We start from the raw sequence: 56,423 nt of genomic DNA on the forward strand, positions 1-56,423 counted from the left end.
GCAGCGTGGCAAACGCCATCAAGGCTATCAGCGAAATATCATTCGACATCGTCGACGCTCCCCAGCCATTGCTCCAGCTCCACGCCCATGCGGCCATCCAGTTGCACCAGCTCGCCCCGCCCCAATAGCGCGCCGTTGGCCCTCACCTCCACCCGGCGCTGCGCGTCCGCCTCCAGCGGCAACACGCTGCCTTGGCATAAAGCTTGCAGTTCCTCCAGCGTCAACTGGCTGCGCTGCAAGACAAACTCCACCCGCACCGGCAGGCGCTGAAAATCGGATACCGCTTGCTCCTCGTCTTGCGCCATATTTTCTTGTTGCCAAGTCATCGTGATCCCCTCATCCAATTGTTGAAAACGCCCCACCACCTGGCCTTGGCACGCGACCACGGCGCTCGCATTCTGGATCAGCAGGCAATCCCCCGCCGCCACGCTGCGCAGCAGGCCGAGCGACATTCGGCTATGGCCCAATACAAAGCACAAGGGGAAGGACAAGCGCCGCAGGCAGGCGCCCCAAGCAGCGGAGGCCTGCAGGGGCGCTTCGACGCGGTCCAGCCACAACTCGCCCAGCGGAGTTTCCACTCTCAGCATGTCGCCGGCCGGCAAGGCGTCTCCCGCCACGATCGCACCCACCCGCAGCCGGCGGCAGGCCAGCTCCGGCATAGGCCATTCCTGCGGCTGCGCGCTGGCGGCGATCAGCTCGGCCAACAATCCTTCCGACGCCGCGCCGCTGGCCAGGCCAGCCAGTTGCGGCGACAAGCGCCGCAGGCAATCGCGATGCTCCAGCCAGCCATGCCAACGACGCTGCTCATCGCCCAACGGCAGCCATCTTCCGGCGCGTGACGGCCGCGCGATCTCCGCCTCCAGTCCTATTCCGCGCCAGCGCTCAGCCATCGCCGCCAGGTGGATAGCCTGGCTATTCACTCGCCGCAAACGCAACATCATTCATCCTCTTCGGTTTCGCCCTGCCGCGGCGGCGCATCGCGCCGGCCTTCTCCCTCTCCCTGCAGCAGCCGCCATTGCTGAGGATCGCCGGATGCCCATTGCTCGCTCAAACGTTGCGACACCAGGCTGTCGGAGGGTTGAAGCTGCAGTTGCCAACCAGAGGGACTGTTTTCCGCCGTGATTTTCACCGCATGCTCCTCCCCCCAGCTTTGAAAACGAAAATTCATGCCCGATGGAGATTTGTCCGGTTCCGCAGCCTGACGGCTCTGCGGCGGCAGTTTTTTCGCTGCGGGAGACTGGGGCGCTTCGGATTTACTCCCGCGCGACAGCGCTGGCCGCGGCCCCCAAACGCCTGCCTCAAAGCCGCCTGGCTCCAGCTCATGCGCACGCTCGCTTTTACGGGATGGCGCATCCGCGCCGCGCGTTTCCGGGATGAGGCCGGCCTCTCGCGTAAGCCCCCTAGGGCTCTGCTCTGCCGACTCGGCGAATAGCTTCAAGACGCTGCCTTGGAAAGCGCCAGCCTCCCCAGGCAAAACGGGGGGCAAAGGCGCGGGCAAATTCAAAGCGGACGAAACATCGCCCGCCGCGGGCTCCCGCATCACCGCGGCAACAGCCGATGCGCCGCGAGTCGGCGCCACCTCCGGCTGCCTCGTGTCGGCATTCGTCTCAGCCTGGACTGACAACGCAACGGCAGGCGCAAGTTCCGCCTCTGCGTAATGGATTGCCGACCTGGCGGGCGCAGGCGCATGCGGCGCGATGGACTCCGCCTCCCGCTTGCTTTGATGCAGGCCCGCCCTCGCTACGTGCTTTAACTCCGGCTGGCGCGCCATGCCGCCAGGAACGTCCGCCAGGCTCTCCGCCCTCCCTATCGTTTCGTGCCCTCTTTGCAAGTCAGCGAAATGGGCCGCGATGGATTTTGCGGATGGCGGATTCGACGCATGCTGGTCTAATGCCGCGCCCTGCGCGCGATGATCAGCGGGGACGACTGACCCCGCCCTGACCGGCTGAGCGTGCCCCGATTGCGGCTGCGGCTGCGCTGTACGACGCGGCAACCCGCCGGTTCCGACTGCATGAGCGTGGAGCGGGCTAGACCGGATCGCATTTTTGGCGCCAAGCGGATGCGCAGGCGGATCCAGCAAAGGACTAGGCGACAAAGAGACGCCGAGTCTCTCAAGCGGCGCGACATGGCTGGCGGACTTGACGCTGGCGATGCCTCGCCGCTCTTGCGCCTGGGCTCCCGCTTGCGCAGGTTTGAGCTGGCGCGGCGCCGTTACCGCAGCTGGAATGGCCGCGTGCAGCGCTGCCCGCGTCGTCACGCCGGGCAAGCGAGGCGACGGCCCGCCCACATTGCCCAAACCCAGCGCGGCAGACGCAGCCGCCGCGTTCAACTGGGCCGTCGGCGCCTGACTCTCGACATTGGATCTGTCCACACTTGTTTCCGCCTCCGGAAATGCATCGGCTGCGCGCGTAGACGCAGCGCCTGATGGCGGCTCCGCCGGCATGGCAAACGACTCCGCCACCCGCGGCGCTTCGGCCAAATATCTTATCGGCGGCGCATACGCCAGCCACGCGCACGCCTCTTCAGCCGCGGAATCCAAGCGCTTCTTGCCACGCTCCGCTTTCGATTTGGCGATGCGCTCGAGTGCTACCACGCCGTCGGCGTCTTCTCCCAACGATGCGGCCCGCCCATGGCCCGCGCCCGGCATCACGATGCCCATTTTGTCCTCTCCTCCAATTCGCTCTCTTCTCGACTCAGCATTTCCAGCCGCCGCAGTCTGCGCTGCGTCCTGGCCCAACGCTGGTACTTATCTTCTTTGCGCAGCCAACTTTTTCGCAGCGTGGTTTGCGCCTCCTGCTCCTGCCTCACTTCGCCGCGCGCCTCACGCAAGCGGTCCATCTGGAAATCCAGGTCTTGCATGCGATGGCGCAAGACGGCTTGCGTCCGCTGCCAGGCGAACAACTCATCCCGCGCCATCACTTCGCCGTCCGGCCGCTGCGCCAGCAACAGTTGGCGCATGCCGTCCTGCTGCGATTTCATCGCTGCGATTTCCCGCTCAAGATCGGCATCGCGCCGCGCCAATTGCGCCAAGGCCTGTTCGCAGCGCGATTGCGCCAGTTCGCAGCGCCGCAGCAGCGCGCCTATCTTAGGCAACAAGCTCATGCATGCCTCGCAGCGTGGCCTGGAATGGCGAGTGCTGATCCATGGGCTGGCGCAGCCATTGCCGCAGCGCGTCCCGCGCCTTCATCGCCTTGTCGTTGTCGGCGTTTTCTCCGGCCCGGTACTCGCCCAGGTCGATAAAGACTTGCAGCTCCTCCAGCCGCGCCATCAATCCCCGCACCGCCGAAGCCGCTTGCTGATGCGCCCGCTCCGTCACTTGTCCGGCCACCCGGCTGGTGCTCTTGAGCGCGTCTATGGCCGGGTAATGGCCTTGCCCAGCCAGCTTGCGGCTCAAATAAATGTGGCCATCCAGAATCGAGCGGATTTCATCGGCCAGCGGATCCGGCTCGTCGTCGCTTTCCAGCAGCACGGTATAAAAAGCGGTGATGCTGCCCTGGCCCATGGCGCCGGGCCGCTCCAGCAGCCGCGGCAGGCTGTCGAATACCGAGGCGGGATAGCCGCGCCGCGCCGGCGGCTCCCCTGCCGCCAGCGCCACATCGCGCAGGGCGCGGGCGTAGCGCGTCATCGAGTCGACGAACAGCACCACTTGCTTGCCTTGCTCGCGGAAATGCTCGGCCACCGTGGCGGCCAGCAAGGCGGCGTTGCAACGATCCACCGAGGAATAATCGGACGTGGCGTACACCAGCACGCAGCGCTCGCTTTTGTGCGACTGCCGCAGGGCCTCGACAAACTCGGTCACTTCGCGGCCGCGCTCGCCCACCAGGCCGATCACGAACACATCCGCCTCGGTCTGCTCGATCAACATATGCATCAACATGGTCTTGCCGCAGCCGGCCGAGGCGAAAATGCCCACCCGCTGGCCGATGCCGCAAGTCAGCAAACCGTCTATCACCCGCACGCCGGTCAACAGCGGCTGGCGTATGCCCACCCGTTGCGAATACGGCGGCGGATCGACGTCGATGCCGCGCCGGCCGCCGGCCAAACCGGCGGATTCGCAAAAGCGCTCGACGATCTGGCCGGTGGGGTCGATCACCGCGCCCAGCGCGTCATCGCCTATCCAGGCCGACAAGGCGCCACCGGTGGGTTGCAGCACCGCCTCGCGCGACAAGCCGCGGGCATTGCCGATCAGGCTTAGCACCGCGCGCGGGCCATGAAAACCCACCACTTGGGCGCGCGCCACCACCTCGCTGTCTTGCCAGCTGCGGCGGATTTCGCACAGCTCGCCTATCGCCACATCCGGCAGCAGCGCTTCGATGATGGGGCCGGACAAGCGCAGCGGATACGCCAACCTGCGCAGCAGACGCGGCGGCTTCATCGCTTGCCCCCATGAAGCCAGCGTTCAGCGGCGGCTCGGTTTGGTTTCCAGCTGCTTTCCATCATTCCCCACTCCCGCTTAAATGGTCTTGATCACGCTGACCGACACGCTGTCGGCGATTTCGCCGAACGACACCACTTCCAGGTCGTGGAAGCGGGTTTCGACTAATTTCTTGATAAAGCGGCGCACATCCACCGAGGCCAGCAGCACCATGTCCTTATTGGACACGCCCAAGCTGCCCAGCCCCGCGCCGAATAAATCCATCAACTCCTCAGAGGTGGAAGGATCAAGATTGAGAAAGGCGCCCGCGGAAGTCTGCCGCACGCCCTTGCGCACCACGTCTTCCACCTCGGCCGACACCATCACCGCCCGCAGCTCATTGCCCTGGGCGAATTTGTGGCAGATGTAGCGGGCCATCGCGCCGCGCACATGCTCGACCAGATTGATCACGTCCTTCTCGCGCGGCGCCCACAGCGCCAGCGCCTCCATGATCAGCTTCATATTGCGCACCGAAATCCGCTCGGTCAGCAGCCTTTGCAACACCTCGGCGATGCGCTGCACCGTAGCGTGGCGCAGCACTTCCTTAAGCAGATCCGGATAGCGGCTTTCCAGCTGATCCAGCATGTGCTTGGTTTCCTGCACGCCGAAGTATTCGTTGACATGGCGCGACAACATGGCCGCCAGGCATTGGTAAAACTCGTCCAGCGCCGGCCGCAGCTGATAGCCCAGCTTGGCCAGCTTGTCCCGCTCGGACGGTTTCACCCAGGCGCTTTGGCCTTCTTGCTGACGCTCGAACACCGGCTTGACCCCCAAGGCTTCCAGTTCGTCCGAATAATTGATGATCTTGAGCAGGTCGAAATGCACGGCGAACTCTTCGGCGCGCACCTCGTTGATCAGCAGCGCCACGCGGTTGTCCGCGACATTAGGAGAGTCGCGCAACAGCATCTCAGGCAAGCGCACGCCGTAATCGATGAAGAACTGGCTGCGCAGACGCTCGGCCAGCTTCAAGCTTTCCAGCTCCGCGCGCCGCGACGGCGCGACCAGCAGAATCAGCGGGATGGTTTCGGTCGCCACTTGGTCCAGGTTTTCTATCAAGCGCAAGGAGCCGGCCTTATCCTCCGCGCCGGCGCCCCCGGCAGGAGCGGATGGCGCGGCGGACTTGCCCGCTTTGGCTGGCTTGGCCGGCTTGGGCGCCCCATCCTGTCGTCCCGCCGCGCCGGCTTGAGGAGCCGCGGCGGACTTTTCACCTCGCCGCCGGTAGTAAAACAAGCCGCCCAGCGCGGCGGCCAGGATCAAGAACACCAACATGGGGAAGCCCGGCAGCATGCCCACCGCCAGCGCGATCACCGCCGTCACCACCAGCACAAAGCGGTTGCCCAACAACTGGACGATGATGTTGCGGCCCATATTGTCGCTGTCGCCATTGACGCGGGTGACGATGAAGCCGGCGCTGATGGCGATCAACAGCGCGGGAATCTGCGCCACCAGGCCGTCGCCTATGGTCAGCATGGTATAGGTGGACAAGGCGTTGGACAGGGTCATGCCGTGCTGGGACACGCCCACCGCGATGCCGCCGACAAAGTTGACGAAAATCACGATGATGCCGGCGATGGCGTCGCCCTTGATGAACTTCATCGCGCCGTCGAAGGAGCCATACAACTGGCTTTCGCGCTCCAGCACGCTGCGCCGCTCGCGCGCCGCGTCGGCGTCGATGATGCCGGCGCGCAGGTCGGCGTCGATGCTCATCTGCTTGCCGGGCATGCCGTCCAGCGAAAAACGCGCCGCCACTTCCGCCACCCGCTCCGAACCCTTGGTGATGACGATGAACTGCACCACCGTGACAATGGAAAACACCACGAAACCCACTGCCAGGTTGTCGCCAATGACGAACTGGCCGAAAGTGGCGATGATCTCCCCGGCGTCCGCCTCGATCAGAATCAGGCGGCTGGTGCTGATGGACAAGGCCAGGCGGAACAGCGTGGTGATCAGCAGCACGGAAGGAAAGGTGGAAAAACTCAGGATGCGGTCGATGTAGAACGAGCCCATGAACACCAGCACCGCCAGCACGATATTGAGGCCGATCAGGAAGTCCACCAAATAGGTGGGCAATGGGATGATCAGCATCGCGATGATCATCACCATCAGCACCAGAATCAGCAGCTCCGGCCGCGCCCGCGCGCCGCTCAATATAGAATTCAACACCGTTCATCCATCCAGAAAATGCAGACGCGCGCGTCTGACAAAACATGCGAACCCAAGGGCAGCGGCATCATTGCTCTCTGCGCCGCTCGATCTGCTCCTGCCGATAGGCGATATTGGCCAGATAGCGGAACTCCTCCAGCAAAGCTTCCTGCCACTCCTCATCCGGAAACAGCCTGGGCGGCAGCGCTTTGCACGCTTGATACAAGGCTTGCAGCAAGCCGGAGCGGTCGGCGTGGCGGCTTAGCAAGGCGGTGTCGCCCACCGTTTCCGCCAGCAAGCCATCCAGTTGCTGCGGCGTTTGCAACAGCGACAGCATCAACAGCAGCCAGTCCGCCTCGCTGGGGTTGAAGCGGCAAACCAGAGGATTGGCCAGCAGGCGTCCGACAAACAGCAAATCCGCCGAACGCAGCAGCTTGAGCTGAGTCAGCCGGCCCAGCAGACTGCCGAACTCCAGCCGCGAGCAGCTGGGGTCCAGCGAATCGATATCCGCCAGCAGCGCGCCCTCTACAAAGTCCAGCACGGCGCGGCGATGCTCGAAGCCATAGCTCGCCACCCAGTCTTGATAGATCTCCGACTCCGCGCCCTCGCTTTGCAAGAACTGCCGATAGCTCGCCCGCAGCAGGCTGGGGCTCATGGCCAAGGCCGCGCCGAACAGCCGCGCTTTCAGCGCGCTGTTGATGCCCGCCTTCAGCGTCTGCGGGTCCGCCTCGGCTTCGGCCTGCTTCAAGGCCTCGCGCAGGCGCTTGCGGGAGGCCTCATCCAACTGTTTGCGCCGCGCCAGCTGACGCAGCACCAATACCAAATCGCTATCGTCGGGAAACTGCCGGCGCGCCTGGTTCAGCAGCTCCTCCGCCGAAGCGTCGGGCGACTGCGCCATATTGAGAATGCCCTCGGCCTTGGATTCGACGTCCTCCTCCAGCACCCGCTCGAAGCTGTCCGCCAAGCTGCTGCGCTTCTTGTCGTAATCGCGGCGGTTGCGAAACTGGGCCAGCATCGCCGCCATGCCATTGGCCGACTTCGCCGCGCGTTGCTGCAAAGCGGCCGGACTGGCCGCCTCCGCCTGCTCGGCCTCGTTTAATTCAGCCTGGGCTTGTTGAGACTCGTCTTGATGCACGGGCGCCTGGCGCGCTTCACGCTTAGCATCCAGCTGCGCCTGTTGCCTGGCGGTGCGCAAGGCCGAATGGGCAAGCGTCCTGCCGCTAATGTCCACCGGTCCAGCTCCCGCGCCGTTCCAGGTAGTCGCGCACTTTCTGCTGCAAGGGATCGACGTCCAACCCGCTTTGGCTGGCCAGGCCGGCGGTCATCTCCGCCGCGTCCGGCTTGAGCGGCTCGGTGATTTCGCGCGGCTGGATCAGGAATACCCGGACGGTATTGGTCAGGTTCTGATGCCGGTAGCGGAACAGCTTGCCCAAGATCGGCGCATCGCCCAGCAACGGAATCCGGGCCTGGTCGTCGCTGCTGGAGTCGCGAGTAAAGCCGCCTATCAACAAGCTCTTTCCCTGCGGCATCCGCGCCACCGTGCTGATGCGGGTGCGCCCCACCTCCGGCGTGGCAGCGTCCTTATTGCCCTGGCTGTAATCGGGCGGCCGCGCCTCGCGGCCATCTTCGATATTCAGCGCCATCTCGATCTGGCCGTCGGCGGAAAAACGCGGCAAGACGCTCACCAGCGTGCCATAGGTGACATGCTGCAAATCGACGCTGCGCTCTCCTTCCAGCTTGGTGTAGAAGGTGCGGTTATTGTCGAAGATGGCCGGCACGTTCTCTTGGGTCAGCAACACCGGGCGCGATACCACATTCGCCTTGTTCTTCTGCGACAGCGCCATCACCGAAGCGAGGAAGCGGGTGCCGTCCAAAGTGCTGAACGAGCCCGCGCTGTTGAAAGTCATGCCCAGGCGGCCGCCCAGGGAAACCTGTCCGCGCCAGTCCACGCCCAGCTGGTCCAGATCATCCTTTTCCATATCGATAATCCACAAAGACAGCTCGACGTGGCGTTTGGCCACATCCAGCGCGGCCACCAGCCGCTCGATGAAGCGCACCTGCTCGGCCGTGCCTTTCACCAGCAGGCTGTTCGTATCGGGATAAGCGATCACCTTGATATCGCTGGCCGCGGCGACATGGGCGAACGGGTCCGTCGCCTCTGCGGCAGGGTTGGCCTTGGGCTTGGCGTCGCCCGGCAAGGGCAAAGGGGGCAAACCGGCCGGCATGGGCAGATTGGCCAAGGCGTCCGCTGCCGGCTTGGCAGGCGCGGCTTCCGCAGCCGCCACCGGTTTGCTCTCTCCCTGCAACAGTTTTTCTATCACCGTGGCCATGCCGGGAATGACGATTTTCTGATCGCGCATCTCATAGCTACGATCGCCGACAAAGGTATTGTTGAGACGGATCACGCCGATTTTCTGCCGTCCCAGATCCATGCCTTCGCTTTGCTGATCCATGAAACTGGCGGCATTGCTGACCAGGTCCACGTAGACCGGCGGCCCGGAAAGATAAAAGGTGCCGCTGCGGTTATCGCCGCGCAGCGGATAGCGCTTGTCGTACAAGCCCGATTTGCGCAGGAAGTCGTTCAGCGTAGCCAAGGGCACATTGCGCAGCAACACTACCGAGTTGCGCATCTCTCCGGCATCGTAGACATAAATGGATTGGCTATCGCCATACCAGATCAAGCCCAATTGCAGCGTCAACTTTTCCAGCAAGGCCTGGGGGTTGCCCAGATCGAACTCGCCGCTGACCTGTTTGCGCGCCGCGCGCGCGCTGAGGATGACCGGCTTTTTCAATTTTGAGGCGATGGCGTCGAACACAGAACGCAAGCCATCCTGACGCGCCACATAGCCCGCGCCCCGGCCAGGACTGTCCTCAGCCGCTTGCGCCAATGGCAAGCCCATGCCTGCACACAACAAGGCCATGACCGCAAACCTGTTCATTTAACCGCCAGCTGAATCAGATTGGACAAACCGCGCGGGGAAACACCCAACAGGCCTTTCACTTCATTGGAAAAATGGGCCGGCGAGGCATAGCCGTGCTTCAACGCCAGCCGAGTCAGATTTTCCTCGCCGCCCACCACGTCCAGCATGCAGCGCGCCGCTCGCCAATCGCGCAACGACGCCTTGGCGGCATTGCCCAGCGCATGGCGGCACAAACGGCGGAAATGCGAAGTCGACACCCCGTAGCGATCGCCCAAAGCTTGCAACTTGTCGCCGCGCGCCGAATGCGACAACAAAAACCGCACCAGCCAATAGCTTTCGTTGCGGCGCAATTGCGCCAACAGGGGCGCGACGGTTTGTTCCCGCGACAAAAGCTGCCCTAAAAACCAATACTCCAAACGCCGCCGATCGGACCAGATGGATAAATCTTCCAGGAACAGGCGCTCGCAGCGCGCGTCTGGATTCACCGTCGGCAAGGCCCGCGCCTCATCGATGAAGGCCAGCAGCTTGGCCAAGGTTTCCAGTTGAACCGCGTGGAAGCTCAAACAACCCGACACCACCGTCACGCGGACATGTTCCAACAACAGCAGCCCCTGCCAGCCAGGAGGCAACTGCCATTGCGCCTTGCCCCAAGCGCCGGACAACCTCAACTCCGCACCCGGCTGGGCTAGCGGCAGCAATAGCCAAGCCGCCTGGCCGGACACCTCGCGGCGGCAGGCCGTTTCTATCGTTTGCATCGGGTGAAGCATATGGTTGTCTGTCATCGCGCCTGTCCTGGCTGCGGCAAATGCCGGGATGACAGCAGTTTAGGGCGGGAGAGAAAGGGGAATCCTGATGGGAATGTGATGAAGCGCGTACTCCCGCCAAGAAAACTTCGCTGCAGCCAAGTTCACCTGGATAGCATCGCACCAAAGTGATGGAAACAGAACGCCAAACGCGTAGCAGGCGCTTCGCGGGGATGAATGGCACTCGGGCATGAGTATAGGGGCTGTCAGAAATCTGGTTGATTGAACCGAACATGAGATCAATCAACCGGCGAGTTTTCCACATTGATGATTGACGCGAAACGCCATTCCGGCTGAACGAAGCCTAGGAAGCGCATCTATCGTCGCGGCAACCTCCCATCTGCCCATCACCTGCGGCAATCCCATTGAGGCAAGTCGCTTCGAAAAAACTCTCAACCATCCATAAGGCAATTAAGAAGGATTTTTCTTTCCATTTGCGGTATTGAAATTGCTTGTATATTTTTTCCAAGCTTCCATCTCATAGCTTTTAAAGCTAGGTAACTTACCCGTATTAAAGTACGCAGTTTTGATTGCATCAAAGTTATCTGGATCGGATTGCTTCATAAAATCAACAAACTCCCCATTCCATATCGTACACGTAACATCTTCTTTATGACGCCCCCCGCTTTCATCATTATGATACTTTATGCCAACCACCTTTATAAAATAACCAGTCTTATAGGTACTTTCTGGATATAATTTTTGAAATATTTGACAAGCAAAGTAATCAGTAACATTTTCATCGAAATTATTTCTCCCTGTATCACCATCTTTACATGCTTGAAATCCTGCTGCGTCGTGAGATGCGGCATGAAGGCTTTCATGCACAATGGTACTGCGAATTCTATCAATATCAGGAGCTCCATCCTCACCTTCATGAAAGTATGCTGGATGATCATTAGCCAAATAAATTCCATTTTCATTTGTTTTGCCTAACGGATTTGCACCGAGGGGTTCCACCACTTCTGTATTTAATATTTCCGCAACCTCTTTCAGACTGGCATCATTGACTTTCAGCTTCACATCAACACCTAGCGTATCTTTAATCATCCGCTCAAGATCATTGACATTCACATAATCTGAGAAACTCCATGAATTGGTTTTTTTCACATTATCGTGCCCATGCGGAATAACTACATTTTGTGCTTTATAACTGGAAACCAAGTCTTCTTTTAACTTATTTAGCTGCTTTGTCTGTTCCCATGAAAGCCCTTGAGATTCAACAGGTTCTGGTGCTGGCGCTGCACTATGGATTCCCGATCTTCTCATGATCAAGATGGCTTCATCCATTTTTTTATTTCCAATCTGGGATATTGCTGTTTTATTTCCATTTAACTCGACCATGCCACTAGTCGGTGTTGCAGAATGATCAGAAGGTGCTGCGCTTCTTGCTCTTTCCGCAAATAGTTTTGAAATATTAGCCGTCATAATATTTACTCTCTATTGATTTTACATGCTCATATCTTAGTCAATTTTTATAGATCTGAAATTAATTCCTAACAAGTATTCCTCTCCCACCCCTCCATCCATGAAACGAGTCTCGATAACCCCTCCTCCAAGTAGATCTGTTCATTTTTGGCCTGATCCAAATTAACATAGGCCACCAATCCAATACTATCGATCCAGCCTAACGTAGGCTCTTCATTGAATACAGGATTAAGAGTCGTTGAAAAAAATTTTTCAACCCAAGACTGAGTGATCACACTTGGAACTTGAGCTTGAACTTGTAAAATCAGAGTAATCTGTTGACGCCAAGCGGTTTTACATATCGTAATTGGGATGCGATCCCCCAGCAATAGATGGCACAGCCCATTTTCATTAAACTGCATGGCCGGCAATTTATTTCGCTGGCAAAATTCAGCCAGCGCCAGTTCCAAGTAATCATTAATCATTTTTCACCATAGCAAGCAAGGTTAAAATCACACTCCAAACCTAACACCACTCCTGAAAAATAACTTGCAAATTTCGCTCACAAATCAACCAGCGCACATTCTAGTGCCACAAAAAAATCCCACGCAAGCGACATAGGCATTACTATACCGTATTGAAACCGATTACAAGGGACATCTACACTCACGATCATAAAAACCAGCCATCCACACTCAACCCAAAAAATATATTTATATTATCAGTCGGCCACTTACTAACTAAAGCCAAGCTGAGTTATTTACTGAAATCTTGACAAGTTCGCTTTAAACTTATTTAATATATCTGCAGTCTCCCCCAGTGATCGACTATGCATTCTGCAAAAATCATTATGGCGATAGATAGCATCATCTAAAACAACACCAATCTCTGCCAAGGTATTTTTTTCCAAAATCATGTCCTTGGCAGATTTTAATATCTCCGCCTTTCCCCTTGTTACCCTACTAAGACTTTGCATCTTCTTATCAATAACAGGACTCAACTCCTTCGCCAAATGGATCTTAAAATCCAATGCCATTCTAGAATAGGCTGCTTGCGTCCCTAACATTGAAACTCTATCAAGCATCATTTTTTCCAATCCTTCTGGAAAATGCGGCACACCTTCTCGCACCAATATAAACTGATCCTGGCTTGCAGGAATATCTTCTATTTTAAAACCCTCAATTCCGCCCAAGATGTCACGCAATTTGTTTATCGCTTCAACATTGTCACTCTTATTCAATTCAATAAATTTTAAATTTACCGCACTCACCAACTCATCCACCCCTGCGCCTCTCATTTCTTTTGATACGTTAAATCTAACTACGCCACTTCTTTCGTCCCAACGCATATCAATCACCCCTTCAAATGCTTCTTTTTTCTTGTCAAGCTCTTCCAAAAAATTTGGCACATTTTCAAACTTCTCCCTGACCATTACATAAGCATCATCCACTGCCGACATCAGCGTATTATTCGCCTGTCTTGAATAATCAGGCGAACGTATCAATTGCAATCCTCCTCCGCCAACCACACTCGCCGCCACTCCCAAATAACCTCTCAAACACCAACCTATCCCCATAGCTACGGCTGATGAAGCCATGGGGTGCTCTTCGGCCATGTCAATATAATGCTGCGCATCCAAAGGCAGGGCTTCATATATATCACTTGCTTTTTCTAAAACTTTATCTCGAGCCCCCGAAATAAAACCATCTATCTTCCCCTTCCCGCTTGAGGCCAGATTCGCAACACTGTCCCAGCGATTAGTAGGAGTATATTTCTTTGCAGCCTCTCCAAAATCGAGCATGAGTCCTCTTGCTTTCGCCTTGCTCAATCGCAAGGAAATTTGACTCGCACCCAAATTATCAGCCAAGCAAACTCCTGTTCTCTCCTCATGGTGATACAATCTAAAAAACGGTGATTTAACAACAGCCATCTTAATGGCCGATTCTAAACTCTTAGCATCACCTTCATGACACTCCTTTAATGCGCCATCCATAAACTTTGCCAAATCTGCCACGCCAATATTGCGCACATTATCATTCAACACAGACAACGAGGGAATTCCATCTTGATCGGTGCCGACTGTATAAAAGCTGGCCAATTTGCTGCTCACTGCATTGCACAACGCACCGGCATCTTCTTTACTTGGATATCCCGCGTAAGACCAGCCCTTTTCAACAACTCGGTCAATAATTCCAGGAGGTTGACTCATACCCATAAGCCTACCTAATCCCTCTACCTCATTCTTAACTCCTGATAGAAATATCAGCTTGGATTCATCTATCTCATTCAATACTTTCAGCTCTCCCAGCATCTCTTTGAAACATCCCACTGCCGAGAAAAGTATGTCTTTTACATCACCCTCGCCAACTTTCTCATACTCGCTCGCCACACTTTCACCAAATTTTTTTATTGCAGCCTGCGCTAATAAATTAGCACTATCAAATTCAGTCACCGCATGAAAAACATCTTCCGGACAAAAAAGCACCAGACTTTGCAAGCTAACCATCAACATAGTCTTCTGAGCTAACATTAATCTATCGGTGAACTCGCCGGCCCCCCCCTTTCCAGATTTATGAATCACTAAATTTTCAAGACATGAATCACCGGTTGTGATATTTTTTTTTATGATCGAAATACACTCCGTCGCCCCCGGATCAACACTGAAACGCGCTCGAAAACGAGTCCAGGCTTCCATAACCTTTTCATCATCCAAGTGTGCAAAAATACATTCTTTACTTGGACGCCTGACCAATAGATCTCTTAGCTCTTGAGCAGAACCATTTCCTAATGCATTTCTCTCCTCTCCCGCCGAGGCGGCTACTCGAGCAGATCCATGATTTACACTCACATCCGTGGCAGTGTGTCCAATATTACTTACTAGTGTTGAACCTGATCCTACTCTCATCGAAGCACCCTTGTATTTTTAACCCAAGCTTGTTGATTAACAATCCCACCCAACTCTTCGCGCTTTCTTGTATTGGAAAAAAATACTTGACGCTCCAACTCAGATAAGGCAATAAAAACCGCATCAAGCCCGTCATCCAGACATTGATGCAACTCTTCCTGTGCCAAGCCCGTCAAATTTATTGATTTACAAAAATACAGCTTATCATCATCCTCATTCACAGCAAGGCCACCTTGAAATTGCAGTTGCCTCCAGTTAACAACCAGGGCAGCCTCAAACAAGCTCTCCCTATTTTCTATTTCAACATCCAGAATAGCCGTCAATAACAGACGTCCAAGAGAGAGGTGAATGAAAAACTGCTGTGTGCCAGAAAAAAAACTTGCAACACCAGCCTGATTAAACTGTATGCCAGGGACGTAGTTAGATAACCACCCCTCAACATCATCATTCAAATAAGAAATATCCCGCACCGCTATCCCCTTTATATGAATTGATTCACACATTTCCGCGTCTGCAGAAACACTGGATTCCATGCATTCGGCCGTCCTGAATGCATGGGCTGTTGACATTTTCGATTGCTGACATAAACAACCACCTTCGCATTCATGTCCAAACTCTAGCCAAAAGCATGTGCAGGCGCCTTAAACGCGTTGCGCCAAAAGAACTTGCACAAAACGCTCACAGCCTTCTTCGCACACTCATCCGTCCGCAAGCTACCCATTGCCAACCTTACCCACAAAGGATAACATGTTTGCTATGATATACATCATAACGAACTTTTTATAAAAACACATCAGCGCATCCTGCGCCGCCTTTAGCAGGAGATCAAAATGGTTAACAAGGACGGTTTCATCCACCGGCAATTCGTCTTCGGCGACTTCATCCTGCACTTCGACGGCAGGCTGACGCACTGCGGCCAGCCTGTCGGCGTGCCGCCCAAGGAATTGGCGGTGTTGACAGCGCTGCTGGAAGCGGCGGGCGAGCTGGTCAGCAAGGACGCCTTGCTGGAGCGAGCTTGGCCAGGCGGCGAGGTGAGCGAAGAATCGCTGACCCGCTGCATTTGCGCGCTGCGCCGCATCCTGCTGGAGAACAAGGAGCAGCGCTATATCGATACCGTATACGGCAAGGGATACCGCTTTTGCCGGCCGGTGGCGGTGGTGGCGCGCCAGGAGGAAACGATAAGCTCCGCATCGGTGGCGGTGCTGCCGTTCCGGGCAGAGGGCCAACTGGATACGCAGGCGCTGCATGGCGCGCTGGTGCAAAATCTGGTCCGCTACCTGCCATTCGGCTTGCGGGTCTTGCCTGCCACGCTGACGCGCGACTGCCAAAGCCTGAGCGACCTGCAGCTGCTGATGGAGCAGCTCTCGCCTGACTACTATCTGGCCGGCCAGGCGCAAGGCGAAGGCGAAGCCGCCATGCTGCGCGTGGAATTGATCCGCTCGCCAGGACATCAGCTGGTGCATCACGAAAGCATCGCCCTGGCCGGTTTGCACCCTGCCGCGCTGCAGGCGCGGCTGAGCGACTTGCTGGCTCGGCAAATCGCCGGCCAACGCGGAGATCAAACCCGCGAACTGGACTCGCTGGGCTCCGCCATTCCCTATCTCAACGCCATGCGCGAGCTGCAACAGCACACGCCGTCCAGCCTGCGCCGCGCGCTGTCGCAGCTGCACCAGTGCGTGGAGCGCGCGCCAGGCCACGCGCCGTCCTGGCGCGCCTTGGCCGAATGCTATCTGGCGCTGGCGCAACTGAGCTTGTTCGATCAAGAGCAGGCGATGCGGCAGGCCAAGGCGGCAGTGGACAAAGCGGTGGAGCTGGACGCCGCCCACCCGCAAACCCTGGGTTTGCTGGCCTTGCTGGGCAGCCTGCGCGGCGAATACGCGCTGGCCGATGCTTTGCTGGAACAAGCCAGGCTATTGGCTCCGCAATCGGTGGAGCTGCATTACTACCGCGCCTGGCATTTATTCCTGGCCGGCCGGCTAGAACTGGCGCAAGGCGCGCTGGACGCCAGCCTGGCCCGCGACCCTTCGCGCATCGCGCCAGGCATTCTGAAGCTGTGGCTAACCTTCTACCAAAGCCGCATCGACGAAGCGGTGACGCTGGGGTACAGCCAACTGCGCCGCTACGGCCAGCAGCATCCGGTGCTGCAAAACCTGTTGGCGCTGATGCTGTCGCAGCAACAACGCCATGACGAGGCGCAGGAACTGGTTCGCCAAGTGCAAGAAGCCGGCGAAGAAGACGGACTGCTGGAAATCAACCGCCGCTGCGTGGAATACGCTCGCACTGGCGACAACGCCCGGCAGTCGGCGCTGCAAATCGACAGCCGACAAGTGCGCGCCAGCCTGCTCCCGCTAGTGCTGGCGCGTGAAGGCCGCGAATCCGCCATCGTCTTGCTGCGGCAGTTGCAAGACGGCGGCTACCCATGGCTGGCCGCCTGGCGGCACGATCCGCGCCTGGCCGAGCTGTTCCGCGAACCCGACATGGCGAATGATTATGATCGCGCCAGCGGCTTTTGATCGGGTTTCCATCAGGAAGCGCGGCGGCGGCTCGCTTAGAGTAGCCGCCATGAACCAATCGAGACGACAGGCCTGAGCCGCTCCATGTCCGCCGAGACCCCATACACCATCGACACTGCCGAATTGACGCTGCGGCTGCTCAATGGCCCATTGCGCGGCTGCGAGTTTCAACTGCCTCCCGGCAAAACGCTATTTGTGGCCGGCGCCGGCGAAACGCTGTCCGACCCGCGCCAAATGCCCGAGCTGCCCGCCGATGCGATCTATCTGCCCTGGCAAGAAGGCGGCGTTAATTTCGAGATCCTGGTCGGCGAAACCGTCACGCTGCGCGAACTGGGCCACGACGATGTGGCTGAACGCGAAGCACCGCTCAACCAGCGCATCCGGATAGGCGGCTTGGAACTGGCCTTGCGCTCCGCGCATATGGACTGGGGGCCGGAGGTTTTGCGCCAGCCTCAAAGCGGGCCGGAAAGCTCGCCCTCGCGTCCTCTCCGAACCGGACCGAACCGCTGGGCCTGGCTGGCGCTGCTGCCGGCGATCGGCGGCCTGGCGTGGTTGGCGCTGGATTTGCTGGTAGCGCAAAACGCGCCGCAGCGCCAGACTGAGCAACTGTCAGAATTGCTAGGCGGCGACAGCGCGCGCTTTGAAGTCATGCAGGGGCATGACGGCCTGCTTTATGTCGCCGCGCAGAACGAAAGAGACCGCGCCTGGGCCAGGCAAGCAGCCTTGCGCGCCGATTTTCCCAATCCGCCGCAAGTGATATTGGCCGGCCTGGAAAACGAAAGGCTCAGCCGCTGGCTGGCCGCCAGCCATCCCGGTTTGGCGTATTTCAGGCTGCAGTTGCGCGACCCGCGCCACCCCAGCCTGTGGATCAGCCGGCAACGCGCCGCGCTGCCGGCGCCGGAGATGCTGCGGCTTCGCGCCCAGTTGGCGGAACAACTGCCTTATGCGGAACGGGTGGACATCACGGAGATGGATGACAGCGAGGCCGCCAAGCAGGCCGAGGCCGGCCTGACCAGCCTGGCGTTGCCCTTCCGCCGCCAGAATCAGCCGGACAGCGTCACTTTCGTCATTTCCGGCGAACTGGAAGACGGCGCGCTGCAACGCGTCCGCCAGTTCATTGACGGCTACACCCGCCAATGGGGCAGCCGCTATGCGCAGTTCGATATCGAATTGAAGGACGACAAGCTCAAGGGCAAGTCCTTCCTGTACGGAGACCAAGGCTATGTCAAACAAGACGCCGGCCATTGGTTTTTTCCAAAAACGCTCTAAAACAGAAGGCAAACGAACATGGACCCAACTGCAAATACTACATACTATATCGACACCATACGCAGTAGTTTCGATCAAACCACAGGTCTTCAAGGCAAGGTCGACAGCGCGTTGACAGCACTCAAAAACGCGCCATCCGATCCGCAGAAGCTCGCCGAATACCAGAGCGCGCTGTCGGAATACAACCTGTACCGCAACGCGCAATCCAACGTGGTAAAGGCCTTCAAAGACATCGACGCCGCCATCATCCAGAACTTCCGCTAACCGTCCGAGCCGGCAATGCCGCCGGCCCTCATAAGGAGACGCATCATGTTTCCCGTTTCAGGCGCCGCCGCCACGCAAACGCGCGACATCAGCGCCAGCCTGCACCAGCCGGTTTCCTTGGAAGACCGGCTGGTGCGCGCCTTCGCAGAATCCGCATCCGCCTCTGATGTGGAAAAAGAGCAGATCATGCAAAAGGTCGAACAGGCCAAATCGCTGGCCGATCCCGCCGCGCTGTATCAATTGCAACTGCGCACATCCAATTACAACCTGGAAGTGTCCATGCTCAGCACCCTGGCGCGCAAAGGCGTGGCGGTGGTGGAAAGCCTGTTGCGCGCATGAGGCTGCCGCTCGTCAAGGCCGCCGCGCTGGCGCTGCTGCTCTGCGCCTGCCAGCAAAAGGAATTGCTCAAGAGCCTGGATCAGCAGCAGGCCAACGAGGTGATCGCCGTGCTGCAAAGGCACAATATCGAGGCGGACAAGCAGGACAAGGGCAAGGGCGGCTACAGCATCGTGGTGGCGCCGCCCGACTTCGCCGCCGCGGTGGACTGGCTGAAAACCTATAACCTGCCCTCGCGGCCGCGGATGGAGGTGTCGCAGATGTTCCCCGCCGACGCGCTGGTTTCCTCGCCGCGCGCGGAAAAGGCGCGGCTGTACTCGGCCATCGAGCAAAGGCTGGAGCAGTCGCTGCAAACCTTGGGCGGTGTGCTGTCCGCCCGCGTCCACATCAGCTATGACCTGGAAGCCGGCGAGGATGGCCGCCCCGCGCCGCCCGTGCATATCTCGGTCCTGGCCATATACGACCGAGACGCCGACCCGGCGCCCATGATCAACGACATCAAGCGCTTTCTGAAGAACAGCTTCGCCGAAGTGGAATACGACAATATCTCCGTCGTGCTTTCGCGCCGCGACGAGGCCCAGCAGCAAGCCGCCATCCAGCCGCAGGCCTATCGCCCATCGGCTTTGCCGTTTTTGGCGGGCGGATTGTGCCTGGCGGGCTTGATTGCCGCGGCGGCGTGGTTCTGGCTGCAGCGGCAGCGATCCGGGCAAGGTCCGGCGCATGGCTAAACGCGGGCAAGCCGCCGATGCGGATGCGGCCCAAATGAAGCCGGAGTGGCGGGCCATCGTGTTCGACCCGCTCTCTTATATCTCTCCGCAGCGCCTGGCCTTGCCGCCCGGCCTGGCCAACCCGCAGTCGCGCGCCATCGTCAACGATATGTTGATTGATGCCTACAGCCTGGACACGCGCCTATCGGGGAGCGAGATCAGCAACCCCGCCCAAAAGTTCTTGCGCCACTGGCCGCGACTGCCGCAAGCCGCCTATCTGATGGGCTGCCAAACCTTGCGCGCCGAGCTGTTGCGGCAAGGCGCCATCTTGCGGCTGCCGGTCTGGGCGCAAGCGTTTGCCCGGCTGCCACTCGGCACCGCGCCTGGCCGCGCGTCCGGATCGCGCGTCAGCCACCGGGACCTGACCTGCGCCGGCTACCTTCACTTGCTGCGCTGGCGCGACTGGCTGCCGCCCGCTTTGGCGCAGCGCCTGCCGCTGTTGTTTCCGCCCATGGTCGATCGCCTCGCGGCGACGGGACAAGCAGACGCACAGTTATTGACTTTGGCCTTGCAACAGGCCGGGAGACACCCTTTTGCCCCGCCAAGCAACCCCGATTGAAAACGCGCTGATCCGCCAGTCTCATCTCAAGACACTGCGCCGCGGCGACGCTATCGAAAAAGCGGCGCGGCGGCGCGCGCGGCAGATTGTGGACGCGGCGCAGGCCGAGGCCGAGACATTGCAAAGCCATGGCTGGCAGGCCGGTTACCAGGCGGGCATGTTGCGCGCGCTGGACCAGGTGGCGGCCCAGCTGGGCGACTATCAAAGCCAAGCGGCGCGCTGGCAGGCGCGGCTCTCGGCCGAGGCCCGCGACATGCTGACCGCGGCGGTGAACCATCCCGACACCTTGCTGTTGCTGCTGGATGAATGGCTGCAAAGCCGGAACGGCTCAGCGCAAGAACAGGTTTTGCATTTGCTGTTGCCCAGGCGGGCCAAGGGACGGCAAGCCGAGCTGATGGCGCTGTTGTCCGATAACTGGCATGGCGCGATTCAGATCGATTATCACGACGATGAGCGCTTCATCATGCGTTGCGCCGATCAGGCGGCCGAATTCTCGCCCGAGCAATTCGTCGGGCCGGCCAGCCTGCATCTGCGGCAACGCCTCCATACCCTGTCCCGAGACTGCGCCGGCCTTTCCGCCGCGGCGCTCAGGCAGTTCCATCTACAACTCGAAGCCAGGCTGCAGACCTTGTCGCAGGCTGCCGGCGTCGATCAACAGGAGTCGGAATCATGCTGACCACCCAAGCCGCCGGCGGTTGGCCGGCCGCCTATTCGCCTTCGTCCATGGAGCCTGTCACGCCTCTTGAGCTCAGACTCTCCGGCGACGGTCCGGCGGTCGACGACGCCAGCGCCCAAGACAAGACCGAAGCCTTGCTTTCGCCTTTCCTGGCCGCCTTGCGCCAGTCGCCGGAATTGGCGAATCCGCGCGGACAGTCGCTGCAAATGCGGGCCAACGCGGTTTCCAATGCGCTGCGCCAATGCCGGGCCGCGCCGGATCAGCCCCCCGCCTGCGCGACCGTGGAGCAACAGCAGGCATTATTGCGGCGGGCGCTGAAGCAGACCGCCCAAGACGATCCGCTGCGAGCGCCCTTGAATACCGCTTTGATGAATGCGGTCAACCTGCAGTCGCAAATGAAGCAATGGATGCAGGATGTCATGCTGTCAGACGGCACGCCGCCGGAAATGCAGGACTGGTGACCGCGACAGCGGCCATGAAAAAGGGAAGGCCTGGGCCTTCCCTTTTTCATCGGCAACGCCGTTTTAGGTCGGCGACGCCCGCGCGATGACGGCCTCGATATGGTCATGGAAGCTTTCCCGGCGAAAAAGCTGCCGACGGCCGCACTCAAGACGCAACAGCCAATCGCCTTCTGGCAAGCGCGCCTCTATCCACCCCTCTCCAGACGCCAGGCGCAGCCGGTCTCCCACGGCGGGCGCATAGGCCGCCAATGGCGCATAGTAGGCCGCATAGCCGCCAACGATATCGCAATCCGCCTCTATGGCTGCGCGCATTTCCAGCTCCCATCCCGCCGATGCGGCGGCCTGAAGAAATCGCTGGGCATCTTCGCCGATCAGATACACCCGCTCCGGCCCCATGCGGCAGCGCCCATCCTCGATGCGCTCGCTCAAGCCTGATGCAATCAAATCAGCGCGCACCACCCCCAGCCATTCGCCATTCGCATCGCGCAGCGGCTGCACGCCGACTCGCCGCTTCTCGCCGTCCAGGGCCGGCATATGCGCGCGCGGCATATCGATGGCGCTCTCCGCCCAGCATTGCCTCCGCTTGGCCTCGTCCCGCGCCAGCCAGTCTTCCACGCGCAAGGCTTCGCGCTGCAAGAACAGCAGGAAGACGCCTTCCGCGTCGGCTGCCTGGCCATCCAGCGCGCCAGCCTCAATCGCCTGGCCAGCCCACGCGGCAAAGTCTCGATGGATCGCCTCGTTGGTTTGCGGCAAAACGTCCTGGCAACCATATGCCGCAACCAGCGCATTTTCCAGCTCAGCCGGACTGAACAAGGACACCTCCAGCTTCAGGGCGGCTCGGGCGGCTATCTGAGCCTGGCTGGCCAAGTCGCCCGCCGCGCCCTCCCGCAGCAAACCGCTCTCCATCCGCGCGTCTTCCATCTTCTGCCGGCGCGACCAAGTCGCGGAGGCCGTCCGCACCGCGGACAGGATATCTTCCGCCATTCGCGCGGCGCGCAAAGCCAGCCGCGGCTCCTCGGCCAATTTTGTCCGCCACTCCGCCAACGCCGCGCGCCAGGGCAAATCCACGCCGCCCTCGACTTCCAGCATATCCAAAAGCAGAAACGCGGCGATGGCGATGCTTGCGGCCATCAGCGCTGGACTGGCGGCCAGCCCTATGCCGCAGGCCGCCAAACCCGCCAGCCGGTAGGCTTGAGCGCCGACATCATCCGCCCCTGGGCCGCCTTCACCCTCAAGAGCCAGTTCCGACGTCATGAAATGCGCTTCGCACTCCCGCTTGACGACATCCAGCAGTAGCGATGGATTTTCCTGTCTCTTCGCCGCGCGTTCCTGCCTAGGCAAGCCCTGCGCATCCGCGGCCTGGAAGACGGAACAGCCCTTTATCGCATAGGCGGCTGGCTCCGCGCAGCCTGAAACCCGCTTGGCGAACAACGCCAGTCCGGCTTTCGCCCCCGGCGCCAGGCTCATGCCGCGCGCTTCTATCTGGCTTAGCGTCAGCCAACGCGAATCGCAGCTGCCAGGCGATGCGGCGAGCGACAGCATCAGGTGGTTGAGCCCGCGGTAAATGGCGCCGGAAACCGGGTTGAAATGCCGCGCCGCGCCGCGGCCCGGCCGGCGCAGTCTCGCCATTCCTTCCACGGATGACTCGATGTGCGCCGCTATCTTGTCCGCCGCTTCCCGCGCATAGCCGCGCATCCTCCACGCCCTCCCCGCCATCACAAACGCTCCGGCTGATACAGCGCAAAGATAGCGCGATGCCAATTCTCGGCGCGGCGTCCGCTCATCGACGCCAGCGTTTCCAGACCGGCGAGATACTCGGCGGCTATCTGCGCGAATACGGCATCCTCGCCGGAGTCGGCCGATCCGGCCGCCGCGGCCAAGTCCTCCATACCGCAGGGGTCGAACTCGACCTGATAGTCCTCCGCCAGCAGCAACAGCATGCCCATCCTCTCCACGGCCCGCGACAAGAAAGGTACATGCGACCAGCGCGCATCCTCCTCGTCGCTCTCCGGCGCTTCGGCCTCCGCAGCCAGGCCCAGTTGCGCCCGCTCCGCCTCCGAGAAGGCGTCGACAGGCGTTCTTAGCGGAAATCCCTCATCCAGCATCATGCCATCCATGTCAAACCATATTGAACATCGCCAGCCCTTTCGCCCCTGGCCATCGACAACCAGGCGAACAGGAGATCACGCGCTGGCGGCGACAGGACGCAGCGGCGGCGACGCTTCGCGCCCTACATCCAGGCCCCGGTACAGACTTTCGATATCCAGACCCGACGAGGTCGGCGCCATGGCCGCTATCCTGGCCAGCGGCGACACCGCCGAGGCTGCGGCCAGTTCCTCCCGCTCCAGCGACAGCACCGGTATGGCATCCGTCACGCCCAGCGCGTCCATGCTCAACTTATCCGCGGGATGGGGCGGCATATCCAGCATGGCGATCTGCTCCACTCGCCGCACCATGCCGGACAAGGTCGAGCCTATGTCTTGCCTCAGGGTATGGCGATAGTTGACCGTGCCGCTCACCTGCGCGGTCGGCATCAGCAGCACATGATCGGCGTAGATATCCCCATCCAGATTGCCCGCCACCACCACCACCCGCGCATGCAAATTGCCATCCACATCGCCGCCCTGGCTGACGATCACGATAGGGTCGCCGCCCGCCACCGCGCCATTCGGCATCAGATTGCCGATGACTCGCCCGGAAATCTTGACGCCTCGACCGATATAGATGTCGCCATGGATTTCCATATCGATTTCGATCAGGGAGCGGATCTGCTCGCGGGTGATGGTGGGCGAGCTTCCTTTCAGCGTTTCGCTGATGGCGTCCTCGGCCAGGCTGCGCGCCGGCGCGGCGGCAAGCGGGGGCGCGGCCTCTGCCGGCTGCGGAGTTTTGAGTTTGCTGGCGGCATCGTCGCCCAACAGCATTTTCGCGAAAAATTTACGCATGATATGTCCTTGTTTATGCCAGTCGCCTGGCGCACGCCTCGCTATCCGAGAGCTAGAGCCCCGCCTTGTAGCTGCCCCTGTCCGTTTCAATCAGCTGCGCCTGCTGGTCGATTCTCTGTATGACCTCGCTTCCCCGGAAGCGGTCGCCCACGCGCAGCTCAATCATCTCGCCGCCGGCTTTTCTCACCCAGACCGAGGTCGAGGACATGCCCACCACCTTGCCCGCGTCATGCGCGGCTTGCGGTTTGGACGGGCGCGCCCGCCCATGCCCGCGTCCGGACAATGCGTGGAGTTCCTGTTCGAGCTTGGCTACCCTATCCTCCAGCCGCTCCAGATCCGCTCCCGGCTTCCGCGCGGCTTGAGAAACGACGGCAGGCTGCCGCGCCGCCAGACTTTGCGGGGCAGAAGCCATGACTGGCTTCGCGCTCGCGCCGGCATTGGCCGGATGCGCCTGCAGAGCGGGCGCCGCGGCCGGCATGGATGCCTGCGGCGCAGGCGCGCGCTTGTCCAGCACGATGGATACAGGCGGCTTTGCCGCCGCCTCTAGCGGAAGCGGCGGATATCCGGAAAACTTTTGCCATAGAAACAGCCCGGCGGCCGCCAGCGACAGCCAGGCAATCAAGACCAGCAAAATGATCTTGCGGTAATCGCGCTTAGGCCGATGCGGCTCGGCCTGTTTTCGCGCAGCCTCTTCGACACGCCCGCCCATCTCCGCCATGGGCGGCTCCAACGCATCGCCATCCAGCGCCAAGCTTTCCGCCTCGCCAAAGTCCTGACCTTTACGCATCGCAAGCATCCATTCATCATTCCGGTTAAATTATGTTATATTAAGATACATACTTAATCAAACATTTTGTCAAAGTGATGGATTGGCAATCCACAATCCTCCCTCCGCGCAAAACACAGCCCTCCCGAGTGGGAAAGCCATGAAGCATTCTTTGAAAAATCTCGCCTGCCTATCCTCGCTCATCGCCGCGCTGCTGGCTGCCTTCTCCTGGCTGGGCCTAAACGCTTCACCTGCCGGCAAGAGCGCCGCCGCATTGCTGCTGCTAGGCATGGCGCTGGGAAGTTTTTTAAATGTGCTGGTCCATCGGCTGCCCCTGATGCTGGCGCAGCGCTGGCGCCAGGAGTGCGCGGACTATATGGGCCTGCCCATCCCCGACGCCGCCGGGCTCAGCTTGCGCCATCCGCGTTCGCATTGCCCTTCCTGCCTCGCCCCTCTGCGCGCCTGGCAGCTGATTCCTTTGTTGAGCTATGTGCTGCTGCGCGGCGAATGCGCCGCCTGCGGCGCCAGAATCAGCTTGCGCTACCCCCTTGTGGAAACCGCCTTCGGCTTGGCGTCCGCCTGGATAGGCTGGCGCCATGGGCTAGATGGGCGCGCGCTGGCGGAAATGACTTTTCTATTTCTGCTGGCCGCCCTGGCCCTCATCGACCACGATGCCCAGCTGCTGCCCGATGTTCTGACTCAAGCGCTGCTCTGGCTAGGCCTGGCGTGCAATATTCCAGCGTTATTCGCGCCGCTGCGGGACGCGGTCCTCGGCGCCATGGCCGGCTACTTGGCCATGTGGGCGATAGCGGCCGCCTTTCAGGCTTGCGCGGGAAAAAGCGGCCTGGGCAGAGGGGATTGGAAGTTGATGGCGGGAATGGGCGCCTGGCTGGGATGGCAGACTATCCCGTTGATCATCGCGCTCGGCGCCCTCAGCAGCGCCATCTACGGCGGCGCGAGAATCCAGCTCAAACGCATCGATGGCAGCCATCCGCAGGCATTTGGCCCGCACCTGATCGCCGCGTGCCTGATCGCTCACTGGAAGGGAAAGGAAATCCTGGCTTGGTATCTGGGCCTGGCCATGTCTTTCTGAACCCACCCGCCTCTTGCGCCAAATAAAAAAACCCGCTTACGCGGGCGGGAGCGATCGACTGCGGGCATCCTTCATCACATCGGACGGCGCCTCTCCGCAGAGCAAGCGCCTGAGCAAGCCTTGCTCGAACTCGCCCAGCACCGCCATTCTCCTCGCCACTCTATCCGCCAGCCCCTTGGCGCAGTGCGCCTCCTCCAGCGTGATATTGATCATCAAGTCCTTGCGATACTTGGCATTGCCGCGCATGCGGAAGAAATCGAGCAAATTGCGATCAATCGCCGCGGCGCTTGCGGCGTCGACGCCGGCCCCAGACACAGCGGACGATGCCTTGTGACGACCTCGCCCATCCACAGGCACAACTTCCAGCGGCGCGATGGCGCTATCCACAACCATCCTCGTCAGCGACGTGTGGCCAGCCACCGCGGCCCGGCGCACCGCCGCCGCGTCCAGCGCGGTAATGGAAGCATTGCTCATTGGAAACAAGGCAGCCAGCGAGACATCGCCAAGCGCATCGCCATCCGCCAACGCCACCGTGCGCAAAAAGAATTTCGCGACATTGCTTTCCGTCATCGACGGCGGCGGCGCGCCATCGACAAAGGCCTGGGCTTTCCATTCCTCAAACTGCCGCTGCAATGCTGACGGCACCTCACCCCGAAAATAGTACGCTCGCAATTCTTCCGGCAGAACAACCGCAAACTGACGTTCATACACCGGTATGTTCACCGTAGACATTTGTCACACCTTATTGCGCTAGATACGCTCATCACCGAATGACACCCTGCTCTTTGAGGGCAGGAACCTCCCCCTTCGCGACACGCTCCATGCGGGATTGCAACGCGATGAGCTGAGGCAAGCTGGTCGCGGCGGAAACCGACAGGCTGGGCATGGCCGCCCGCTGCAGCATCGCGGCCTCCACATCGCTATTGGCCACCACAAATGCAACGATGGGATCGCGGTCCGGGGAGTGCGTTTTGGAAAAACCCACCACGACAAAAACCTGCGAAGCCGGCACCGCGCCCCCCGCCCGCGGAGCGCCCCCTTCCTGCATCAGACACGCCTCCTCGCCGGATGCGATTCGGTTCATATAGGCGACATAACGTCGCACTTCAGTCAGGCTCATTGTGCCAGCAGGCTGAAACTGAGGCATGCAACGCTTCGCCAAGCTGGAAGCGACCGCCGCCGTCTCGGCTATCACATAAATCGAGGCTGACGCGAATGCCTTCTTCAACTTTGTCCAATAACCAGCCACCAAAAATACGCGCCCGTCATCATACATTTCATTCCCTCACTCAGTTTACTTGAGTAACCTAAGCTCCCAGGCACCGCCAGGCGGTTACAGTTTCTTTTAGTTTCATTACTACTAGAGTGTACCACAAGGCTTAAAAAATTCATTTTCACGCAGAGCAGACTTGCCCCGGCATGGACAAGCCACGCCTGGGCAAAATGACCAGCCCGCTTCACGGATCAATGCACAGTCACACACTCCCGACCTCCTCGATAGTCAAGTCCGGAACCCGGCGAACTTGAGTCTACGCAAATTAGTGCAAATAAATACAGTTCATTTTCATACTAAATTGATGTAGTCTGGGCTTTCCGCCCCAAACCGCAGACCTCCCCGGCCTCCCTTGAGCCCAAAACACTGAAGCAGCCGAGCAAGAAAGCCAGACTATAACGCTCGATAAATATTGAATTGCAGCCATTCAGACATTCGCTCCACCCAACGAATGAACTCAAAGGCGCTGCCCACCAGTCCTTGCAGCTCCTCCTCCATCGCAGAATCCTGCCCATCCTGCGCCGACCAGCAAATCGCCGTTTCCAGGCTTTGAATCAAATATTCCTTGATACAGATCCTGCGTCCAAGCTCACCGGCATCCTCGCGGGTCAACACGCCAACCGCCATCGCCTCATCAATCAAACAAGTCAGCAGCAGGGTTTTTTGCGCAATGTCCTTCAGCACCGCTTGTATTTTCCTCATACCAAACCTTTTCACCCTTCCGACCCTATCCAGGGGTAGCTTCAGCAACAACTCTAGGATCGACATCCCGGCTGCACCCCGCTTGGCGCGCTCCAAACGCCAACCGTCATCCTCGCCATCAAAATCGCCCATGATTGGAACTTGCCGCCCGTCATCACGGAAAAATGACTATCAAACAGCATGATATTTCCCACCCCAATCCTGAAGCCAATGCCGTCGTCAACTCATTGCTCATTTAATAATTTATTAAGATACATACTTTAACACAACTTTTTATTAAAAAACGCTCAATAATCCACAGGCAAAACCCAATACTTCTTCAGGAAGTGACATGATTAGCAAACCGGCATTTATTACTAGGCTTATAGGTAAAACCAGCAGGATCCAGCCGTATCATCGTAGCAATGCGAACACACCACCCTTCTTTCAAAACATTCCAACCCGACTTTTATTAATTAAATTATTTAAAATAAAATATTTTATTATTTAAAATAAACCAAACAGCCGCCAAAAACCCGTGATGCGCATAATCCACGCCATCGACAATAAAATTATTTGGAATAAGCAAATAATTATTAGCGATATAAAAAACACGCAAACCATTCGGCCTGCAAGTCATTGTCATTAAAAAAAACTCATGGCTGATGAGCTGTTCGCGCTCATCATCAGGGTGGAGTCGAGGGGGAAGGGGAAGAAAACGGCGCCGCAAACGGCCTTGCTTGGCCAAGCGCCCAACTAGAGGGAGGTTTCGTTCAAACAGTCATACACGCTGAGGCGGGGAGGCTAACGAAACCCCCGCATGACCCGCGCAGCCGAAGCCACCTGCTCCCGGCTGCGCGATATATTCAGCGCTTCCTGCCCTGGCTTGGATCATTGCGGCGCCAGGATCATCGCACGCATGTCGCTACGGCTTTCCAACAGCCGTTTTCCGCCGCCCCTGTCCAGATATACCAGCCTTCCTTGACAGACAAGTCGATGGGATGCTCTTCCTGGCGCGATTTGTTTTGATCAGAACTGGGCCGCGGGACATCATAGAAGCTCAAGGGCGCGCTCTCTTCTGGCGCGAAGGTGAAGTCCTTGTAATTCCGCTCAGGCTGGCCTGGAACCAGGAAGTTAGGCCAACGCGTCACGTAGTAACCGCCGGACAAAAGCCTGAAGCCCGGTTTGCAATAAGCGACTGAAACTTGCGAATCGGTCCGCTTATCCACATTAAAGCCGCATGCCTCCACCGCGCCGGACTCCGTCGAGGTTTCGCTGAAGCCAGGCTGCCCCCACCTTCCTCCCACGCAGGACAGCACCGTGCCTTCGCCCGCCCTCATGGCGATCAAGCCATTGGATTGGCAAGGATCACCCTCGCGCACGCCGCTCAACTGGACATACTCCCCTGCGGATATGCGGTCTCCAACCTTGAGCCCCCCCTGAACATCCGCGCTTCCCGCGATGCTTGCGGAGCGGTCGACGGTCAAATCCCTCCCCGCATGGACATCATTGCCGGCGTTGACCCCATTGGTCGAGAAAACATCCCCCATCCGCAATGCGCCGCTGCCTTTGATGTCGAAACGGTCCATGTTCAAATTTCCCGTCATCGGACGAGAACCGTCGCGCCGGAGAAACATATCAAGATCCGAGCGCAAATAGCCGCCCCGCACCGCGACGATTCCGCCCTGGTTCGCCACAGGATTGTCCAGTTTCATGCTCATGCTGGCGGGCGGGCCGTCCGGAAATTGCAATTTGCTCTTATCAGGCAGCAAAGCCACGCCGCCATTCTGGCCTATGATTTGCGCGGCCGCGGCCGCGGCGACATAGTCCACATTGTCGGCGACCGATGGGTAGGGCAGCAGCAATGGCTTATCGACATAGGTCAAGGCATTGACATTGCAGGTGTCCATCACCAGGCATGACCCGCCCGCAGGCGACAAGGCAATCCGATAGCTGCCGCCAGGCACCGGCGGCTTGTCGCCGAAACCGCTCAAGCCGGCGATCCTGGCGATTTCCGCCGCGGTGGGATGGGTGACGTCCGCCGCCAAACTCGCCCCATCCACGATCAAAGGCTGCGCGGCTCCCGGATGATTGATCCAGGCGTCGGCGATTTGAGGATGAAAGCGGACGACATAGCTGTTCACCCCCTTGCCCAGTTCCGCCAGCGCGCCGCCCAGTATCTGGCCGCGCGCCACCCGCCACTCATTGACCTGCCGCACGCCAAGATAGGCCAGACACATGCCGATCAGCGCCACCGCGATCGCCAAGGTCACCAGCAATTCACCTTTCTGCTTCCGGCGCATCACATGCTCCTGATCTGGATATTCCTGCGCCGCTGCAGATCCACCTCACCCTCCAGCCTGGCGTATTCGCCTTTGCACAGAAATTGATACAAATCCTTGCGCTCGCGCGTGTCCAAGGAAGTCATCTGCGGCACGCCGGCATCCAAACGCTGATGGAACACCATGCGCAGCGAGTCCGCGACAAACTGATCGGCCTGGGTTTCTCCGCCGGCCCGCGCCAGAGACGCCAGCCGCCTGAGGGCCGAGGGGATATCGCGGGAGTGGATGGTCGATAGCACCAGATGGCCATCGACAGCGATGCGCAGCAGCTCGGCGGCGCTGTGCGCGTCGCGCACCTCGCCTATCATCAGCATGGAGCGGTCGCGGGCGGGAAAGGAGCGCAAAGAAGTGGTGATCGCCTCCGCGAAGCGCCGGTCGAACTGGACTTCGCCACCCATGGCGCTATCCATCACATCGATCTGCGTGCAATAGCCCTCGCCATGCCAGCCTTCGATGACGATTTCCACCGGATCCTCCACCGTCTGGGCGAAACCGCCGAACTTCTCCAGCCGGGACACCAGCATGGCATTCAAAGTGGTGGTCTTGCCGGAGCCGGTCAAACCGGAGAACAGCACCAGCCCCCCGCTCTTTTTCAGCTCATCGGACAGCATCATGCTGACGTGGCAATCCAGCAAGCGCAGCTCAGGCAGCTTGGGCGCGCGGTTCATCACCAGCCGGCAGGCATAGCGATAAGCTTGCATGCGCTGCACCCGCCAGCGCATGCCCGCCGCCGTAACGGTGAAGCCGGAGCGCTGGCCTACCTCTTGCTGGCCCGCCAGCACGGCCTCCGTCAACTTGAACAGAAAACCCTTGTGCGCCTCGCCAGGCTGGACCTGGCCGGGAAACAGCACGCTGGATTGCCAGTCGCGGACATGCAGCTGCACATCGCTAATAATCTCTTGACTCTTCATTATGATTTCTTCCGAAGCGGCCCCGCCTTACAGGCGAGGCATCGCGTCTCACTTGGAAAAGTCCAGCGTCAGATCGACTTTCTCGGTCTTATTGCATTGCGTGCCCAGCGCGGCGACATCCAGCGGCTTGCCGCTAGACATGTCCTTCACTACCTCGGCGCCGACCGAGATTTTGGCGAACAGCGACTGCACATTGGGCACCAGCTTGGCGCAGGCCTCTTTCGAATAGCCCTTGGAGACGATTTCTATCCCGTCTTTAGAGCCATACACATCGGCAGCCCCCCATGACACATCGCCGCCGAAGCGATTCAAAATCTTGTCGCTGCCCACCACCCGGTCCGCCGGCGATAGCTTGAGATTGACCGCCACCTCGTTCTTAAGAGAGCTGACATCCGCCCCGCTGCCGTACACCCTCAAGGCATTGGAAACCGATTGCTGGATATCCGAAGTCTCGGAATTGACCTTGATATTGGTCATCACGGTCGGCACCACCAGAAAGCCCACCGCCAGAATGAAAGCGATGATGCCGACGGCGACCGACAACTGAATCAAGTCGACGCCGGCTTGATCCTTGAGGGAACCGCGCGGCGCAGCCTGCGGCTGAATAGGGAAAGTACGCATCTTGCACTCCATAAAGTTAAATAAAGTTACTACTTAAACAAACAAATAATCCTCAGAATCAAACTGATTTCACCCTCCGGTCGTCATCTGCTGAATCTGGTTGCCCGCCTCCAGCGCCGTCATCATCATCCCGGCGATGGTCAGCAAAATGAAGCCACCCACCATCACCACCAGCAAATTGCGGATGATGGCCGAGCGCTCCGCGATTTTCACCGAGATCTCTTCTATGGTGGTCAAGCCGATTTTGCGGATGCCGTCTTCGAAATTGCTGCGCTCGGAGTACTCCGCGATCCGGTCAAAAATGTCCTCGGAAAACAAGCCGGTATCCATCGCCTTGAGCAAGCTGCGGTTGGCGGTAAGGGAAACCCGGATCCGCGCCAAATGGCCGCGCATCCACGGCGTGGCGCCCCGCTCGAGCAACTGCACCGCTTCGAACACGCCGGTATTGGCTTGCGACAGGGCCGCCAGCGAAACCAGGAACTCGCTGGCCTTCAAATCGCGGTATAGCGAATAAGGCAGGCGGCGATCCAGCCGGCTGCGCAAAGGCCCGCTCCAGCGCGGCAAAGACCAGAAATAAGCGCAGGTCAAGGCCGCAGGCAGCCCATAAATCAAATACCAGTAATCCCGGATCGCCGCCGACAAGTAGTAAAGCACCTTGCCGACCATGGGAAAGCGCTCCGGCGGCATGATCTGCTCCATGATGGGCATCATGCCGAGCGCCACGCCGACCTGCACGCCCGTCATCAGCAACAGCAGGAAAATGGGCAAGGCCACCGCCAGCTGGATCGCCTTGGCATTCTTTTCGCGGATGGTCACCACCTTGGCCAAAAAACGCAGCGCCTCTGGCAGATCGCCGCGCTCGCCGGAGCCGATCACCATCAAATCATCGGCGGGGATGGTGCCCTCCCAGGTGTCGCGCAGATTCATCGAGGCCGCCCGCTGCCGCCAAAAAGCGAACAGCGGCGCAATGGGATTGCCCCGCTCTCGCGCCAGGGCGAACTTGCGCGAAAAGAGCTCGTAGGGATTCGCCCCATCTTCGATGGAATCCGCCAAATCGCCATAGAATTTCGAGCGCGACTTCATGAATTTTCTTTTGGCCCGGGCCAGCCCGGCATAGGCGGGGTCCGAGCCTGCTGCTGCCCGGCCCAGAGCCCTCCAGCCGTTCAACATGCCGCCCCTCCCGCCGCCAGATAATCCACCCTGCCCTCTGCGATGTCCCGCAGCAGCCGCGCGCGTATCCGCTGGTCCGGCCGCACGCCCTGGTCGGCCAACTCGTCGGCCATGGCGGCATCCAATTCTTTCTGCAACAGGCGGCCATCCCAGACTTCGCCATACCATGCTTCGCCGGCATAGCCGCTGCCGCAGCATGGCGTCTTGACATTGCGCGTGCGGGCCTTGCTCCAGTCCGCCCCACGACCATGGGCGCCTGCATCGGCCATGGCCGCGGCCGCCAGCTCGCCGTCCACGGCTTCCGAACAGCGCGGGCAAAGCATGGCGGCCCTTGCCGTGCCTACGCCGAACACAAGCCGCCCCTTCGCCCAGCCCGTCCGCGCCGACAGCAGCAACATCAGCATCGTTTCGATGGATGCCCGCTTGTCGGGATAGACAGCCAGAACCGGACGCGTGATGGCCTGCAGCGTGGCCGGCCCCGGCGATATCAATAACTGAGGCAAGCCGTCAACAGCATGCTCCGACACCGCGATGCCTCGCTTCCACGCCTCGCCGATCAAGGCATGCGCCATCGGCAAGGCCATTTCTCCGGAAACGAATACAATCGCGCCCGACCGGCGCAATTCCTTCATCACCCGCGACACCTCATCGGCATCCTCCATGCCGAAGGCGCCAAGCGGCGCAGGCTTGCCCTTAGGCCATGCCGCGCCGCCGACCGACGCCGTCCAGATGGCGGCGGCATCCCGCGCCGCCGCCCCTCCCTTCGACTCCATGAAGCCCGCCGCGCGCTCAGGCGCCAGCGTGGCCACCGCTTCCAAACCATGCGCGGATTCCAGCAACAGCAGCCTGCCGCCATCCGCCATCGGCGCGGCATAAGCCTGAGTCGCGTCGGCTACGCGGAAAGCGTAGTCGATGTCCTGCTCTGCAAGAATCTCTTCCCAGAGAAAACGCCTGACAGCCCAGCGATACGCGTAGGCAGCCAGCGTCAGCACCCGACACGCCTGGCCGGAGGCCTCCATTCGGCTCTTGATGTCCGCCACCTCCGGCATGGCCGCATGCCTCTCGCCATCGGCCACCACCAGCGCGCCCACCCCAGACGCCTCGCCAGACAAGCAGAAATAGCCATGCCGCCCCAGCGAGCCGCATCCTCTCAGCGGCTCAGCCAGGCGGCGCCTGGCATCCAACGACAGCGCCGCCAGCTCCGCAAATGGCTGGCAATGCGTTTCAACCGGCCATAACTGGGCTGCGTGGGAGGCGTAATAATCCGCATCGAGGAGACCCAGGACATCCAGATTGCGGAAGACCTGCCGCGCGTCCTCTCCCAGCATGCCTCTCGCCGCCGCCTGGCGAGCCCAAAGCGGCGCGGCCATCTCGTCTTGATGCGGACGCTTGCCGCCGCCGTCGGCGAAAGGCGCGATCGCTTCCCGGTAGCCCATGTCGAAAGTTTCTTCCGCGCCCGAGCTTTCCCCCCGCACCTCGCGCGTCACTCGCTGCAGCCAGGCCAAGCGCTCTTCGCTCAATGCCTCGGCGCGCTTGTCGATCTTGGACTCTGACGGCGCGACCACGCCGCGCAGGCCTCCATCCGCATCGGCCAACACCCCGTCTGCCGCGGAATAGTTTCCCCACGCGCCATCGAAATACAGCTGTTCGCTGTTCATGCTTATTCCTCTTCTAATCCGCCAAACTCAGGGGACGATATTTTTTCAGCTTGCGAAAAGCGGACTCGACGTCTCTCGGGTCCAGCAAGCCGAGAGACATTTTGTAAATGGCGTGCTCCATCGCGGTTTTCCCCAGCATGGCCTGGTCATAAAGCTTGCCGTTGCTCTTGGCACGCCAGTATCGCTCCGCCTCCCAGAAACGGCCTTCGCGTATCATCGGCAGCATTTCCTCCGATATCTCGCAGACTTCCGCCACCACGGTCTGCCCCGCCGTTCCCAGGTAGCGGCATTGCGGACAGCCCTCGCCCTCCACCCGGACTTCGCCGATATCAATCCCCAACGATGCGATGACCATCAAGTAGTCGTCCGACAAAACCTCCACCGCCATCCGGCTGCAATCGGGGCACAGCACGGGCAACAGCTTCTGGTAGACCAGGACGGTCAGAAAATCCGGCGAGGCCAGCGAATGGACGGGGATGCCGATCTCGTTCTCGGACAGCCGCGCCAATACGCCAAAACCGCTTGACGCATGCACGGTGGACAGAACCTGGTGGCCGGTCTGGGTCATCGCCTTGGCGAAGGCTCCCGTTTCCGCGTCGCGTATTTCGCCTCCCATCACTTTGTCGGGATCGCCTCGCAGCAAAACCTTGGCCGCGGCGCCGAAAGGGGTTTCGCTGCCTTCCTTCTTGCCGTCCTCGGCTTTGCGCTGGATAGGAATTTGGGTGACATGCGGCTGGATATACTCGACGGGGTCCTCGATAGAGAAGAATTTCTTGCCGGAGTCGCGCTCATAGGTCATCAGGGTGCGCAAGGTGGTGGTTTTGCCCGAGCCCGTCTCTCCTGCGATGATGGTCAAGCCAGGCGACCGGTACACCGCGTCTTCCAGCACTTCCACCTGATCCTCCGAGTAGCCCAGCTCCTGCAGGCTGAGGATGTCCTTCTCCACCGCCTCATTGAGCAACACCCGCAAAATGACATCCACGCCGCGGTTTTCCTTCACGCTTTGGAAGCGCAATTGATAATTCCGTCCCTGGGCGTTCAAACTGATCGAGCAACTCTGATGCCGGTTTTCATCAAAGTGATTGTGGCTGCGGCTGCTGGAGTCGGCCCGCGAGTTATACGCGGTGGACACCGCGTCCATCATCGCGTTGAAGTCATTGAGCAAGCGCTCTTTCGGATCGCTGTCCCTCAATTTCCCGTGGATCCGGTAGCGCACCCGGACCTGCGCGCCATCGCGGAATTCAAAATGGATGTCGGTCGCTTTCAGCTCAATCGCTTTTTCCAGCACCATGTCGAAGTTGCGCGCGCCGCCGTTTCTGGCGTCGCCGGCGCGCGCGTCGCCCTCGCCGGCTTGTTGCTGCAGCTGAGACTGAACCAGCAGAATCTCATCCATGGCCCCGACAAATACGCCGAAACAGCTCAGCCGCGCCCGGGCCCGGATGCCGGAGTCAAAGCGTTGCAGCAAATCGCCCTGGCGCAATTGCGGATAACTCGCCTCATCTATCAGCAAAATGTACTGCTTGGTTTTGGCCGAGCCTAAAACCAGCACGCTGTTTTCATAGCCGGGCAGCAGCAGGTCGCTCTCGATGCGCCAGCCATGCTGGCGTATGGCATCGGTCTTCAACATGGCGAGACGGCGCGCGGCCAGCGCTTCCGCTCCTGACGGCCCGGCTCGCCGTGCCTCCGGCATGGCCGGGGAAACAGCGGGCCGGGCCCCGTCGCCGCGCCTTCCGAATTGAGAAAGCCAATTCACTAATCGGTCCCCCTAACTCATGCTTCAACGCGATTCCGCCGCAGCGGCGCCTGAATCCATCAGTAAACGCTTCCGTTTTCCGCCGCTGATCAAGTCGACATAGTCCTCGCCCACTGCCGAGACTTTCCAAGACTTGAGCTTGTCGCCCGCCTTCACCGTCTTGGCGTATTTGCCTTGTATCAGCAGATACGCCCGGCGCGCTTGGCCATTGCTTTGGATGATCAGCAAATCGAACTCCGGTCCTGCCTCCCCTCCGCCAGAGGGCGGCGCCAGACCGCCGGCGGAAGCCATGGGCAAAGGCGGCAAGGACTGAATGGCGGGCAAGGGCTTGGGCATGGCGCTTTTGGCGAAAGCATCTATGGTTTCCGCATGGGCGGCGGATGACAGCAATAAACAGCCGGCCAACACTTTATTGAACATAAAAAGTGCCCCTTGCCGCGAAAGAAGGAGATTCATCGCTCAACACCACCGTGATTTCATCAAGCGCCATATTCCCGGAACGCCCCATCAGCCCCGCGACGGAGTCCAGGAAGGCCAGATGCCCGCTCAGCGCCCACGCGCCTTTCGACACCTGGGGCAAACTGGCGCCTCGGTTTCTCAGTTGCGGCGGCAATGGGATCAAGGGATCCGTCTTGCCAAGGGCGGCCTCCAGCGCCTTGCCGCCCCCCGGCGACGACTTGCCGTAGTCCTCCAAGGCTTGCATCCGCACGCCGGTCTGAAGATAAAACTGCGATGAGGCGACAGGGGCAACGGCTTTGTCCCCGCCGCCATCCGCAAACGCCACCCGCTCCACCGCTGTGTCCATATCCTGAAACTGCGCCGCCGGCCGGACTGCGGACAAGGTGGCGAAGCTGCCGCCCTCCCCTCGGAGCCAGCCCACCAGGCAAGCGCCGCTCTTGCACGACAGTTGCTTGATGCGCCATCCGCCAACGTTTCTGGGCAACTGCTGAATGGCAGCCTGCATGCGCTTGGCGTATGCGCTGCCGCAATGCAGCGCCGGCGCTTGCAATGCCGCCTGCAATTGCCCGCGGTAGCGCGCCTCCTCGTCCGGTTGCGTCGAGATCGCCTCTGCCAGCTTGGCCTGGATTTCCTGATCATGCTGCTGCAACCACCACCTGGCGCCTAGGCCCAAACCGGCGAGCACGGCGGCGGCCAAGGCCAAGCCGAACAAGGGATTGCGCGGCACGGGCTGGAAGCGATAGTCCTCTTGCCCGCCCTGGCTCAATAGTTCCGCGATATCATCCAGGCCGATGCGCCGCGTCACCGAGAAGGGAATGTCCGTCTCGTCGCCCAGAACGGTGACGCCTACGCCCACTTCCTGCATGAAGCGGCGCGCGGACTCGATCGCCTCCTCTTGCGGCAGGATTTGGTCATGCATCGGCTTGCCGTCATGAATCGCGATGAAAATCGCATTGGCGGCGTCATCGGGGTCTCGATGGAGAAACAGGATGTTCGGGTCATCGGTGATCTCTCGGAGCCAGCCGGCCAAGGCGTATAAACCCTGCCGCTGCGCCTTGGCCGGCAAGGCCGCCAAACCCACCACCTGCGAACCCAAGGCATTCTTCAATACCAGGAACTGCCGCGCCCCTCTCTTGGCGGCCAGCTCTCTGACCTCGTCGGCCACTTTGCTCAGTCCGAGCAAAGCCTCCCACTGCACCCCGACAACCAGATTTCCATTCAGCGCTTTGGCCATCTCAAACCCCTTCGGTCAACTGCGGGGAGATCACGACAATGATTTCATCGTCGTATTGCGAGGCCGCCTTGGTCCCGCCCTGGTATGCGATGATCCCGTTGCGCTCCGCCTGGCTCTTGCTTTGCCTGAAACCGCTCAGAATCAGCGTCTGCCCCGACTTCAGCGAGGCGCGCTGCATGGTCTGCACCGAGGACGTGATCGGCGTTTGAATGGAGTTGTCTCCGGATGTGACTTTCTGCAAGTCCCTCAACTCGGACAGGTCGATCTGGACTTGCAGCATCACGCTGCTGTTGTCCAGCAAAGTCGGCAGCAGATTCATCACAAAGCCGGTGGAAATCACGCCAGGCTCCATGCCTACGCTGGGCGCGGACCCGCCCACTCCCGGCGTTGCGGTGATTCTCGCCAGATACCCCTGGTTTTGCGTCACCGCTACCGGAGCGGGCTGATTATTCAGCGTCACGACATTGGTATTGACCACCGTGCTGACACGACCCTGCTTGCTCAACGCCTGCAACAAGATCCGGGAGCCGCTGAACTGTCCGGAATCCATGGTCACGCCGAACACGGCGTCATCGGTCGAGCCCTTGGCCGCCTGAGTGAACGTGCTGCCCCAGCCGCTTTGCGCCGCCCGATACACCAAGCGCCAGTCGATGCCGGCTGACGATTTCTCATTCAAACTAACCGAAAACACTTGCACGGACAGGCTGACCTGACGACCCAGAACCGCGTTCTCGCCATCGATGTAACGCGCCACCCGCCCCACGACCTCGGCGGAATCCGTGACCGTGATCGAGCTTGTCATCTCCGAAGACACAGCCTTGCCTAGCGGGGACAGCATGCTATTGACCGTATCGCCCAATCGATCCCAATACTTCATCACCGAGCTCATGCTGACCGACGAGTCGGAGCCGAAATTCAAAACCGCCGCGCCGCCGGCGCCCGCATTGCCGCCGGTCGAGCTTTGCGAGCTCTTGCCTACCTTGGCCGAATAGCTGGACACGCCGGGCATGGTTTTTATCTGAAAGGTTCTGGTGATCAATCGAGAAAACTCGACCGTGCCGTTTCGATAGCTCCAGTTCGTGCTCGTCCGGCTCGCCACCGCATCCAGCAAACCGCGCAAGCTGCCCGAATAATTGACTTGCGCGCGCGGCTCATCCGCCAGCGCATTGCTGAGCGGCGCTGGCGCGACAGGCGGATACGGGGAAGACAAACCGGTTGTCGGCATGATAGGCATGGCGCCATTGCCCGGCTTGGCGGCGGCGACATTGAAAATATCCGGTGCCAGACGGATCACGATGCCCTGCTCCTTGGCGATCTGCTCCGCCATTAAAGACAAGGGCAAGGCCTTGCCGGTGGAAAAGCTCGCGTCTCGCTCAAAACGGACCGGCAAGACATCCACCTCATCCACCACCACGGAACGCTGGGTAAACCAGGCGCCGGCGCTTTTCTCCACCATCGGGGGCAAAAAGGGCTGCGCGGCCTCAAGCCCGCGCATGTCCCGCTGCGCCTCAGCGATTCTTCCATCGGTGTTCTGCAGCAGGCCAGGCGTGCCGCAGCCCCCAAGCAACACGGCGACGCATGCCAGCAACGCTGTTTTCTTCATCACGAACATCCTCATCGTGTCGCATGGATCACGCGAATCACCCGATTGGCCTCGTATGCCTTGATCCGCACCGGCGTGTCGGTGTTTTGCAGCGACTTGGCGACTTGCTCCATCACATCCAGAAAGGAACCCTTGAACACTGCCGGATAATCAATCGGGAAATCACGATCCAACTCCCATGCCAGCACCCAGCCGTTCTCCTTGGCGTACGCTCGCAAAGCCGAGGAGATTCTTTCCCTCCCTGGCGATAGCCTCAGCATGTCTTGGCGCGGCGATTCAACCGCCACCGCCGAGGGCGCCGCCACCGGACGCGCAGGCTCTGCCATCCGCCCTGTCTCGCTGCGGATCGCCTCCGCCGCTGGTTTGACCGCCTCATCGCTCAAATAAAGAAAGCCGGCTTGCGCTTTGAAAACCGGGGCGAAACAGCATGCCGCTACCATCAATCTCCAACCCATATCATCACCAAGGTTTAATTTAAATACCTCTATATCAAACATAAAATAACCAATGAAAACCCTGTCGCCAGCCTGATCCATGCCAGGCGAAATTTTTCGGCACTATAGCATGGTCATTTTATGTTTGATATAGTTGATACTACGATAAACCAAAAAAACTCCCATGAACAAGTCAAAGGCACTGATTCTATTGGCTATGGCCGCCAGCTTGCCGGCTAGCGCGGCGTCCACGCTCAGGCCGGACGCAGCATCGCCCGCCATGCAAGTCGATGCGGCGGAGCAAACGCTCCGGCCCAGCCCACCCTCCGCCCTCCCCGCCGCGGACAGCAATCTGGACCGCCTCTACTCGACAGAATATGAGGGTCCTCCGGGAAAACTGCTGGGCGATCTGGCCCGCATCACCGGCTGGCGTTTTGAAGAGCGCGGCGCCGCGGACCCCGGCGCCGTCGTCCGCATCAAAAGCCTTTACCAGCCGGTCATCGCGATTCTCCGCTCGATAGGCGAGCAATTTCCCTATGCGCTGGTGGCGGACCAGCGCTCACAGACCATCCTGCTGGATTACACCAGGCTGATCATTGCCTCGCCGCCTTCCCCGCAACCCTATCTGATGGACGGCGGCGTATTCTCCAGCCGCGCCGCCGCCGAGCGCGCGGCGGATAGCTACAAGAACAAGGGGCTGAGCTGCCAGATTAAAAAAAGCGGCCGAACCTTTCAGATTCTCATCGGACCGTTCAACGATGACGGCGCCGGCGAGCGCAAAGTGAAAGACATGCTCGGCCCGTTGAAACGCCTTCCGCCCCATGCTTAAGCTCCGCCGCGCGAGCGGAGGCTCGACGCCCATTCCAAGGCGCGCCGCGCCCTGCCGCTCCCTTGCGGCAGACGCAGGCGGACCCGCGCCGATATCGCGCGCCTGCCCGCACTGGCCGCTGCTCGCCTTGGTCGCGCTGCTGCTTCCCATGCGCCTGCATGCAGGCGGCCAGGAGGAGCATTTCAATATCCGCCGCACCGCGAACTGCGCGCTTGACGCCGCTCGCCGCTTCGATGTCCCTTATTTATTGCTGATGGCGATAAAGGTGAAAGAGTCCGGCGTTCGATTCGACAATCCCCATGTGACAGGACGCAATCGCAATGGCAGCACCGACATCAGCTTTTGGCAGATCAACGACGCCTGGCTGCCCAAGCTAGCCCGCTACGGCATCAGCCGCGCGCAGCTGTATGACCCCTGCACCAATGCTCAAGTCGCCGCCTGGATGCTGGCGGAAGAAGTCAGGCGGCTGAAAGACTGGGAGCGCGGCATCGGCGCTTACCACAGCCCCACCCCCTCGCTCGCCCAGCCTTACGCCAAGCACGTGCTGCGCATCTGGGCGCAGCTGCGCCGCGAAAATCCCGGCTGGAACTGAGGGTCTCGACAACCTTCATATATCAAATAGTTTTAAAAAGTAGAATTCTTAGCTCCTTGCTAGCCGGCTTTTCCATTGTTATGGTAGGCGTTCATGACAAGAAACTAACCCTGCGACTGGAGCCCGAGCAATGAAACTGGAAACCCTGGCCGTCCACGCCGGCTATAGCCCCGACCCCACCACCAAGGCCGTGGCCGTGCCGCTGTATCAAACCACCAGCTATGCTTTCGACAGCACGCAGCATGGGGCCGACCTGTTCGACCTCAAGGTGCAGGGCAATATCTATACCCGCATCATGAATCCCACCACCGACGTGCTGGAAAAGCGGGTAGCGGCGCTGGAGGGCGGCATAGGCGCGCTGGCGGTGGCCTCGGGCATGGCGGCCATCGCCTACGCCATCCAGACCATAGCCGAATCCGGCGACAACATCATCGCCACCCGCACGCTGTACGGCGGCACCTACAATCTGTTCGCCCATACTTTTCCGCAGCTGGGCATCGAAGTGCGCTTTGTCGATTACCAAACGCCGGCCGCCATCGCCGGCCTGGTCGACGAACGCACCAAGGCGGTGTTCTGCGAATCGATAGGCAACCCGCTGGGCAATGTGGTGGATTTCGCCGCCTTCGCGGAAGAAGCGCACAAGCAAGGCTTGCCGCTGATCGTAGACAACACCGTGCCTTCGCCCTATCTGTGCCGGCCTTTCGAACACGGCGCGGACATCGTGGTGCACAGCCTCACCAAATACCTGGGCGGCCACGGCAACAGCATAGGCGGCGCGATTGTCGACTCAGGCAAGTTTCCCTGGGGCGAGCATAAAGCGCGTTTCAAGCGGCTGAACGAGCCGGATGTCAGCTACCACGGCGTCAACTATGTCGAAGCGCTGGGCGCGGCCGCCTATATCGCCCGCGCCCGCGTGGTGCCGCTGCGCAATATGGGCGCCGCGCTGTCGCCGTTCAACGCCTTCCTGATCCTGCAAGGCATAGAAACGCTGGCGCTGCGCATGGACCGCATCACCGAGAACGCGCTGAAAGTCGCCCGTTTCCTGAAGGAAAGCCCGGCCGTGGCCTGGGTGGAATACGCCGGCCTGCCGGACAACCCCAGCAAGCCGCTGGCGGACCGCTATCTGGGCGGCCGCGCCTCAGGCATCTTGTCCTTCGGCATCAAGGGCGGCGCCGAAGCCGGCGGGCGCTTCATCGACGCGCTGCAATTGGTGACGCGGCTGGTCAATATCGGCGACGCCAAATCGCTGGCCTGCCACCCGGCCACCACCACCCACCGCCAGCTGTCGCCGGAAGAGCAGTTGCAGGCCGGCGTGCGGCCGGAGCTGGTGCGGCTGTCGATCGGCATCGAGCATATCGACGATATCCTGGCCGACATCGGCCAGGCATTGAAGGCCGCGGCGCAGTAAAGCAAGCGCGCCAATGCCAAAGGGCCGCCAAAGCGGCCCTTCTCATTTAAAACAGCAAGGAAATCATCCCGCCTTGACGCCGGCGCGGCCGCGCTGGCTCAGCGGCGGCCCTGGCTGGCGCTCATCCTCCACCGGGCCCGATGCCGGCAGCGGCTGCGGCAGGTTCAGGTGCGAAAGCCACGGCACGGCGGTCAATTCGCCATTGATGCCGGCGACGGCTTTCTTGCAGCTCAAACAGACCGGTTTGCCATTGCGCGATTTCAAGGCATCGTCCACCCGCTTGCCGTACAGCGCGATCCGGTGCTGCCGCTGCCAATCCAGCAAGGTCTGCGCCAGATACGGCATGGAGGGATCATCCTGCTTGTAATGGTTGCGATAGATGGTCAGCCATAGATCGCCGTTCTGATCTTCATTCAGCAGAATGGTTTGATAGGCGACAGTCACGGCGTCGCCCCGGCTCACCGTGCCCGCCAGCTCCAACGCATCATTGTTTTTCATCCGGACGCAGCCATGGCTGCGGAAGCCCGGCACCGAGGCAGGCGCATTGGTGCCATGAAACCCCAGCCCCAGCTTGCTCTCGCCGAAACGGACGAAAACCGGCCCCAGCGGATTGTCCGGGCCCGGCGGCACCACGGTCTGCACCGGCTTGCCGTTGCGCTTCATCTCATCCTGGATGGACTTGGGCACATGCCATGCCGGCGCTTTGTAGATGCCGGTGATGTCGAAACTGCCGATGGGCGTCTGGGTCAGCATCTTGCCCACCGCCACCGGGAAGATCCGCGCCAGCTTGCCGTCCTGATACAAAAACAGCCGCGCCTGCGGCAAATTCAACACCAAATGCCGCCCCGCCGGGCCCACTGTCACATCGGGAACCGGCATCACCTCCGCCAGTCCGGGCGCCGCCAGGCCCCATCCCAGCATCAGCCACGACAACCGCTTCCACATACCGCACTTCCTGTCAACACGTTTCATTCCCTTGATTCTACCAGAAACAGTAAAGGCAGCCTCTTGTAAAAAAGTCAGCACGAAACCCCGGTTTTTGAGAAAATCCGCGTTTTACCGTTTGATTTTCAAGCAAGACGATGACGCACCCAAAGACTATTGCCCTGGTCGAATCGCTGGATCACGAAGGCCGGGGGGTCGCCCACGTTGACGGCAAAACCATCTTCATCGATGGCGCGCTGCCGTACGAAAAAGTTATCTACAGCAGCTACCGCAAGAAGCCCAGCTACGAGAACGCGCAGACCAGCGCCGTGCTGAAAGAGAGCTTCATGCGCGCCGAGCCGCGCTGCCCGCACTTCGGCGTCTGCGGCGGCTGTTCCATGCAACACGTGGAATTCACTGCCCAGGTGGCGATCAAGCAGCGCGTGCTGGAAGACAATCTCAACCGCATCGGCAGAGTCAAGGCGGAACGCATCCTCACCCCCATCGCCGGTCCGGCCTGGCACTACCGCCACCGCGCCCGCATGTCCGCCCGCATGGTGGCCAAGAAGGGCGGCGTGCTGGTGGGCTTCCACGAGAAAAGCTCCAGCTACATCGCCGAGATGCGCGAGTGCCATATTCTGCCCAAGCACATCTCCGACCTGATCATGCCGCTGCGCGAAATGATCGCCACGCTGTCCATCAGCCAGCGCATGCCGCAAGTGGAAGTCGCGGTCGGCGACAAGCTGGACATCCTGGTGTTCCGCAATATGGACGACATCACCGAGGCCGACTTCGCCATCTTGAAGGCGTTTTCCGATCGGCACGGCTCGGCCGAGCGTCCGCTGCAAATCTGGCTGCAGCCCAAGGGCCCGGAAACCTGCTACCCGATCTATCCGCTGGATGCGCCCAAGCTGACCTACAGCATGCCGGAATACGCGGTGGAGATGCCCTACTACCCCACCGAATTCACCCAGGTGAACCCGCAGATCAATGCGGTGATGGTGGCGCGCGCGCTGAAATTCCTGGATCCGCAGCCGGGCGAACGCATCGCCGACATGTTCTGCGGCATCGGCAACTTCACCTTGCCCATCGCCCGCTCCGGCGCGGTGGTACACGGCATGGAAGGCAGCCAGCCGCTGGTGAAGCGCGCGGTGGAAAACGCCACCCACAACCAGCTGCAAGACCGCGTCAGCTACGAAATGGCCAATCTGTTCGAGGTGACCGAGGAATCATTCGCCGCGCTCGGCCAATTCGACAAGATGCTGGTGGACCCGCCGCGCGACGGCGCGGTGCAGTTGCTGAAGGCCATCACCGAGGACACCGCGCCCAAGCGCATCGTCTATGTGTCCTGTAACCCGGCCACGCTGGCGCGCGACGCCGGCATCCTGGTCAATACCAAGGGTTACACGCTGAAAGCGGCCGGCATCATCAATATGTTCCCGCACACCGCCCACGTCGAATCGGTGGCCTGGTTCGAAAAAACCAGCCCCTGCAAGACGCGCAAGGAAGTCGAGGAATTCGAGGCGATAGAAGCCGCCGAACGCGAGGCCGCCAAGGCCGCGCGCCTGGCGGAGGAAAACGCCGAGAAAGCGAAGAAAGCCGCCGAACAGGCGGAGAAGGCTGCCGCCAAGGAAGCCCGCCGCGCGCACTACTTCGCCGAGAAGGCGCGCCGCGACAGCGAAGACGCTTCCGCGCAAGCTTAAACCGCCGGCCGTTTGTGGCATTTATGCCATAGCGGCCTATTTATCTTTACCTAAAGATAGATAGTTTGACGTAAAGACTAGTTTTCATCCGAACTTCAGCGCATTGTCCGTACTGCCGCAACGTCATACCCCGAAAGCATGACGCAGCGGCGGCCGCGGCTTTGCCTGCGGACCTATAAAAACTGGCGTGCGGCCCGTCACCGGGACCCAAACGTTGCTCGAAACCTGCCGAGGCAGGGGAAACCCAAAAGCGATACTTATCATGCATATCGTCCAATTCATCATCGGCCTGATCGTGGTACTGGCCCTCACCCAGGTGGTCGCCCGCGACCGCAAGAACATCAAGATCCGCTCGGTCATCCAGTTGCTGGTGGTCGAGATCGCCCTGGCGTTCTTCTTGCTCAACACCACCTACGGCTTGGCCATCGTCGGCAGCATCTCCGGCGTCTTCACCAAACTGATGGAATTCGCCGGCGAAGGCACCAACTTCGCCTTCGGCGGCATCCAGAACAAGGGCGAGTTCAGCTTCTTCCTGAACGTGCTGATGCCCATCGTGTTCATCTCGGTGCTGATCGGCATCCTGCAGCACATCCGCGTGCTGCCGATCGTGATCCGCGCCGTGGGCTTCGTGCTGTCCAAGGTCAGCGGCATGGGCAAGATCGAGTCCTTCAATGCGATCAGCTCGATGATGGTGGGCCAGTCCGAGAACTTCATCGCCTACAAGAACATCATCCACACCTTTGATGAAAAGCGCATGTACACGCTGGCCGCCACGGCGATGTCCACCGTGTCGATGTCCATCGTCGGCTCCTATATGCAGATGATCGAGCCGCGCTATGTGGTGACCGCGCTGGTGTTGAACCTGTTCAGCACCTTCGTCGTGCTGTCGCTGATCAACCCCTACGACAGCGCCCTGGGCGATGACGAACTGATCAGCAGCGACACCCATCGCGTATCTTTCTTCGAAATGCTGGGCGAATACATCCTGACCGGCTTCAAGATCGCCGTGATCGTGGCCGCCATGCTGGTGGGCTTCATCGCGCTGATTTCATGCGTCAACTTCATCTTCACCTCCATCTTCGGCATCAACTTCCAGACCATGCTGGGCTATGTGTTCTGGCCGTTCGCCTGGCTGATGGGCGTGCCGACCGGCGAAGCGCTGACCGCCAGCAGCATCATGGCCACCAAGCTGGTGACCAACGAATTCGTCGCCATGCTGGAACTGAAGAACCAGGCCGCCCACCTGTCCAGCTACACCCGCGGCGTGCTGTCGATCTTCCTGGTGTCCTTCGCCAACTTCAGCTCCATCGGCATTATCGCCGGCGCGGTGAAGGGCCTGAACGAAGAACGCGGCAATATGGTGTCCCGCTTCGGCCTGAAGCTGGTTTACGGCTCGTCCCTGGTGAGCATCCTGTCGGCCTTGATCGCCGGCCTGGTGCTGGCTTCCTACTAAGCCGCCCATGACCGCCTCCATCGCCGCCCGCTCTTGCGGGCGGTTTTGTTTTGACTCCCACGGCGGCATAATGGCCGCCACACCCTCTCTGAAAGCGCCCCATGTCGAATAAGCCGCTCAGCGATCAGGACTACCAGCGCCTGTCCGCCACCCTGGATCGCTTCGCCGATCAGCAATGCATGAATCTGGAAAAGCTGGACGGTTTCTTCGCCTCCCTGCTGGCTGGCCCCGAAGCCATCCGTCCGGCCGAATGCCTGCCGCTGATCCTGGGCGACGCCTTCGACGACGAGGCCGCCTTTCCCAGCGAGAAATCTCTGGAGCAGTTCGTCGCCCTGCTTCGCGGCCACTGGCAAGACATCGCCGACGCGCTGAACGGCGGCGAATTCCAACCCTGGCTGGACGCCGACCAGCAAGGCGAGGTCAAGGGCAACGACTGGTGCGAAGGCTTTGTCGCCGGCATGGAGTTGCTGAACGAGGACTGGGGCATGCTGTTCGACTCGCCGGAAAACGCCCCGCTGCTGGAGCCCATCATGGCGCTGGGCTTTGAACGCCACCCCGATGCCGAGATGCGCCCCTTCGTCGACGGCATCTCCAGCGATTTGCGCAATGAATTGCTGGCCGCGCTGTCGCCCTCCGTCCACGGCATTCACGACTTTTTCTCCGCGGTTCGCAAGCAATTGGAACAGGAAGAACTGGAGTTGGAGAAACAGCCGACGCGCCACTGAGTCAACCCGCCCAAAGCCATTGCGTTAAGATCAAGTTGAGCGTCAAGACAAAGCCATAGCCAGGCCGCGCAGGGAGCCCCCTCCGCGGCCTTTATCCGAAGAGGGGAAAAGCATGAATGCAGTCGAAGCCTTGCTGTTCGCGGTGATTCAGGGCGTCAGCGAACTGTTTCCGGTCAGCAGCCTGGGGCATGGCGTATTGATACCGGATTGGCTGCACTGGTCCATCAACCGGACCCATCCCGACTTCCTGCCCTTCATGGTGATGCTGCATCTGGGCACCGCCGCCGCCCTGCTGATTTATTTCCGCCGCGACTGGATCGAACTGATAGGCGGCTGGCTGAAGGCCGGCGGCCGCGCCAGCAATCCGCATGCCCGGCTGATGTGGCTGGTGATAGCCGGCACCATCCCGGCCGGCTTGCTCGGACTCGCGCTGGAAAAGCAGTTGCGCGCGCTGTTCACCAGCACCACCGCCGTGCTGATTTTCCTGACGCTCAACGGCCTGATGCTGCTGTGGGGCGACAAGCTGAAAAAGAAGACCGCCTCGCACGAGCTTTCTGAACTAAGCTTCGTCGGCGCGATCAAGATCGGCGCCGGCCAGGCGCTGGCGCTGCTGCCGGGCTTCTCCCGCTCCGGCGCCACCCTGGTGACCGGCCTCGCCCACGGCCTGGATTACGCCTCTTCCGCCCGCTTCTCCTTTTTGTTGGCCACCCCCATCATCACAGCCGCCGGCGTGCTGGAAATCCCCAAGCTGGCGCACAAGGGCCACGGCTCTGTCGAGTGGGGCCTGCTGCTGGCCTGCGGGGCCGTCGCAGGGGTCTGCGCCTACGCCAGCACCTGGTTCCTGATGCGCTACTTCAAGAAAACCGAGATCGAATCCTTGCGCCCGTTTGGCTTCTACTGCCTGCTGGTGGGCCTGGCCGGACTGGCGGCCAAGTTGATCTGATTTGAATGGAAATTGTCTCAACTTGCATTAACTCGGCATTAACCTAGTATTTTTACTTATTGAAACCCAGATAACGCCCTGCTATGCGTTATCTGGGTTAAAATCGCAGCACCGAGGCGAAAATGCCTGCAGCTTTTCTTTGAAAATTTTTGGAAGAATGAGTGTTTTGGAAGATCGCAAGCATGACCGCATCCCTGCCGATTTGGCTAGACGCGCCACAGCCATCATCGAACTGCCCGATGGCGTGCTGGTGACGGCCAGCCGAGGGGGACGCTACAACCTGCCGGGCGGCAAAGCCAACCGCGGCGAGCTGCGCTCGCAGGCATTGATTCGAGAAGTGAGGGAAGAAACCGGTTTACGCATCAATTCGATGCTCTATCTGTTCGATCACATCACGCCGTTCAACGCGCACAAGGTTTATCTGTGCATCGCACAGGGCCAACCCAAGCCGCAGAACGAGATCGAGCGCATCGCGCTGGTATCCTCGCCCGACACCGATATGGATTTATTCGTGGAAGGCCGGGCCATTCTTCGCCGCTACGCCAAGTTGCGCAATGAAGAAACGGCCAAAGGCGAAGCCCTGCGCGCCTTGCTGGGCCTGGCTCGCTACATCGCGAAAGTCGATTGACCCTAAACAATCGACCAGAAAAAAGGACATGCGCAAGCATGTCCTTTTTTATTGCCCCGCTTATTTCTTCAGCCAGGCCGCGCTGCCGCTGGCGTTTTTAGCCTGGGCCTGCACCGCCGCCTCCACTTCCGGCGGCAGATCCACCCAACCCGCCATCTTGGAAAACGACAGCGTCACCGCCATCAGCAGCAAGCCCAGCGGCGCGAACAGGAACATGCCCAGCAACACCCGCCACTTGGACACGGCCGCCACCTTGGACAGCGCGTTCACCATCACGATCATGCCGAACAGCGACACCGAGAAATACATCCCGGCAGCCGCATCGTCGGGCAACCAGCTGGCCAGTGGCAGAATGAACTGCAAGCCGCTGGCCACCACCACCAGCCCGAACAGCGAGCCGCCGACGTCGCCCTTGTTCAGCCTCAGCCAGAAAGACATGAAGCGGGAGAAGCCGGCCACCGCCAGCCAGGTCAGCGCCACAGCGTAACCCATCCGCCCGGCGATATTGTCGCCCAGGTCGCCGGTATCGCCGCTGGCCACCAGCCCCAGCACCGTCAGCATCAAGGCCGGTTGCCACCAGGGGTATTGATAAGCCGCCAGGGGCTTGACCCGCAAGCGCAACAGGTCGATCACATCATCGATCAGCAGCCGCATGATTTAGTCGAACACCACGGTTTTGTTGCTATACGACAGCACGCGGTTGTCCAGATGCCAGCGCACCGCGCGCGACAACACCACTTTCTCCAGGTCGCGGCCCTTCTCCACCAGATCGTCCACCATATCGCGATGCGAAATGCGGGTGACCTCCTGCTCGATGATCGGACCTTCATCCAGATCTTCTGTCACATAGTGGCTGGTGGCGCCGATCAGCTTCACGCCGCGGGCGAAAGCGCGATGGTAAGGCTTGGCGCCGTCGAAAGCCGGCAGGAAGCTGTGATGGATATTGATGACGCGGTCCGGGTAGCGCTCGACGAAACCGCTGGACAAGATCTGCATATAGCGCGCCAGCACGATGAAATCGACGCCGGCCTCTTCCAGCAGACGGAACTGCTCGGCCTCGGCCTCGGCCTTGTTGTCCTTGGTGACCTTGATCACGTGGAAAGGAATGCCGTTGAACTCCACCAGGCGGCGGCAGGTTTCGTGGTTGGAAATCACCAGAGGGATATCGCAATCCAATTCGCCAATGCGCCAGCGATGCATCAGATCCACCAGGCAATGCTCGTACTGAGACACGAAAATCGCCATCCGCGGCTTGCGGCTGGACAGCGAGACTTTCCAGTTCATGCCGTGCTCGTCGGCGATGGGCTGGAAAGCGGCGGCAAAACTGTCCATCGGCAGCGTGAAGCCGTCCAGATCCCACTGCACCCGCATCAGGAACAGGTTTTCGCTAGTATCCTGATGCTGGTCGGCATGCATGATGTTGGCATTGTAGGTCATCAGGAAATTGGCGATGGCGGCGACCAGGCCTTTTTTATCCGGCGCGCTGATCAGCAGCGTGGCGGAATGTTTTGCGTGACTCATGAATACTTCCGTAAATTAGTTTTACTTGATATTAAAGCAAGCGACGGCGGCTGTCTGCTCCCGGCGGCGCGAAAATAAAATCGCCACAGCCCGGCGGCGGCCGTTGGCTGTGGCGTGCGTGCCCGGCTGGCCGGGGGTATCCCGGCTTGCTGGCTCAGGCGTTCAGATTGGCTGAATCCAGCGTATTCTGCAAGAGCGTGGCAATGGTCATCGGGCCGACGCCGCCCGGCACCGGCGTGATGAAGCCCGCCCGCTCGCGCGCCGCGGCGAATTCCACATCGCCGCACAGCTTGCCGGTATCCAGGCGATTGACGCCGACATCGATCACCACCGCGCCCGGCTTGATCCATTCACCCTTGACGAAGTTGGGGATGCCCACGCCCACCACCAGGATATCGGCGGCAGCCACTTCCTCGGCCAGGTTCTGGGTGGCGCTATGGCAAATCGTCACCGTGGCGCGCGCCAGCAGCATTTCCAGCGCTTGCGGGCGGCCCACGATATTGGATGCGCCGACGATGACAGCCTTCTTGCCCTTGGGGTCGATGCCATACTCTTCCAGCAGCGTCATCACGCCGCGCGGCGTGCACGGGCGCATCAACGGCATTTTGATTACCAGGCGGCCTACATTATAAGGATGGAAACCGTCGATATCCTTTTTCGGATCGATGCGCTCGATAACCGATTGCGGATCAATATGTTGCGGCAAGGGCAATTGCACCAGAATGCCGTCGACTCCGGCATCGGCGTTCAAGCCATCGATAATATCCAGCAATTGCGCTTGGCTGGTCGTCGCCGGCAAATCATAAGCCACGGAACGAATACCCGCTTTTTCGCAGGCTTTCTTCTTGGCATTCACATAAACCGCCGAGGCCGGATCTTCGCCAACCAGGATCACCGCCAATGCCGGCGCGCGTTTGCCATGCAGCAGGCGCTCGCCCACACCTTCGCGCACCTTGTCCAACAGTTTTTCCGATACTGCCTTGCCATCAATCAATTGTGCCGACATCGGTCATCCCCATCGTAATGCAGATAAATAACGGCGGGCATTTTCGCATTTTTTCCGCAGCGCGATAAGACTTGGCTCAAGTTTATTTTCCTTAACATCAAGATAAATAAAGGAAAAATAATGTATTAGAATAATTCGGCCAATCCATTGCCGCAGACGGATTAAAAATATTCGGCAAAACTGTTGACAGCCCAAGCGCCCATCTGTAAAGTTGCGCTCTCTGTTCGGGGCGTAGCGCAGCCTGGTAGCGCACCTGATTTGGGATCAGGGGGTCGCGAGTTCGAATCCCGCCGCCCCGACCAGACACAAGCAAGCCCGATAGAGCGCCCGTAGCTCAACCGGATAGAGCACCGGCCTTCTAAGCCGGGGGTTACAGGTTCGATTCCTGTCGGGCGCACCAAGCAAGCTTGCGAAAACAGTGGTGGATGTAGCTCAGTTGGTAGAGTCCCGGATTGTGATTCCGGTTGTCGTGGGTTCGAGTCCCATCATCCACCCCAAGATTCAAGGCCGAAAAGCACGATGATTCGTGCTTTTCGGCTTTTTGCCTTTTCAAAATCTTCAGATGCGATCAGCAACGCCGCCCAGCCCTGGGAACGTCCGTTGCGGATTTTTGTCTGATTATTTTTTGCTCTTATTTTAAAGAAAGTTTTAATTCTTAATTAATTGTAAATTTTTATTAATTTTTGCTAATTTAGGAGTCTCTTTTGCAACAGCTGGACATCCTCATCATCTGCGGCACCCGCCCCGCCATCATCAAGCTCGCCCCGCTCTACCACGCGCTGCAAAAGACCGACTGGGCCGCCCCTTGCTGGCTGCACAGCGGCCAGCACGGCGAACTGGCAAACCAGATGCTGTCCAGCTTTGCCATTCACCCCGATATCCAGCTGCAAAGACAGGGCGAAAGCCTGTTCGAATTCAGCCAAGGCTTCCGCGCCCAACTGGAAGCCATCATGCAACGCCGCTGGTCGCTGATCATCGTCCAGGGCGACACCGAAGACGCCTTCATCGGCGCGCTGGCCGGTTTCTATCACCACATCCCGGTCGCCCACGTCGAGGCCGGCTTGCGCACCCACAGGCTGGATCGTCCCTTCCCCGAAGAAGGCATCCGCCAGATGATCAGCCGCATCGCCCGTTTCCATTTCGCCCCCACCGAGAAAGCCAAGCACGATCTGATGGCTGAATTGGGCGACAGCGGCGATATCGTCGCCACCGGCAACACCGTAGTGGACGCGCAGCGCTGGATAGCCGAACGCCACGCCATCCGCCGGCGCGCAGACGGCAAAGGCCACCTGCTGCTCACCCTGCACCGCCGCGAAAACTGGGGCCACGAGCTCGAAACCCTGTGCGGCGCCATCGCCGACATCGCCGCGAACCACCCCGATTTGCCCATCCTGTTTCCGGTCCATCCCAATCCGGCTGTCAAAACGCCGGTTCATCGCCTGCTGGGCCATTTGCCCAACATCAAGCTGACCGAGCCGCTGAACTATCTGGCCATGCAGCAAGCGCTGGCAGACGCCTGGCTGGTGATGACCGATTCCGGCGGCTTGCAGGAGGAGGCGCCGACTTTCGGCGCGCCCCTGCTGGTGCTGAGAGAGGAAACCGAGCGCCCCGAGGCGGTGCAAGCCGGCTGCGCCCGCATCGCCGGGACCCAGCGGGAAAGAATCCTGTTTGAATTCCAGCGCCTGCGGGACAACCCCGAGCTGCACCGCGCCATGCAAGCCGCCAGCAACCCCTTTGGCGACGGCCGCGCCTGCGAACGCATCGTCACTCATCTGGAACAGGTTTTGCTTGCCTGTCCGGAGGTGGCATGACGGAATTGCCCTGGCTGGATATTTTCTCGACCTATTTATTTGGACTGAAGCTGATCGCCATCGGCCTGGCGATCATCATGCTGCTCAGCGGCCTGGACGACCTGGTGATCGATCTCGCCTACTGGAGCCGCCGTCTATGGCGCGCGCTCACCATCTATCGCCGCCACGACAGGCTGGACTACCAGGCGCTGTATCAGCCGGAGGAAAAGCCGCTGGCCATCATGGTGCCGGCCTGGCATGAAACCGGCGTCATCGGCAATATGGCCGAGCTGGCCGCGCGCACGCTGGATTACGAGAACTACCATATTTTCGTCGGCACCTACCCCAACGACCCGGACACCCAGCGCGACGTGGACGAAGTCTGCGCCCGCTTCCCCAATGTCCACAAAGTGGTGTGCGCCCGCCCCGGCCCCACCAGCAAAGCCGATTGCCTGAACAATGTGCTGGACGCCATTTTCCAGTTCGAGCGCCGCGCCGGCGTGGCTTTCGCCGGCTTCATCCTGCACGACGCCGAGGATGTGGTCTGCGATATGGAGCTGCGGCTGTTCAATTATCTGGTTGGCCGCAAGGACCTGATCCAGGTGCCGGTCTACCCGCTGGAGCGGCGCTGGACCAACTTCACCAGCCTGCACTATCTGGATGAATTCGCGGAACTGCACGGCAAGGACGTGCCGGTGCGCGAGGCGCTGGCCGGCCAGGTGCCCAGCGCCGGCGTCGGCACCTGCTTCAGCCGCCGCGCCATCTTGGCGTTGCTGCAAGAAGGCGATGGCCGCGCCTTCGACATCCAGAGCCTGACCGAGGACTACGACATCGGCTTCCGGCTCAAGGCCCGCGGCATGAGCGAGATTTTCGTCCGCTTCCCGGTGATGAAAGACACCCAGGCCGGCCGCGCCGCCTTCGGCCGCAGCCGGCGCGAGGCCAGCGTGGTGTGCGTGCGCGAATACTTCCCCGACACCCTGCAGGCGGCCATCCGCCAGAAGTCGCGCTGGATCGTCGGCATCGTCTACCAGGGCTCGAAAACCCATCGCTGGACCCGCAATCACCGGCTCAATTACTTCCTGTGGCGCGACCGCAAGGGCGCCATCAGCAATTTCACCAGTTTTCTCGCCTCGCTGATCCTGCTGCAATTGCTGGCCCTGCTGGCCTATCAGACCTTCTGGCCCGACGCCTACCATTTCCTGTCCATTTTCGAAGGCGACTGGTGGCTGCATACCCTGCTGCTGATCAATCTGGGCCTGATGGCCAACCGCATGCTGCAGCGGGTGATTTTCGTCAGCGGCTATTACGGCCTGGCGCAAGGCCTGATGGCCATCCCCCGATTGTTTTGGGGCAATTTCATCAACTTCATGGCCAACTGGCGCGCGCTGCGGCAAATCATCGAGCAAGGCGACCCGCGCCGCGTGGCCTGGGACAAGACCAGCCACGATTTCCCCTCAGTGGGCGGCGACAACCGCTCCCGCCGGCCGCTGGGCGGCATTCTGCTGGAAATGGGCTTGATCAGTCCGGAGACGCTGAACGAAGCACTGCAACATCAGGGCCAAGGCCTACGGCTGGGCAGCTGGCTGGTGCACCACGACAAGTTGCGCGCCGACGATCTGGCGCGCGCGCTGGCCGCGCAAAGCGGAGTCGAGCGCGATCATCTAGACGCTTACCGCCTCCCGCCGCAGCTGATCGCGCAACTGCCCGCCGCGCTGGCGCTGCACTATGCCGTAATGCCGCTGCGCGAGGAGAACGGCCTGCTGTTGCTGGCCAGCGAAAGCGATATCGACCCGGTGTCGCTGGCCGCGCTGGGACGCAGGCTCAAACGGCCAGTCGCCTACTGCATCGTGCCCAAGGGGCAAGTGACGATTGGGCTGCGCCTGCACTACGCGCGCGTCTCAGGCGATGACCCGCGCGACGCGCTCAACCGCGCCATCGCCGAAGGCAAGCTGACGGTGCGGCAGAGCGTCAAACTATGGCGGCATTACGAATCCCGCCAGTTGCTGTTCGTTGAGATCTTGATGGCCCTCGGACATCTGGACGCCGCCGCCCTCAAATCCATCCTGCTGCGCCACCTGCACGGCCAGCAAAGCCTCGGCGGCTTTCTGGTGGCCAGCGGCATCGTCAGCCAAAGCACGCTGGACCAGGCGCTACGTTTGCAGCGCGAACTGCAGGCCGATATGGGCGAATTGATCGCAGGCCAGGCGCAAACCGTGGAGGCCGAATGAAAACCAAATGGATATTGGCCCTGGCGCTGGCTTGCCACAGTTTGCTGGCCAGCGCCGACCGCGCCGCCGATTTGCAAAGCGAAGTCGGCGCCTACCGGCGCTTTCTGATCTACCCGCACCTGAACAAGGCTTTCGAACTGCAAGGCCAGGGTCAATGGCAAGCCGCGACAAGAGAATTCGAACGCGCCCGCAAACTCGGCCCCAACAGCCCCAGCACCGCGCTGTACCTGGCGGATGCCTATCGCCGGCAAGGCCGCGAACAAGACGCCCGCCGGCTCTTGGAAAAGCAGCGCCAA

The 56,423-nt window shown here is 60.2% G+C and carries 55 protein-coding genes and 3 tRNA genes (2 of these 58 running past the window's edge); 23 read left to right on the forward strand and 35 right to left on the reverse strand.

The genetic code is table 11. The features are described from left to right. The 13 genes from NKT35_RS21570 to NKT35_RS21630 all read right to left on the reverse strand — a co-directional run. On the reverse strand, positions 1 to 49 hold the 5' portion of the coding sequence (locus tag NKT35_RS21570; RefSeq protein ID WP_254297155.1) for an EscR/YscR/HrcR family type III secretion system export apparatus protein. The gene continues 611 nt to the left of window position 1, outside the view; only the first 49 of its 660 coding nucleotides appear in the window; it begins with the start codon at positions 47 to 49; the stop codon falls past the left edge of the window. Next, the gene (locus tag NKT35_RS21575) at positions 39 to 941 is read right to left on the reverse strand and encodes a YscQ/HrcQ family type III secretion apparatus protein (RefSeq protein WP_254297163.1); all 903 of its coding nucleotides are present in this window, start codon (positions 939 to 941) and stop codon (positions 39 to 41) included. Before NKT35_RS21575 ends, NKT35_RS21570 begins: the two co-directional genes overlap by 11 nt. Next, positions 938 to 2,659: a SpaN/EivJ family type III secretion system needle length determinant gene (locus NKT35_RS21580; protein ID WP_254297170.1), complete on the reverse strand. Its 1,722-nt coding sequence runs from the start codon at positions 2,657 to 2,659 to the stop codon at positions 938 to 940. The genes NKT35_RS21575 and NKT35_RS21580 overlap by 4 nt, the downstream gene beginning before the upstream one ends. Continuing rightward, positions 2,647 to 3,102 carry a SpaM family type III secretion system protein gene (locus tag NKT35_RS21585; RefSeq protein ID WP_254297176.1) on the reverse strand — a complete coding sequence of 152 codons (456 nt, stop codon included), beginning with the start codon at positions 3,100 to 3,102 and terminating at the stop codon, positions 2,647 to 2,649. The genes NKT35_RS21580 and NKT35_RS21585 overlap by 13 nt, the downstream gene beginning before the upstream one ends. After that, the gene (sctN, locus tag NKT35_RS21590; protein ID WP_254297180.1) at positions 3,086 to 4,375 is read right to left on the reverse strand and encodes a type III secretion system ATPase SctN; all 1,290 of its coding nucleotides are present in this window, start codon (positions 4,373 to 4,375) and stop codon (positions 3,086 to 3,088) included. Before sctN ends, NKT35_RS21585 begins: the two co-directional genes overlap by 17 nt. Before the next feature lie 78 nt (positions 4,376 to 4,453). Next, complete coding sequence (locus NKT35_RS21595; RefSeq protein WP_254297183.1) at positions 4,454 to 6,577, reverse strand: EscV/YscV/HrcV family type III secretion system export apparatus protein; 2,124 nt, start codon at positions 6,575 to 6,577, stop codon at positions 4,454 to 4,456. Between the two features lie 67 nt (positions 6,578 to 6,644). Next, positions 6,645 to 7,787 carry a type III secretion system gatekeeper subunit SctW gene (gene sctW, locus NKT35_RS21600; RefSeq protein WP_305883442.1) on the reverse strand — a complete coding sequence of 381 codons (1,143 nt, stop codon included), beginning with the start codon at positions 7,785 to 7,787 and terminating at the stop codon, positions 6,645 to 6,647. Next, positions 7,777 to 9,495 carry a type III secretion system outer membrane ring subunit SctC gene (gene sctC / locus NKT35_RS21605; RefSeq protein WP_505190931.1) on the reverse strand — a complete coding sequence of 573 codons (1,719 nt, stop codon included), beginning with the start codon at positions 9,493 to 9,495 and terminating at the stop codon, positions 7,777 to 7,779. Before sctC ends, sctW begins: the two co-directional genes overlap by 11 nt. Further along, entirely contained in the window at positions 9,492 to 10,259 is a 768-nt protein-coding gene (locus tag NKT35_RS21610) for a helix-turn-helix domain-containing protein (RefSeq protein WP_254297185.1), read from the reverse strand. Before NKT35_RS21610 ends, sctC begins: the two co-directional genes overlap by 4 nt. Positions 10,260 to 10,691: 432 nt before the next feature. Then, the gene (locus NKT35_RS21615; RefSeq protein ID WP_254297188.1) at positions 10,692 to 11,708 is read right to left on the reverse strand and encodes a hypothetical protein; all 1,017 of its coding nucleotides are present in this window, start codon (positions 11,706 to 11,708) and stop codon (positions 10,692 to 10,694) included. 68 nt (positions 11,709 to 11,776) lie between these two features. Beyond that, a complete protein-coding gene (locus NKT35_RS21620) occupies positions 11,777 to 12,172 on the reverse strand; it encodes a CesT family type III secretion system chaperone (RefSeq protein ID WP_254297190.1) in 396 nt (131 codons plus the stop codon). A gap of 275 nt (positions 12,173 to 12,447) precedes the next feature. After that, complete coding sequence (locus NKT35_RS21625; RefSeq protein WP_254297192.1) at positions 12,448 to 14,592, reverse strand: hypothetical protein; 2,145 nt, start codon at positions 14,590 to 14,592, stop codon at positions 12,448 to 12,450. After that, complete coding sequence (locus NKT35_RS21630) at positions 14,589 to 15,125, reverse strand: type III secretion system chaperone (protein ID WP_254297194.1); 537 nt, start codon at positions 15,123 to 15,125, stop codon at positions 14,589 to 14,591. The genes NKT35_RS21625 and NKT35_RS21630 overlap by 4 nt, the downstream gene beginning before the upstream one ends. Positions 15,126 to 15,422: 297 nt before the next feature. On the opposite strand from NKT35_RS21630, the gene NKT35_RS21635 reads away from it, so the two are divergent. From NKT35_RS21635 to NKT35_RS21670, 8 genes are all read left to right on the forward strand, one after another. Next, positions 15,423 to 17,105 (forward strand): HilA/EilA family virulence transcriptional regulator, encoded by a 1,683-nt coding sequence (locus NKT35_RS21635; protein WP_254297196.1) that lies wholly within the window; start codon positions 15,423 to 15,425, stop codon positions 17,103 to 17,105. Positions 17,106 to 17,189: 84 nt separating this feature from the next. Further along, positions 17,190 to 18,374: a PrgH/EprH family type III secretion apparatus protein gene (locus NKT35_RS21640; RefSeq protein WP_254297199.1), complete on the forward strand. Its 1,185-nt coding sequence runs from the start codon at positions 17,190 to 17,192 to the stop codon at positions 18,372 to 18,374. Between the two features lie 18 nt (positions 18,375 to 18,392). Next, positions 18,393 to 18,638 carry a type III secretion system needle complex protein gene (locus NKT35_RS21645; protein ID WP_254297201.1) on the forward strand — a complete coding sequence of 82 codons (246 nt, stop codon included), beginning with the start codon at positions 18,393 to 18,395 and terminating at the stop codon, positions 18,636 to 18,638. Positions 18,639 to 18,683: 45 nt separating this feature from the next. Continuing rightward, entirely contained in the window at positions 18,684 to 18,977 is a 294-nt protein-coding gene (sctI, locus tag NKT35_RS21650; protein WP_254297203.1) for a type III secretion system inner rod subunit SctI, read from the forward strand. Next, positions 18,974 to 19,702, forward strand: a complete 729-nt coding sequence (locus tag NKT35_RS21655; RefSeq protein ID WP_254297205.1) for an EscJ/YscJ/HrcJ family type III secretion inner membrane ring protein — start codon at positions 18,974 to 18,976, stop codon at positions 19,700 to 19,702. The genes sctI and NKT35_RS21655 overlap by 4 nt, the downstream gene beginning before the upstream one ends. After that, the gene (locus tag NKT35_RS21660; RefSeq protein ID WP_254297207.1) at positions 19,695 to 20,300 is read left to right on the forward strand and encodes a type III secretion apparatus protein OrgA/MxiK; all 606 of its coding nucleotides are present in this window, start codon (positions 19,695 to 19,697) and stop codon (positions 20,298 to 20,300) included. The genes NKT35_RS21655 and NKT35_RS21660 overlap by 8 nt, the downstream gene beginning before the upstream one ends. Then, on the forward strand, positions 20,275 to 20,976 hold the full coding sequence (locus tag NKT35_RS21665; RefSeq protein WP_254297209.1) for a hypothetical protein: 702 nt from the start codon (positions 20,275 to 20,277) through the stop codon (positions 20,974 to 20,976). The genes NKT35_RS21660 and NKT35_RS21665 overlap by 26 nt, the downstream gene beginning before the upstream one ends. After that, complete coding sequence (locus NKT35_RS21670; RefSeq protein WP_254297211.1) at positions 20,970 to 21,437, forward strand: hypothetical protein; 468 nt, start codon at positions 20,970 to 20,972, stop codon at positions 21,435 to 21,437. The genes NKT35_RS21665 and NKT35_RS21670 overlap by 7 nt, the downstream gene beginning before the upstream one ends. A 63-nt stretch (positions 21,438 to 21,500) precedes the next feature. On the opposite strand, the gene NKT35_RS21675 is transcribed toward NKT35_RS21670, so the two are convergent. The 4 genes from NKT35_RS21675 to NKT35_RS21690 form a co-directional block, all read right to left on the reverse strand. After that, positions 21,501 to 23,153, reverse strand: coding sequence for an ArdC-like ssDNA-binding domain-containing protein (locus NKT35_RS21675; RefSeq protein ID WP_371926405.1), 1,653 nt, complete (start codon positions 23,151 to 23,153; stop codon positions 21,501 to 21,503). Beyond that, positions 23,153 to 23,554 (reverse strand): hypothetical protein, encoded by a 402-nt coding sequence (locus NKT35_RS21680; protein ID WP_505190932.1) that lies wholly within the window; start codon positions 23,552 to 23,554, stop codon positions 23,153 to 23,155. The genes NKT35_RS21675 and NKT35_RS21680 overlap by 1 nt, the downstream gene beginning before the upstream one ends. A gap of 66 nt (positions 23,555 to 23,620) precedes the next feature. After that, positions 23,621 to 24,379: a bactofilin family protein gene (locus NKT35_RS21685; RefSeq protein WP_254297216.1), complete on the reverse strand. Its 759-nt coding sequence runs from the start codon at positions 24,377 to 24,379 to the stop codon at positions 23,621 to 23,623. 52 nt (positions 24,380 to 24,431) lie between these two features. Next, on the reverse strand, positions 24,432 to 25,130 hold the full coding sequence (locus NKT35_RS21690; RefSeq protein WP_254297217.1) for a hypothetical protein: 699 nt from the start codon (positions 25,128 to 25,130) through the stop codon (positions 24,432 to 24,434). Between the two features lie 175 nt (positions 25,131 to 25,305). Here NKT35_RS21690 and NKT35_RS21695 point away from each other — a divergent pair, with 175 nt between their 5' ends. Then, the gene (locus tag NKT35_RS21695) at positions 25,306 to 26,238 is read left to right on the forward strand and encodes a prepilin peptidase (protein ID WP_254297218.1); all 933 of its coding nucleotides are present in this window, start codon (positions 25,306 to 25,308) and stop codon (positions 26,236 to 26,238) included. 36 nt (positions 26,239 to 26,274) lie between these two features. Here the strand turns inward: NKT35_RS21695 and NKT35_RS21700 are convergent, their stop codons facing one another. From NKT35_RS21700 to NKT35_RS21765, 14 genes are all read right to left on the reverse strand, one after another. Continuing rightward, positions 26,275 to 26,970 (reverse strand): hypothetical protein, encoded by a 696-nt coding sequence (locus NKT35_RS21700; protein ID WP_254297219.1) that lies wholly within the window; start codon positions 26,968 to 26,970, stop codon positions 26,275 to 26,277. Positions 26,971 to 27,001: 31 nt separating this feature from the next. Beyond that, positions 27,002 to 27,514 (reverse strand): hypothetical protein, encoded by a 513-nt coding sequence (locus NKT35_RS21705; RefSeq protein ID WP_254297220.1) that lies wholly within the window; start codon positions 27,512 to 27,514, stop codon positions 27,002 to 27,004. A gap of 390 nt (positions 27,515 to 27,904) precedes the next feature. Then, entirely contained in the window at positions 27,905 to 28,345 is a 441-nt protein-coding gene (locus NKT35_RS21710; RefSeq protein ID WP_254297221.1) for a hypothetical protein, read from the reverse strand. A 328-nt stretch (positions 28,346 to 28,673) separates the two neighbouring features. Further along, positions 28,674 to 28,940, reverse strand: a complete 267-nt coding sequence (locus NKT35_RS21715; RefSeq protein ID WP_254297222.1) for a hypothetical protein — start codon at positions 28,938 to 28,940, stop codon at positions 28,674 to 28,676. A 160-nt stretch (positions 28,941 to 29,100) separates the two neighbouring features. After that, entirely contained in the window at positions 29,101 to 30,495 is a 1,395-nt protein-coding gene (locus NKT35_RS21720) for a hypothetical protein (RefSeq protein WP_254297223.1), read from the reverse strand. Then, positions 30,495 to 31,445 carry an ATPase, T2SS/T4P/T4SS family gene (locus tag NKT35_RS21725; RefSeq protein ID WP_254297224.1) on the reverse strand — a complete coding sequence of 317 codons (951 nt, stop codon included), beginning with the start codon at positions 31,443 to 31,445 and terminating at the stop codon, positions 30,495 to 30,497. Before NKT35_RS21725 ends, NKT35_RS21720 begins: the two co-directional genes overlap by 1 nt. Positions 31,446 to 31,493: 48 nt before the next feature. Next, on the reverse strand, positions 31,494 to 32,066 hold the full coding sequence (locus NKT35_RS21730; RefSeq protein WP_254297225.1) for a type 4 pilus major pilin: 573 nt from the start codon (positions 32,064 to 32,066) through the stop codon (positions 31,494 to 31,496). 69 nt (positions 32,067 to 32,135) lie between these two features. Beyond that, positions 32,136 to 33,149 (reverse strand): type II secretion system F family protein, encoded by a 1,014-nt coding sequence (locus NKT35_RS21735; protein WP_254297226.1) that lies wholly within the window; start codon positions 33,147 to 33,149, stop codon positions 32,136 to 32,138. Positions 33,150 to 33,229: 80 nt separating this feature from the next. Beyond that, positions 33,230 to 34,894 carry a hypothetical protein gene (locus NKT35_RS21740; protein WP_254297227.1) on the reverse strand — a complete coding sequence of 555 codons (1,665 nt, stop codon included), beginning with the start codon at positions 34,892 to 34,894 and terminating at the stop codon, positions 33,230 to 33,232. Between the two features lie 13 nt (positions 34,895 to 34,907). After that, on the reverse strand, positions 34,908 to 36,521 hold the full coding sequence (locus NKT35_RS21745; protein WP_254297228.1) for a GspE/PulE family protein: 1,614 nt from the start codon (positions 36,519 to 36,521) through the stop codon (positions 34,908 to 34,910). A gap of 150 nt (positions 36,522 to 36,671) precedes the next feature. Further along, a complete protein-coding gene (locus tag NKT35_RS21750) occupies positions 36,672 to 37,067 on the reverse strand; it encodes a hypothetical protein (RefSeq protein WP_254297229.1) in 396 nt (131 codons plus the stop codon). Beyond that, complete coding sequence (locus NKT35_RS21755; RefSeq protein WP_254297230.1) at positions 37,057 to 38,340, reverse strand: type IV pilus inner membrane component PilO; 1,284 nt, start codon at positions 38,338 to 38,340, stop codon at positions 37,057 to 37,059. The genes NKT35_RS21750 and NKT35_RS21755 overlap by 11 nt, the downstream gene beginning before the upstream one ends. 1 nt (position 38,341) lies before the next feature. Then, the gene (gene pilN / locus NKT35_RS21760; protein WP_254297231.1) at positions 38,342 to 39,943 is read right to left on the reverse strand and encodes a PilN family type IVB pilus formation outer membrane protein; all 1,602 of its coding nucleotides are present in this window, start codon (positions 39,941 to 39,943) and stop codon (positions 38,342 to 38,344) included. A gap of 11 nt (positions 39,944 to 39,954) precedes the next feature. Next, entirely contained in the window at positions 39,955 to 40,479 is a 525-nt protein-coding gene (locus tag NKT35_RS21765; protein ID WP_254297232.1) for a toxin co-regulated pilus biosynthesis Q family protein, read from the reverse strand. A 178-nt stretch (positions 40,480 to 40,657) separates the two neighbouring features. Here NKT35_RS21765 and NKT35_RS21770 point away from each other — a divergent pair, with 178 nt between their 5' ends. The 3 genes from NKT35_RS21770 (at position 40,658) to NKT35_RS21780 (ending at position 43,206) form a co-directional block, all read left to right on the forward strand. Further along, positions 40,658 to 41,206 (forward strand): DotD/TraH family lipoprotein, encoded by a 549-nt coding sequence (locus NKT35_RS21770; RefSeq protein WP_254297233.1) that lies wholly within the window; start codon positions 40,658 to 40,660, stop codon positions 41,204 to 41,206. 148 nt (positions 41,207 to 41,354) lie between these two features. After that, on the forward strand, positions 41,355 to 41,798 hold the full coding sequence (locus NKT35_RS21775) for a lytic transglycosylase domain-containing protein (RefSeq protein WP_254297234.1): 444 nt from the start codon (positions 41,355 to 41,357) through the stop codon (positions 41,796 to 41,798). A gap of 130 nt (positions 41,799 to 41,928) precedes the next feature. After that, positions 41,929 to 43,206: an O-acetylhomoserine aminocarboxypropyltransferase/cysteine synthase family protein gene (locus NKT35_RS21780; protein WP_254297235.1), complete on the forward strand. Its 1,278-nt coding sequence runs from the start codon at positions 41,929 to 41,931 to the stop codon at positions 43,204 to 43,206. Positions 43,207 to 43,269: 63 nt separating this feature from the next. On the opposite strand, the gene NKT35_RS21785 is transcribed toward NKT35_RS21780, so the two are convergent. Continuing rightward, positions 43,270 to 44,151 (reverse strand): L,D-transpeptidase, encoded by an 882-nt coding sequence (locus NKT35_RS21785; RefSeq protein WP_254297237.1) that lies wholly within the window; start codon positions 44,149 to 44,151, stop codon positions 43,270 to 43,272. 137 nt (positions 44,152 to 44,288) lie between these two features. Here NKT35_RS21785 and rlmD point away from each other — a divergent pair, with 137 nt between their 5' ends. From rlmD to NKT35_RS21810, 5 genes are all read left to right on the forward strand, one after another. Further along, entirely contained in the window at positions 44,289 to 45,833 is a 1,545-nt protein-coding gene (gene rlmD, locus NKT35_RS21790) for a 23S rRNA (uracil(1939)-C(5))-methyltransferase RlmD (protein ID WP_254297246.1), read from the forward strand. 262 nt (positions 45,834 to 46,095) lie between these two features. Beyond that, positions 46,096 to 47,286 carry a NupC/NupG family nucleoside CNT transporter gene (locus NKT35_RS21795; RefSeq protein WP_254297248.1) on the forward strand — a complete coding sequence of 397 codons (1,191 nt, stop codon included), beginning with the start codon at positions 46,096 to 46,098 and terminating at the stop codon, positions 47,284 to 47,286. Between the two features lie 101 nt (positions 47,287 to 47,387). Then, positions 47,388 to 48,011 carry a YecA/YgfB family protein gene (locus tag NKT35_RS21800; RefSeq protein WP_254297249.1) on the forward strand — a complete coding sequence of 208 codons (624 nt, stop codon included), beginning with the start codon at positions 47,388 to 47,390 and terminating at the stop codon, positions 48,009 to 48,011. 112 nt (positions 48,012 to 48,123) lie between these two features. Further along, the gene (locus NKT35_RS21805; RefSeq protein WP_254297251.1) at positions 48,124 to 48,954 is read left to right on the forward strand and encodes an undecaprenyl-diphosphate phosphatase; all 831 of its coding nucleotides are present in this window, start codon (positions 48,124 to 48,126) and stop codon (positions 48,952 to 48,954) included. Positions 48,955 to 49,111: 157 nt separating this feature from the next. Beyond that, positions 49,112 to 49,582: an NUDIX hydrolase gene (locus tag NKT35_RS21810; protein ID WP_254297253.1), complete on the forward strand. Its 471-nt coding sequence runs from the start codon at positions 49,112 to 49,114 to the stop codon at positions 49,580 to 49,582. A gap of 60 nt (positions 49,583 to 49,642) precedes the next feature. Here NKT35_RS21810 and NKT35_RS21815 read toward each other — a convergent pair whose 3' ends face one another. The 3 genes from NKT35_RS21815 to folD all read right to left on the reverse strand — a co-directional run bounded on the left by NKT35_RS21815 (position 49,643) and on the right by folD (position 52,109). Beyond that, a complete protein-coding gene (locus NKT35_RS21815) occupies positions 49,643 to 50,236 on the reverse strand; it encodes a hypothetical protein (RefSeq protein ID WP_254297255.1) in 594 nt (197 codons plus the stop codon). Between the two features lie 3 nt (positions 50,237 to 50,239). Beyond that, entirely contained in the window at positions 50,240 to 51,103 is an 864-nt protein-coding gene (gene purU / locus NKT35_RS21820) for a formyltetrahydrofolate deformylase (RefSeq protein ID WP_254297257.1), read from the reverse strand. Between the two features lie 154 nt (positions 51,104 to 51,257). Continuing rightward, positions 51,258 to 52,109 carry a bifunctional methylenetetrahydrofolate dehydrogenase/methenyltetrahydrofolate cyclohydrolase FolD gene (folD, locus tag NKT35_RS21825; protein ID WP_254297259.1) on the reverse strand — a complete coding sequence of 284 codons (852 nt, stop codon included), beginning with the start codon at positions 52,107 to 52,109 and terminating at the stop codon, positions 51,258 to 51,260. A gap of 225 nt (positions 52,110 to 52,334) precedes the next feature. Between folD and NKT35_RS21830 the strand changes: the two genes are divergently transcribed. The 6 genes from NKT35_RS21830 to NKT35_RS21855 all read left to right on the forward strand — a co-directional run. Continuing rightward, positions 52,335 to 52,411, forward strand: a tRNA-Pro gene (locus NKT35_RS21830). A gap of 21 nt (positions 52,412 to 52,432) precedes the next feature. Then, positions 52,433 to 52,509, forward strand: a tRNA-Arg gene (locus NKT35_RS21835). 21 nt (positions 52,510 to 52,530) lie between these two features. Continuing rightward, a tRNA-His gene (locus NKT35_RS21840) sits at positions 52,531 to 52,606 on the forward strand. Positions 52,607 to 52,813: 207 nt separating this feature from the next. Next, positions 52,814 to 53,920, forward strand: a complete 1,107-nt coding sequence (gene wecB, locus NKT35_RS21845) for a non-hydrolyzing UDP-N-acetylglucosamine 2-epimerase (RefSeq protein ID WP_254297261.1) — start codon at positions 52,814 to 52,816, stop codon at positions 53,918 to 53,920. Continuing rightward, positions 53,917 to 56,127 carry a cyclic di-3',5'-guanylate-activated glycosyltransferase NfrB gene (gene nfrB, locus NKT35_RS21850; protein ID WP_254297263.1) on the forward strand — a complete coding sequence of 737 codons (2,211 nt, stop codon included), beginning with the start codon at positions 53,917 to 53,919 and terminating at the stop codon, positions 56,125 to 56,127. Before wecB ends, nfrB begins: the two co-directional genes overlap by 4 nt. Continuing rightward, positions 56,124 to 56,423, forward strand: partial view of an NfrA family protein gene (locus tag NKT35_RS21855; protein ID WP_254297265.1) — the 5' portion only. The gene runs 2,334 nt beyond the window's last position; the window shows 300 of its 2,634 coding nt (coding positions 1-300); the start codon lies at positions 56,124 to 56,126; its stop codon lies beyond the right edge, outside the window. Before nfrB ends, NKT35_RS21855 begins: the two co-directional genes overlap by 4 nt.

Origin of the sequence: Chromobacterium sp. IIBBL 290-4, from assembly GCF_024207115.1 — a bacterium.
GTDB lineage: Bacteria > Pseudomonadota > Gammaproteobacteria > Burkholderiales > Chromobacteriaceae > Chromobacterium.

Bases quoted from the DNA above. Each gene is read 5' to 3' on its own strand.
- NKT35_RS21575 (WP_254297163.1), bottom strand. From the start codon at position 941: ATGATGTTGCGTTTGCGGCGAGTGAATAGCCAGGCTATCCACCTGGCG.
- NKT35_RS21580 (WP_254297170.1), bottom strand. From the start codon at position 2,659: ATGGGCATCGTGATGCCGGGCGCGGGCCATGGGCGGGCCGCATCGTTG.
- NKT35_RS21585 (WP_254297176.1), bottom strand. From the start codon at position 3,102: ATGAGCTTGTTGCCTAAGATAGGCGCGCTGCTGCGGCGCTGCGAACTG.
- sctN (WP_254297180.1), bottom strand. From the start codon at position 4,375: ATGAAGCCGCCGCGTCTGCTGCGCAGGTTGGCGTATCCGCTGCGCTTG.
- sctC (WP_505190931.1), bottom strand. From the start codon at position 9,495: ATGAACAGGTTTGCGGTCATGGCCTTGTTGTGTGCAGGCATGGGCTTG.
- NKT35_RS21610 (WP_254297185.1), bottom strand. From the start codon at position 10,259: ATGACAGACAACCATATGCTTCACCCGATGCAAACGATAGAAACGGCC.
- NKT35_RS21615 (WP_254297188.1), bottom strand. From the start codon at position 11,708: ATGACGGCTAATATTTCAAAACTATTTGCGGAAAGAGCAAGAAGCGCA.
- NKT35_RS21620 (WP_254297190.1), bottom strand. From the start codon at position 12,172: ATGATTAATGATTACTTGGAACTGGCGCTGGCTGAATTTTGCCAGCGA.
- NKT35_RS21625 (WP_254297192.1), bottom strand. From the start codon at position 14,592: ATGAGAGTAGGATCAGGTTCAACACTAGTAAGTAATATTGGACACACT.
- NKT35_RS21630 (WP_254297194.1), bottom strand. From the start codon at position 15,125: ATGGAATCCAGTGTTTCTGCAGACGCGGAAATGTGTGAATCAATTCAT.
- NKT35_RS21635 (WP_254297196.1), top strand. From the start codon at position 15,423: ATGGTTAACAAGGACGGTTTCATCCACCGGCAATTCGTCTTCGGCGAC.
- NKT35_RS21640 (WP_254297199.1), top strand. From the start codon at position 17,190: ATGTCCGCCGAGACCCCATACACCATCGACACTGCCGAATTGACGCTG.
- NKT35_RS21645 (WP_254297201.1), top strand. From the start codon at position 18,393: ATGGACCCAACTGCAAATACTACATACTATATCGACACCATACGCAGT.
- sctI (WP_254297203.1), top strand. From the start codon at position 18,684: ATGTTTCCCGTTTCAGGCGCCGCCGCCACGCAAACGCGCGACATCAGC.
- NKT35_RS21655 (WP_254297205.1), top strand. From the start codon at position 18,974: ATGAGGCTGCCGCTCGTCAAGGCCGCCGCGCTGGCGCTGCTGCTCTGC.
- NKT35_RS21660 (WP_254297207.1), top strand. From the start codon at position 19,695: ATGGCTAAACGCGGGCAAGCCGCCGATGCGGATGCGGCCCAAATGAAG.
- NKT35_RS21670 (WP_254297211.1), top strand. From the start codon at position 20,970: ATGCTGACCACCCAAGCCGCCGGCGGTTGGCCGGCCGCCTATTCGCCT.
- NKT35_RS21675 (WP_371926405.1), bottom strand. From the start codon at position 23,153: ATGGCGGGGAGGGCGTGGAGGATGCGCGGCTATGCGCGGGAAGCGGCG.
- NKT35_RS21680 (WP_505190932.1), bottom strand. From the start codon at position 23,554: ATGGATGGCATGATGCTGGATGAGGGATTTCCGCTAAGAACGCCTGTC.
- NKT35_RS21685 (WP_254297216.1), bottom strand. From the start codon at position 24,379: ATGCGTAAATTTTTCGCGAAAATGCTGTTGGGCGACGATGCCGCCAGC.
- NKT35_RS21695 (WP_254297218.1), top strand. From the start codon at position 25,306: ATGAAGCATTCTTTGAAAAATCTCGCCTGCCTATCCTCGCTCATCGCC.
- NKT35_RS21700 (WP_254297219.1), bottom strand. From the start codon at position 26,970: ATGTCTACGGTGAACATACCGGTGTATGAACGTCAGTTTGCGGTTGTT.
- NKT35_RS21705 (WP_254297220.1), bottom strand. From the start codon at position 27,514: ATGTATGATGACGGGCGCGTATTTTTGGTGGCTGGTTATTGGACAAAG.
- NKT35_RS21710 (WP_254297221.1), bottom strand. From the start codon at position 28,345: ATGGGCGATTTTGATGGCGAGGATGACGGTTGGCGTTTGGAGCGCGCC.
- NKT35_RS21720 (WP_254297223.1), bottom strand. From the start codon at position 30,495: ATGCGCCGGAAGCAGAAAGGTGAATTGCTGGTGACCTTGGCGATCGCG.
- NKT35_RS21725 (WP_254297224.1), bottom strand. From the start codon at position 31,445: ATGAAGAGTCAAGAGATTATTAGCGATGTGCAGCTGCATGTCCGCGAC.
- NKT35_RS21730 (WP_254297225.1), bottom strand. From the start codon at position 32,066: ATGCGTACTTTCCCTATTCAGCCGCAGGCTGCGCCGCGCGGTTCCCTC.
- NKT35_RS21735 (WP_254297226.1), bottom strand. From the start codon at position 33,149: ATGAAGTCGCGCTCGAAATTCTATGGCGATTTGGCGGATTCCATCGAA.
- NKT35_RS21740 (WP_254297227.1), bottom strand. From the start codon at position 34,894: ATGAACAGCGAACAGCTGTATTTCGATGGCGCGTGGGGAAACTATTCC.
- NKT35_RS21745 (WP_254297228.1), bottom strand. From the start codon at position 36,521: ATGTTGAAGACCGATGCCATACGCCAGCATGGCTGGCGCATCGAGAGC.
- NKT35_RS21750 (WP_254297229.1), bottom strand. From the start codon at position 37,067: ATGTTCAATAAAGTGTTGGCCGGCTGTTTATTGCTGTCATCCGCCGCC.
- NKT35_RS21755 (WP_254297230.1), bottom strand. From the start codon at position 38,340: ATGGCCAAAGCGCTGAATGGAAATCTGGTTGTCGGGGTGCAGTGGGAG.
- pilN (WP_254297231.1), bottom strand. From the start codon at position 39,943: ATGAAGAAAACAGCGTTGCTGGCATGCGTCGCCGTGTTGCTTGGGGGC.
- NKT35_RS21765 (WP_254297232.1), bottom strand. From the start codon at position 40,479: ATGGATCAGGCTGGCGACAGGGTTTTCATTGGTTATTTTATGTTTGAT.
- NKT35_RS21770 (WP_254297233.1), top strand. From the start codon at position 40,658: ATGCAAGTCGATGCGGCGGAGCAAACGCTCCGGCCCAGCCCACCCTCC.
- NKT35_RS21775 (WP_254297234.1), top strand. From the start codon at position 41,355: ATGCGCCTGCATGCAGGCGGCCAGGAGGAGCATTTCAATATCCGCCGC.
- NKT35_RS21780 (WP_254297235.1), top strand. From the start codon at position 41,929: ATGAAACTGGAAACCCTGGCCGTCCACGCCGGCTATAGCCCCGACCCC.
- NKT35_RS21785 (WP_254297237.1), bottom strand. From the start codon at position 44,151: ATGTGGAAGCGGTTGTCGTGGCTGATGCTGGGATGGGGCCTGGCGGCG.
- rlmD (WP_254297246.1), top strand. From the start codon at position 44,289: ATGACGCACCCAAAGACTATTGCCCTGGTCGAATCGCTGGATCACGAA.
- NKT35_RS21795 (WP_254297248.1), top strand. From the start codon at position 46,096: ATGCATATCGTCCAATTCATCATCGGCCTGATCGTGGTACTGGCCCTC.
- NKT35_RS21800 (WP_254297249.1), top strand. From the start codon at position 47,388: ATGTCGAATAAGCCGCTCAGCGATCAGGACTACCAGCGCCTGTCCGCC.
- NKT35_RS21805 (WP_254297251.1), top strand. From the start codon at position 48,124: ATGAATGCAGTCGAAGCCTTGCTGTTCGCGGTGATTCAGGGCGTCAGC.
- NKT35_RS21810 (WP_254297253.1), top strand. From the start codon at position 49,112: ATGAGTGTTTTGGAAGATCGCAAGCATGACCGCATCCCTGCCGATTTG.
- NKT35_RS21815 (WP_254297255.1), bottom strand. From the start codon at position 50,236: ATGCGGCTGCTGATCGATGATGTGATCGACCTGTTGCGCTTGCGGGTC.
- purU (WP_254297257.1), bottom strand. From the start codon at position 51,103: ATGAGTCACGCAAAACATTCCGCCACGCTGCTGATCAGCGCGCCGGAT.
- folD (WP_254297259.1), bottom strand. From the start codon at position 52,109: ATGTCGGCACAATTGATTGATGGCAAGGCAGTATCGGAAAAACTGTTG.
- nfrB (WP_254297263.1), top strand. From the start codon at position 53,917: ATGACGGAATTGCCCTGGCTGGATATTTTCTCGACCTATTTATTTGGA.